We start from the raw sequence: 57,671 nt of genomic DNA on the forward strand, positions 1-57,671 counted from the left end.
GCCGATCGAGAAGCCCGCCCAGCGGCCGAGCGCCCGGTCGGCGTGCGCGGAGAACGAGCCCGAGGTCGGATTCGCGGCGGACATCTCGCCGAGCATCCGCATCACGAGGACGACCATCGTCCCGACGAGGGCGTACGACAGCAGGATGCCGGGGCCCGCGGTGGCGATGCCGGAGCTGGAGCCGACGAAGAGGCCGGCGCCGATGACTCCGCCGATCGCGATCATCGACAGGTGACGGTTCTTGAGTCCGGCGTGAAGCCCGCCGTCGGGCTCGCCGGGGCCTCCGGACCCTCCGGGATCTTCGGGGCCGTGACCGGCCTTCGTCATGGTCGGCTGCGAGGTCATGTGGGGATTCCTTACGCCGGGGATACGCCGGGGACTGTGGGGTGGGCTCGGCGAGCCGGTTCAGTGAATCCCAGGTGAATGGATTCTTGAACCTTTGAATCCAGATCGTTACTTGAGGTTTCTCTGAGGTTCCATGGGGTTACTCGCTCATTTCCGGCGTACGCCTCGGAGCGTTTCCTGCGCCTGCCCCGACGGGGCCGATCCGAAACAGCCGTGTCACACTCGGACCATGCGCGTGTACCTCGGCTCCGACCATGCCGGTTTCGAACTCAAGAACCACCTCGTCGAGTGGCTCAAGTCCGCCGGGCACGAGCCCGTCGACTGCGGGCCGCTCATTTATGACGCCCAGGACGACTACCCGCCGTTCTGCCTGCGTGCCGCGGAGCGGGCGGCTGCCGACCCCGAGGGTCTGGGCATCGTGATCGGCGGGTCCGGGAACGGCGAGCAGATCGCCGCGAACAAGGTCGAGGGGGTGCGGGCGGCTCTCGCGTGGAGCGTCGAGACCGCGGCGCTCGGGCGTCAGCACAATGACGCGAACGTCGTTGCCGTCGGGGCGCGGATGCACTCCGAGGAGGAGGCGACGAAGTTCGTCGAGACCTTCCTCAACACGCCGTTCTCCGGTGACGAGCGGCACATCCGGCGGATCGACATGCTGTCGGCGTACGAGACGACGGGCGAGCTGCCGGCGATCCCGGCGCATCACCCGCAGGCCTAGGACCTTTCCCGCCCCCGCCGCCGCCCCTACCCCTTCCCGTCACGTCCTCGGGGGCTCCGCCCCCGAACTCCCGCTCCTCAAACGCCGGAGAGGCTGACTGCTTCGCCGGCCGGGGCTTGATCCTTCAGCCCGTCCGGCGTTTGAGGACGAGCGCGTTCAGCGCGATTGCGGGGGCGCAGCCCCCAGCTTCGGGAAGGGGCGGGGTTGGGGAAAAGACCTGCTAGGAGGTCCCCGTGCCCGAGGGGCACACCATCCACCGCCTCGCCGAGGACTACCTGGCCGCGTTCGCCGGCCGCAGGGCACACGTCACCAGCCCCCAGGGCAAGTTCGCGGACGCCGCCGCACTCCTGGACGGCACGGCCCTCACCACCGCCGAGGCCCACGGAAAGCACCTCTTCCTCCGCTTCGAGACGGACGACTGGATCCACATCCACCTCGGCCTCTTCGGCAAGGTGAACTTCGGCGGAGCCCCCGCGCTCCCGCCCACCGACACGGTCCGCCTCAGGCTCAGGAACGACACCGCGTACGTGGACCTGCGCGGCCCCACCACCTGCACCCTGATCGCGGACACGGAGAAGCAGGCGATACACGACCGCCTGGGCCCGGACCCGCTGCGCGAGGACGCCGAGCCGGCCCGCGCGTACGAGCGCGTCTCCCGCAGCCGTACGACGATCGCCGCCCTCCTGATGGACCAGAAGGTCATCGCGGGCGTGGGGAACGTCTACCGTGCCGAGGTCCTCTTCCGGCACGGCATCGACCCGTACCGGCCGGGCCGGGACATCACGCGGTCCGAGTGGGACGCGATGTGGACGGACCTGGTGGCGCTCATGCGCGAGGGCGTCCGCAACAACCGGATCGACACGGTCCGCCCGGAGCACGAACCGGAGGCGATGGGCCGCCCGCCGCGCAAGGACGACCACGGCGGCGAGGTCTACGTGTACCGCAGGGCCACCATGCCCTGCCACATCTGTGGCGGCGAGATCCGCACCGCCGGTCTCGCCGCCCGCAACCTCTTCTGGTGCCCGACCTGTCAGAAGCCGTGAGGCAGCCAGGGCGCCACGACGGAGGCGAAGCCCAGTGAGGCCTCCGCGAGGGCGCCCTGACGCAGCTCCCGCACCCGTCCCGCCGCCGCCAGCGAGGCGAGGGACACGCCACCGAGATAGGCCGCCCCCAAGTCCCGTACGGACAGGCTGATGTCGGCCGTGTCGGTGGTCCGTGCGCAGGACGCGCCCTTCGCGTCGCCGGAGAGCCGCCAACGCCCCTCGTTCCAGGGGCAGAAGGCGTCCTCGACCTCGAACACCACGTCCACCGGCGCCTGGTACGTCCGTGCCTCCAGCGCCGCGCCGACCTCGACGAGCCGCACATGGAGCGAGTCCCGCGGCGTCAGAGCGCACCGCCGGTTGTCGGAGACGAGGTACTGCCAGGCGTCGTCGAGAGGCCTGTTGTGCATCTTCACCGTCGACGTCAGGTCGATGCCGAAGAGGTGCTGCCACAGCGCCGCGTACGCCGCCGGGTCGAGCGCCTCCAGATCGCGCAGCTCGATCGTGCCCTTCGGTCCGGCCTGGTCCCAGTCCGGCTTGTTGAAGTAGCGGGCGTAGCCCACGACTTCGTCGCCGCGCTGCGCGAGCACGCACTGCAGCGGTGAGGAGCCCTTGCGGTCGCTCTCCGGGTCGAGCAGCGGCAGCCGCTCCCAGCCGGGCCGCCGCTCCAGCATTCCGGGCCGGACCGCCGCATGGCGCGCGTACACCGCCTCACAGGCCTCGGGCACACCCGGCGCGTCCGGTTTCACGAGCCGCAGCCGTACGTCGTCCGTGCCGTCCGGCACCGACAGCCGCACCCGGTCCGTGTCGATCTCGGCGCGCAGTTGCTGGGTCGCGATGCCGTAGCCGAAGCGGCCGTAGATGGCCGGTTCCGACGCCGTGAGCGCGGCCAGGGGCTCGCCCCAGGACCGTACGTCGTCCAGTTGGCGCCGCATCATCGAGGTCAGTACCCCGCGCCTGCGGTGCGTCGAGGCGACGCTCACCATCGTGACTCCGGCGGTCGGCACGGAGGCGCCGCCCGGCACCGTGAGTCGGAAGCTGAACGCCCCGGCCGTGCCCACACACTCGTCACCGTCCCACACCCCGATGGAACGGTCGTACTCCGTGAGGTCGCTCCACAGGGCGCGTTCCTCAGCCGATTCCGCGACCCCGCCGAACGCGAGCTCCAGTTTCCCGTACCACGCGTCCCAGTCGGCCGGGCGCAGCGCGCGCAAGTCTGTCGTCATGTCCCCATGCCTACCAGGGCAATCCGGGATGAGCGACCGGATTTCTCCCGGCCGGGCAGTGCCGGGTCCCCATCCGGCCGTACGCTCTGCGATGACCGGGCTTCCCTGTGACTTCCGTCCCCGGACGGGGGACAAGTGGGACCTCCCGTGCCAAGCACCTGGTCCGATGGATAGGGTCCCGAACTAATGGCAGCAGGACGAGAGCGGCGCGCAGAAGCCGATACGTTCACGGCCCGGTTGAAGAAGCAGGTACACCGGGTCCGCACCGGGCTGCGCAGATCCGCCGTCGACTACTTCCGGGGCGACGGATCCGACTGGGTCGCGCTCGCCCTTCTCCTGATGACCATTCCCGTGATCGCCTGCGTCACACTCATGAACTCCGTCTGGTGCTCACCGGCGATGCTCGTCCTGCCGATCGTCGCCGGCGGCCTGCTGCTGCGGCCCTCCAGCCTGCTCAGCCTGTACGCGGCGGCCGCCACCGCGCTGATCGTCGAGTCCGTGCGACTCGGCCCCTACACCGAGGGCCCGTCCCGTGTGACGCCCGGGATCGTGCTCGTCGTCGCCGCGTGCGGGTTCTTCGGGCTGCTGATCGCCCAGTTCCGCAGCCGGGTCGGAGTGCCGTGGCGGCGCGGCGGAACGATGCTGTTCGACCTGCGCGAGCGGATCCGGGTGCAGAGCAAGCTGCCGAAGCTGCCGATGGGCTGGCACCGGGAGATGGCGCTGCGTCCGGCCGGCGGTCAGTCGTTCTCCGGTGACTTCGTCGTCGCGGCCCGCACGAACGGCGGGCGCACCCTGGAAGTGGTCCTCACCGACGTCTCCGGCAAGGGCATGGACGCGGGGTCGCGCGCGCTGCTCCTGTCCGGCGCGTTCGGCGGCCTGCTGGGCTCCCTGCCGCCGCACGCCTTCCTGCCGGCCGCGAACGGATACCTGCTGCGCCAGGACTGGGACGAGGGCTTCGCCACCTCCATCCACCTGGTCCTCGACCTGGACTCGGGGGACTACGAACTGTTCTCCGCCGGGCACCCGCCGGGCCTCCAACTCAGCGCGGGCAACGGGCGCTGGGAGGAGAAGGTCGCGGAAGGACCGCTGCTGGGCGTGTACGGCGGGGCGCAGTTCGACTCGGTCAAGGGCTCGCTGCGCCCCGGCGACGTACTGATGCTGTTCACGGACGGGCTGGTCGAGACGTCCGACCGGGACATCGTCGAGGGCATCGACCGGCTGACCGGGGAGGCCGACCGGTATGTGGCCGGCGGCTTCCACGGGGCGGCCTGGCATCTGATCGAAGCGGTCGCGAAGGACGTGAACGACGACCGGGCACTGCTGCTGATCTGCCGCGAGGGGGCGGCGACGGGGCCCGCCACACTCTGAGCTCCGCTCAGGGGCCGACCGCGCAGTTCCCGCGCCCTTCAGGGGCGCGGGGAACTGCGCGAACGGGGGCGAGGGGGCGCAGCCCCCATGCAGTGACGGGACGGGTAGGGGCGGCGGGGGCGAGAAAAGGCCCCTAACCGACCGCCGCGGACTCCCGCACCTCAGCATTCTCCCGCTCACCCTTGCCCCCAGGCAGAACCCGGGCCAACCACCCCGCCCGCCCCGCGGCCAACGGTCCGAGCACGGCCAGCACCAGCACATACCCCGCGATGAAGGGCGAGAGCCGGGCGTCGAGCCCCGCCACCGCGGCCATCGTGGCGAGGATCAGCGCGAACTCCCCGCGAGCCAGAAGCGTCGTGGAGATGTTGGCGGCGGGCCCGGGCCCGAACCCGTAGATCCGAGCCGCCCCCAGCCCGGCCAGCACGTTCATGACCAGCGTCACCGCCACCGCCGCCAGCACCGGCCACAGCACGGTCGGCAGATCACCCGGGTCGATGGACAGACCGAAGGCGAAGAAGAACATCGCGCCGAAGGCGTCCCGGAGCGGATGCACCAGCTTGAGGATCCGCGGACCCGACGTCGTGCTGCCGAGCATCAGCCCGACCATGAACGCCCCGATCGCGTCCGCGACCCCGAACCACTCCGAGACCCCCGCCATGAAGACGGCCGCGCCGAGGAAGGAGATGACGAGCAACTCGTCGTCCCTGGTGTCGAAGAGGCGTCCCACGATCCGCGTACCGAAGCGGGCGGCGAGCGCCAGCAGCACCAGGAAGGCGAAGGCCTTGCCACCGTCCAGGACGGCCGCGCCGAGCGATTCGGCGCCGGACAGGATCGGCTGGAGGGCCGCCAGGTAGAGGGCGAGGAAGATGTCCTCGACGACGATGATGCCGAGGATCGGCTTGGTCTCGGGGTTGCCCAGCCGTCCCGTGTCGACCAGTACCTTCGTGACGATCGCCGACGAGGAGATACCGAGCACTCCGGCGAGCACCAGCGCCTCGGACGTACCCCAGCCGAGGGCGAAGCCGAAGCCCAGGCCCGCGCCGACGTTCAGCGCGAGGTAGGTCCCTCCGGCGAGTGCCATCCGGCGCCCGCCCGCCTTGAGGTCGTCCATGTGGAATTCGAGGCCGAGGTAGAAGAGCAGCAGCACCAGGCCCAGCGCGGAGAGCATCTCCATGTCGTGCGGGTCCGAGACGAGCACGATGCCGGGGGTGTGCGGGCCGAGCAGTATCCCGGCCAGGATGAAGAGGGGAATGGTGGGGAGCCCGATCCGGGCACCCGCGCGGGCGAGGACGGCGGCGGCCAGAAAGGCGCCGCCCATGGCGATCAGGAGCTCTGCGTGTCCGATGGGCCCGTTCCTCCATGGGTGAGTGGGTGGTCGTGGTGGTCTTACGAGTACCGACATAGGTCAAGGGAACGTCAAGAAAGCGTCAGTAGTTAGTTTACCAAACGATTAAGGAGGGGCAATCGGGCGTACGCGGAACCCGTACCGGCGCCGGGTCGGCGGGCCGCCACGGGGCACACTCGACGCATGACCGACAACGAGCGCCGCCCGCTGCTGACCCTCACCGAGGTCGAGGCCCTGGCGCGCAACGCGCACGCCGCTCAGACGGACAAGGCGGGCCGCCCGTACGCCGAGCATCTGCGGGCGGTGGCCGACGGGGTGCGGGCACGCGGCGGCGACGAGGAGCAGATCGCCGCGGCCTGGCTGCACGACTCCGTCGAGGACGAGGCGCTCTCCGAGGACTGGCTGCGCGACGCCGCGCTGTCCGCGCGTACGAAGGACATCGTGCTGGCCGTCACCAAGCGGGCGGGGGAGCCCCCGGAGGCGTACGCGGGGCGCATCCTGGCGACCCCGGGCGCCCTCCTGGTGAAGGAGTCCGACCTGGCGCACAACGCGAACCCGACGAGGCTCGCGGCCCTGGACGAGCCGACCCGCACCCGCCTGACGCGGAAGTACACAAGGATGCGCGAACTCCTGGACCTACCGCGGGACTAGAGCCGCGGGACTAGAGCCGCGGGACTGGAGCCGCGGGACTGGCGGCACAAAAAAGGGCGCCCCTGGAGGCAAGCCCCGCAGGGGCGCTTCCAGGGGCGCGGGGAACTGCGCGCCCAGCCACGACAGACCCGCGGCCGAGGCCGACACCCCAGGCCCCCGGGGCGGTCGGCGGTCAGGCCGTCAATCGGGCCGGCCCGTCAGGACTTGGCCCGCTCGCGGGCGATCTCCGTGGCGTCCCGCTTGAACGCCCACTCCATCTTCGGCTCCATCGCGAAGCGGAAGACGCGCTGCACGAGAGGCGTGCACAGGGCGGTGATGACGGCCGCGGCGAAGACGGAGGCGAACACCTCGCCGAGCGGATGGTTCAGCCAGGCGTAGTTGTCGTACCAGCCCCAGAAGCGGGAACCCTTGGCCAGGAAGCCGTGCAGCAGGTAGCCGTACAGCGTGCCCGCGCCGAGCACCGTGAACCACATCTTGCGGCGCGGCACCCAGGCGAAGAAGCACGACGTGAGCACCATCGAGCAGCCGAACATCGCGAGCGTCATCACGACACCGGCCCACCAGGGCGCACCCAGCTCCTGGGCGCTGTCACGGTGGTAGAACCAGGCCGAGTTCATGCGCGGCCCCGCCCAGTAGGCGAAGCCCAGCGTGATCGCGAGGACCGGCACCGACAGGATCCGGACCTCGCGGCGCCGCATCAGCTGGAAGTGCTCGGGCTTCATGAACAGGCCCACCACGAAGAACGGCAGGAACTGCAGGACCCGTTGGAGGTCCAGGTCGTCGCCGATGTCGGGGGAGACGGAGGCGAGGACGGCGATGGCGAGCGCGAGCGGTACGGGCCAGCGCACGACCTTCCACAGCGGAACGGTCATCCGCCACACGAACAGCGCGACCAGGAACCAGGTGAGATACCAGGGGTCGAGCAGACTGATCGGGTGGGTCGGATCGTTGTCGGCCCACCTCTTGAAGAAGGAGTACGCCACCTCGAAGAGGACGTACGGCACGACGACGCCCGTGATCAGCCTCCGCAGCCGGTCGGGGCGCATGTCGAAACTGCGGGAGAAGTAGCCGGAGATGATGATGAAGGCCGGCATGTGGAAGGTGTAGACGACCATGTAGAGCGCCTCGGCGGCGCGGCTGTGGTCGGTCAGCGGCTCCCAGGCGTGCCCCATGGCGACGAACACGATCGCCAGGTACTTGGCGTTGTCGAAGAACGCGTCGCGCTGCTTGACGGGCTTGACGTCCGGCCCGGCGGCGGTGCCCGCCTGCGGAGTCTGTGACGCCGTGGATGGTCGGGGGCTGGGCACTCCCGGCGCCGGGGACCGGGCCGGCGGGAGTGGAGCCCTCTGTTGGCCGTGCGGACGGAGCGAGTTCGTCACAGACCCTCCCACCAGGAGCCGGGGGAGACGATCCGCGACCTCGCTGCACCTGCGGGGGACGAGGCAGCGTAGGACATCTGAGGCACCCTAGCGTTGTCCGTGGGATTCCGTAAAACCCCTGAGTCGATTCTTCTTATCGTCCCTCGGGTACCCAGGATTTGGTGAAGTTGACATGGCAACGACTATGGCGATCGCCACACTCCGCGCGGGCGTTACATCCTGATTCGTCGTGACTAAGCATCGCATACCACCCGGGGGCGACTCTGGTGGAATGTCCGATTGAGTCGGCTTTAGTGGCCTGTTAGTGCCCCGCGCGGCAGGCCTGCGGTGTGCCTGTGCCAACAATTCGAATTACCTGCGAACAGGTTGTGGGGACAGGTGTGTGGGTATGGAAACGATCACTCTTGAATTCTCGTGGGAGGGATCCATCGAATTGCCGTGCGGGACCGGGCCGTTCACGTCGGTGACCGACGGATGCCTCACCCGCCGCATACGGCGGCCCTGTTGGTGGCACGATGGTTCTGGCGGGGGTGTGCGGGGTTGCACCTCCGGGCCGGGAGAGCGGACCGACCGTAGGGTGTGATCAGTTGTGGCCATTTCGCTGTCAGTGGTGCTGCTGTTGGCGATCGTCCTGGTGGTGTTGATACGGGGTGGATCGATCAAGGCGGGGCCGGCGGTAGTCGCCGTGCTCTTCGGCTTCTTCCTTGCCTCCACAGGCATGGCGGACGACATCCAGCGCTTCCTCAACTCGATAGCGGAGACCATCAACTCGATCCAGTTCTGAGCGGGTCCACGGGCCCCGGTGAACCATGGGCGCGCGGTGGAGGAGCGGACGGGACGGGGCTGCCCGGACCCGTCGCCCGACAGAACCCGCGCAGGGCCGGCCCGCCGACGACCCCGGAACCGGCATCCCGTCTTCGCTACTGCACCGCCACGGTCGCGCCCCGCACAGGGCGCCCGGCACCCGAACATCCGCTCCCCGTACGCCCCTTGCTCCCCCCTGACGGGCCGGGAGCGCGCCGCGGGGGTCCGCGGTGACTCCGCCGCCCGTCCGGCGGAGGCGGACCGAGATCCATCGAGATCCATCGAGATCCATCGAGATCCATCGAGATCCATCGAGATCCATCGAAATCGGTCGAAGGGGCTCGCAGACGTGGACCGGGAGACCGCCTGGCGGTTGCGCGAAAGCTGGGAAAGCCCGATCGGCACCCTCCGATGGGACCGCCTCGGACCGGCGGAGGGTCCACCGGTGGTGCTGCTGCACGGCACCCCGTTCTCCTCCTACGTGTGGCACGAGATCGCCCCCGCGCTGGCCGCCGAGGGGCACCGGGTCCACGTCTACGACATGCCCGGCTACGGCGCCTCCGCGAAGAGCGACGGCCAGGACGTCTCGCTGAGGGCGCAGGGCGAGGTGTTCGCCGAACTGCTCGGCGTCTGGGGGCTTTCGAGGCCTTCGGTGATCGCGCACGACTTCGGAGGCTGCGTCTCCCTTCGCGCGCACCTCCTGCACAAGGCCGAGTACCGGCGCCTCGCGCTCGTCGACCCCGTCGCGCTGGCGCCCTGGGGCTCGCCCTTCTTCCGTCTGGTCGCCGGGCACGCCGACGTCTTCGAGCGGCTCCCGGCCCCGCTGCACGAGGCCCTGGTCCGTGAGTACGTGGGCTCCGCGAGCCATCGCGGACTGCGGCCCGACGTCCTGGCCGGGCTGGTCGCCCCCTGGACGGGGGAAGCCGGGCAGGCGGCCTTCTACCGGCAGATCGCCCAGGCCGACCAGGCCCACACCGACGAGATCCAGGGCCTGTACCCCTCGATGGAACTGCCCGTCACCGTCTGCTGGGGCGCGGAGGACACCTGGATCCCGCCCGCCAGGGGCACGGAACTGGCCGCCCTGATCCCCGGCGCCCGCCTGCGCACGATCCCGGACGCCGGCCACCTCGTACCCCTGGACGCCCCGGCCCGGCTCCTCGCCGCCCTGCTCACGTTCCTCGGCGACTGACCGGCCGAGACCGTCGCGGCCGGTCCCGGGTCCCGAGGACCCGGGACCGGCCCGGCGGAACAAGGACCGGAAACAGGTCAGGGCCAGGCGGAGGAGTGAACCTCGGGCCTGGCCCTGAACCATGAAGAGCGGGCGACGGGAATCGAACCCGCGTAGCTAGTTTGGAAGACTAGTGCTCTACCATTGAGCTACGCCCGCACAGAGTGCACCGCAGGTCAGTGACGCGCGGCACTGGAGCATCGTAGCGGGTCGTACGCCTTCGTCGCACACCCCGTTCCGATGGGCGGGGACGCCCCGCGAAATGCGGGCGTGGCACGGTCCGCGGGCATGTACCCTACGTGTCGCACCAGACGGGGTGTGGCGCAGCTTGGTAGCGCGTCCGCTTTGGGAGCGGAAGGCCGTGGGTTCAAATCCCGCCACCCCGACCACCGTGCCGGACCACCGGCGAGATCACCTTTTTGGGGCGTGTACCGCCTGCGGCTAGTATGCAAACTGCGCGCCCGTGTGTCTGTATTTTTACGTCCCTCAAGGGCCGCCAGTCCGCTGAGGCTCCGCCGAATCCGGCGAAGACCGTCAGTAGAACCCAAAGAAGTCAGCCCCCAAGGAGACCGAACCGTGAAGAGCGCCGTGGAGACCCTGAACCCGACCCGGGTTCGGCTCAGCATCGAGGTGCCCTTCGAGGAGCTCAAGGACAGCCTCGACGCGGCGTACAAGAAGATCAACCAGCAGGTCACGGTGAAGGGGTTCCGGAAGGGCAAGATTCCGGCTCGTGTCATCGACCAGCGGTTCGGCCGCGGTGCGGTGCTTGAGGAAGCGGTCAACGACGCGCTTCCGAAGTTCTACACCGACGCGGTCAACGAAGCCGAGCTGAACGTCCTCGGCCAGCCCGAGGTCGACATCACGGAGCTGAAGGACGGCGAGACGCTGAACTTCACCGCCGAGGTCGACGTCCGCCCGACCATCGAGATCCCGGACTACTCCGGCATCGAGGTCGAGGTCGACGCCGTCGAGGTCGGCGACGAGGACATCGACAAGGCCGTCGAGGAGCTGCGTGAGCGCTTCGCCTCGACCGCTCCCGTCGAGCGTGCCGCCGAGGAGGGTGACGTCGTCACCCTCGACCTTGAGGCCAAGGTCGACGGCGAGGTCCTGGAGGACGGCGTCGCGAGCGGCGTCTCCTACACCATCGGCTCCGGTGAGCTGCTGGAGGGCATCGACGACGCCGTGAAGGGCCTGGAGGCCGGTGGCGAGGCCACCTTCTCCTCCGAGCTCAAGGGCGGCTCGGCGGCCGGCAAGGAGTCCGAGGTCACCGTCAAGGTCACCCAGGTCGCCAAGCGTGAGCTGCCCGAGCTGGACGACGACTTCGCGCAGCTCGCGTCGGAGTTCGACACCCTCGAAGAGCTTCGCGCGGACAGCCGCAAGCGCCTTGAGAACATGAAGCAGTACGACCAGGCCACGCAGGCCCAGGAGCGAGTCCTGGAGAAGCTGCTTGAGCTCGTCGAGGTGCCCGTCCCCGAGAAGCTCCTCGAGGACGAGATCAACACCCGCAAGCACAACCTGGAGCACCACCAGCTCGGCCAGATGGGCCTCGACCTGGAGAAGTACCTCGAGATCCAGGGCAAGACGGCCGAGGAGTTCGACACCGAGACCAAGGAAGCCGCGGTCAAGGGCATCAAGACGCAGTTCGTCCTGGACGAGCTCGTCAACAAGGAGAAGCTGAACGTCAACCAGGAGGAGCTCACCGAGCACCTCATGCGGCGTGCCGCTTCCTCCAACATGTCGCCCGACCAGTTCGCCCAGCAGGTCGTCGAAGGCGGCCAGGTTCCGCTGCTGGTCGGCGAGGTCGCCCGCGGCAAGGCTCTTGCCGTGGTCGTCGAGGCCGCCACCGTCAAGGACACCAACGGCGAGGTCGTAGACCTCGACGACGAGGACGAGGACGAGACGGCCGAGACCGTCGAGGCCGCCTCCGACTCCACCGACGACGCCGAGGAGGCCCCCAAGGCCGAGGCGTCCGAGGAGAAGACCGAGGCCTGATCGCCTCGTAGCCACGCGCAGTACGTACTACGGGCCCCCAGGACGCTTCCTGGGGGCCCGTAGGCCTGTCACCGGCTCCCCGGGCCCTCCCCGGATCCCGCAGGCCTCCCTGGGGCCGTCAGGGCATCCCAGGGGCGCGGGGAACTGCGCGGCCCGCCCCCACGAGCCCGCAGCCGCGTCCGCGGGCCCGCCCTCACGGGGTCGCAGCCGTGTCTGCCTCCGACGGCACATCGGCGGCTGCGGCCCGTGGAGGGGCCGCACCCGCAGCTGCCCGGCCCCTCCCCGTGAGGGAGGGGGCCGAGCCCGGCGTATTCCCTGCTGAACCCGGCGGAGCGCATGCGCTCACAGCGAACAGTTCCTTCTGCGGGATTCCCCGGAGGGACCCGCGCGTTAGGGTCCATGAGTACGAGGGCAGGGGAGTCCCCGGAGCCGTCCGACACGGCGCGCACACGGGGTCCCACGCCCCCAGCAGAAGACGTGTAGACGGCCCGGCGCCGTCGTAAGACGAGCAGGTGGATACGTGACGAATCTGATGCCCACAGCCGCCGGCGACCCCATCGGTGGTGGCCTCGGCGACCAGGTCTACAACCGGCTGCTCGGCGAGCGGATCATCTTCCTCGGCCAGGCGGTCGACGACGACATCGCCAACAAGATCACAGCGCAGTTGCTGCTCCTTGCCTCCGACCCGGAGAAGGACATCTTCCTCTACATCAACAGCCCCGGCGGCTCGATCACCGCCGGCATGGCGATCTACGACACCATGCAGTACATCAAGAACGACGTGGTGACGATCGCGATGGGCATGGCGGCCTCCATGGGCCAGTTCCTGCTGAGCGCGGGTACTCCGGGCAAGCGCTTCGCGCTGCCGAACGCGGAGATCCTGATCCACCAGCCCTCGGCCGGTCTCGCCGGTTCCGCGTCGGACATCAAGATCCACGCCGAGCGGCTGCTGCACACCAAGAAGCGGATGGCGGAGCTGACCTCGTTCCACACCGGCCAGACGGTGGAGCAGATCACCCGCGACTCGGACCGGGACCGCTGGTTCGACCCGATCGAGGCCAAGGCGTACGGCCTCATCGACGACATCATGCCCACCGCTGCCGGAATGCCGGGCGGCGGCGGTACCGGGGCGGCCTAGGTCCTGCGCCGACCGGGCGTCGGCGCAGGCCGACACCAGCCGCTCCGAGCCCCCAGCCGACCGCCTCAGCCCTTATCAGGCTCTTCAGGAGACACAGTGAACGACTTCCCCGGCAGCGGACTCCACCGCGCGCAGGCCGAGTACACGGGTCCTCGCGCGGAGTCCCGCTACGTCATCCCGCGCTTCGTCGAGCGCACCTCGCAGGGCGTCCGTGAGTACGACCCGTACGCGAAGCTGTTCGAGGAGCGCGTGATCTTCCTCGGCGTGCAGATCGACGACGCCTCCGCCAACGACGTCATGGCGCAGCTGCTGTGCCTGGAGTCGATGGACCCCGACCGTGACATCTCGGTCTACATCAACAGCCCCGGCGGCTCCTTCACGGCGCTCACGGCGATCTACGACACGATGCAGTTCGTGAAGCCGGACGTCCAGACTGTTTGCATGGGTCAGGCCGCCTCCGCCGCCGCGATCCTCCTGGCGGCCGGTACGCCGGGCAAGCGCATGGCACTTCCGAACGCCCGCGTACTGATCCACCAGCCCTACAGCGAGACCGGCCGCGGCCAGGTATCGGACCTTGAGATCGCGGCCAACGAGATCCTCCGGATGCGCGCGCAGCTGGAAGACATGCTGGCCAAGCACTCGACGACGCCGATCGAGAAGATCCGCGAGGACATCGAGCGCGACAAGATCCTCACGGCCGAGGACGCCCTCGCGTACGGCCTGATCGACCAGATCATCTCGACCCGGAAGATGAACAACGCCGCGGTCGCGTGACGTATCGCTGTATCGTCTGCCGCTCCTTGACGCGGTTCACGACAAAGTGAACCGCGCCAAGGGGGGCCCGAACGAGGGGCTCGGCAAGGTACCGTCGGACATAAGGCAGCACCAGGAGCCGCTGGACCTACGGCGTCTCCCAGGCGAAGGGGAAGCACACCGTGGCACGCATCGGTGACGGCGGCGATCTGCTCAAGTGCTCGTTCTGTGGCAAGAGCCAGAAGCAGGTCAAGAAGCTCATCGCAGGCCCTGGTGTGTACATCTGCGACGAGTGCATCGATCTCTGCAACGAGATCATCGAGGAAGAGCTCGCGGAAACGAGCGAGGTGCGATGGGAAGAACTTCCCAAGCCTCGCGAGATCTACGAATTCCTCGAGGGGTACGTCGTAGGCCAGGAGTCCGCCAAGAAGGCCCTCTCGGTCGCGGTGTACAACCACTACAAGCGGGTCCAGGCCGGCGAGAACAGCGCGGGTCAGAACCGCGAGGACGCCATCGAGTTGGCGAAGTCCAACATCCTGCTGCTCGGCCCCACGGGCTCGGGCAAGACGCTGCTGGCGCAGACACTGGCCCGCATGCTGAACGTCCCGTTCGCCATCGCGGACGCGACGGCGCTGACGGAGGCGGGCTACGTCGGCGAGGACGTCGAGAACATTCTGCTGAAGCTGATCCAGGCAGCGGACTACGACGTCAAGAAGGCCGAGACCGGCATCATCTACATCGACGAGATCGACAAGGTGGCTCGTAAGAGCGAGAACCCGTCGATCACGCGCGACGTGTCGGGCGAGGGCGTCCAGCAGGCTCTGCTCAAGATCCTGGAGGGCACCACGGCCTCCGTGCCTCCGCAGGGCGGGCGCAAGCACCCCCACCAGGAGTTCATCCAGATCGACACGACGAACGTCCTGTTCATCGTGGGCGGCGCCTTCGCGGGCCTGGAGAAGCTCGTCGAGTCCCGTGCGGGTGCCAAGGGCATCGGCTTCGGCGCGACGATCCGCTCCAAGAAGGAACTTGAGGCGAAGGACCGCTTCGAGGACGTCATGCCCGAGGACCTGGTGAAGTTCGGCATGATCCCCGAGTTCATCGGCCGCCTCCCGGTCATCACGTCGGTCCACAACCTCGACCGCGAGGCACTCCTCCAGATCCTGGTGGAGCCGCGCAACGCGCTGGTGAAGCAGTACCAGCGCCTCTTCGAACTGGACGGCGTGGAGCTGGACTTCGAGCGTGAGGCCCTTGAGGCCATCGCCGACCAGGCCATCCTCCGCCAGACCGGCGCGCGCGGCCTGCGCGCCATCATGGAAGAGGTCCTGCAGGCGGTGATGTACGAGGTCCCGTCCCGCAAGGACGTGGCCCGCGTCGTCATCACCTCGGAGGTCGTCCGCTCGAACGTGAACCCGACCCTCATCCCGCGCGACGCGCGGGGCCGGGGCCCGGGGGAGCAGAAGACCGCGTAAGCGGGCGCGCACAGCGGCAAGTTATGGCGAAGGGCCCCGGTCACCGACCGGGGCCCTTCGCCGTGACTACGCGTCGCTCACAGCTTGACGCGGACTTCCTTGCGGAACTTGGCCGTCAGTTCCGCGGCCGCCTGCAGGTCGGCGCCCTTGCCCGCCATGGCGTTGGCCATGTCGATGTTGATGATGACGCCGAGCGTGCTGTGGTCGCCCCAGATGCACACCGGCATGCTGATCGAGGACGGACCGGTAGCCGCGTCACCCGTGGCGTCCTCGTTCGTGATCTTGGTTTCCTGGCACTTCAGGACCGCGCCGTCGAGGCCGCTGGGCGAGTAGCTCTTGGGGCTGCCGACGACCTGGCCCTCGTCCTTCTCCTTCTCGGCGCCTTCCTTCATGTCGACGAACATGGCGTCGACGACCTTCTCCGGGTCGTCGATCTCGCCGTACACGCCCATGAACTGGATCATCTGCAGAGCCAGCGGGTTGTTCTCGTCCCCGGCCTGGTATCCCGCGTTGACGTCCTTGGCGCCCTTGACGCCGTGCTTCTCGGCCTTCTTGATGTCGCTCTCGTCGAAGCCGCCGCTGTCGGCCTCTTTGCTCTTCTTGTACTCGGTGAGCACCGTCGCCGGAGTCGTCAGCTTGTGGGGGCCGTCGTCCGCGACGTCCGCGGAGCCGCCGTTGCTGCCGCCGATGATGAAGTACGCGCCCACCGCGATCGCGGCCACGACCGCCACCGCGCCGACGATGAGGCCCGTCTTCTTCTTGCCCCCGCCGGGAGCCGGCGGCATCGGGGCGCCGTAGGGGGCGCCGGGCGGCTGCTGGCTGTAGCCGGGCTGCTGCGGCGGGACTCCGGGAGGGGCCTGCTGGGGGTACCCGTAGCCGGGCTGCGGCGGGGGAGCCTGCTGCGGGTAGCCGTAGCCGGGCTGGGGGGCCTGCGGCTGCTGGCCGTAAGGACCCGGCTGACCGTACGGTCCGGGCTGCTGAGGCTGCCCGCCGTACGGGCCCGGCTGGTTGTAGCTCATCCTGGGTTCCCCTCCAGATACTTATGTGTTCCGAACATCCTCACCCAGGGCGGGGACGGCCGAGGCGCCGGGGGCCGCACCGTTACCAATTAATCGAGTTTCGGAGCAAGCCTGTGACACCTCTAAACTGGGTGGGTGACCGACAACGCTCAGCAGCAGCCGCCAGCCAACGCCCCCGAACTGCCGACCCAGTACGCGCCGGCCGAGGTAGAGGGGAAGCTGTACGAGCGCTGGGTCGAACGGGGTTACTTCGCCGCCGACGCGAACAGCGACAAGCCGCCGTACACCATCGTCATTCCGCCGCCGAACGTCACCGGGTCCCTGCACCTGGGGCACGCCTTCCAGCACACGCTGATGGACGCGCTGACCCGCCGTAAGCGCATGCAGGGATACGAGGCGCTGTGGCTGCCCGGCATGGACCACGCCGGTATCGCCACGCAGAACAAGGTCGAGCAGCAGCTCGCCGAGGAGGGCAAGTCCCGGCACGACCTCGGGCGCGAGGAGTTCGTCGAGCGCGTCTGGCACTGGAAGGAGGAGTACGGCGGCAAGATCCTGGGCCAGATGCGACGGCTCGGCGACGGCGTCGACTGGGACCGTGAGCGGTTCACCATGGACGAGGGGCTGTCCAAGGCCGTCCAGACCATCTTCAAGAAGCTGTACGACGACGAGCTGATCTACCGCGCCGAGCGCATCATCAACTGGTGTCCCCGCTGTCTGACGGCCATCTCCGACATCGAGGTGGAGTACCAGGAGGACGACGGCGAGCTCGTCTCCATCAAGTACGGCGAGGGCGACGAGACCCTCGTCGTCGCCACCACGCGCGCCGAGACCATGCTCGGTGACACCGCCGTCGCCGTTCACCCCGACGACGAGCGCTACCGGCACCTCATCGGCAAGCGCATCAAGCTCCCGCTGACCGACCGCACCATCCCGGTCGTCGCGGACACGCACGTCGACCCCGAGTTCGGCACGGGTGCCGTCAAGGTCACCCCCGCCCACGACCCGAACGACTTCGCCATCGGCCGGCGCCACGGCCTGGAGTCGATCACGGTCATGGACGAGCGGGCCATCATCACCGTCCACGGCCCCTTCGAGGGACTCGACCGCTACGAGGCACGTTCCGCCATCGTCGGCGCGCTGCGCTCGCAGGGCCGGATCGTCGCCGAGAAGCGTCCGTACGTCCACAGCGTCGGGCACTGCTCGCGCTGCCGGACCACCATCGAGCCGCGGCAGTCCCTGCAGTGGTGGGTCAAGGTCGGCCCGCTCGCGAAGGCCGCCGGTGACGCGGTCCGCGACGGCCGGGTGAAGATCCACCCCGAGGACATGTCGAAGCGGTACTTCGACTGGGTCGACAACCTCAACGACTGGAACATCTCGCGCCAGCTGTGGTGGGGCCACCGCATCCCGATCTGGTACGGCCCGAACGGCGAGACGGTCTGCGTCGGCCCCGACGAGCAGCCGCCGGGCACCGAGGCCGAGGGGTGGCGGCAGGACACCGACGTCCTCGACACCTGGTTCTCGTCCGGCCTGTGGCCGTTCTCCACGCTCGGCTGGCCCGAACAGACCCCGGACCTCAAGAAGTTCTACCCGACCGACGTCCTGCTCACCGGCCACGACATCATCTTCTTCTGGGTCGCCCGGATGATGATGTTCGGCCTGTACGCGATGGACGGCGAGGTCCCCTTCAAGATCATCGCCCTGACCGGTCTGGTCCGTGACGAGCGCGGCAAGAAGATGTCGAAGTCGTTCGGCAACGTCGTCGACCCGCTCGACTGGATGGACGCGTACGGCTCCGACGCCGTCCGTTTCACCCTGGCCCGCGGCGCCAACCCCGGTACCGACGTGCCGATCGGCGAGGACTGGGTCCAGGCGTCCCGCAATTTCGCCAACAAGATCTGGAACGCGACGCGGTTCGCGCTGATGAACGGCGCGACGGTCGAAGGCCCGCTGCCGGACGCGTCGCGGATGTCCGCGACGGACCGGTGGATCCTGTCGCGGCTCAACGAGACCGTCGCCCAGGTCGACGCGCTCTACGAGGACTTCCAGTTCGCGAAGCTCTCCGACGCGCTGTTCCACTACGCCTGGGACGAGGTCTTCGACTGGTACGTCGAGCTGTCGAAGACGACGTTCATGGCGGGCGGGGCCGCCGCCGACGTCAGCAAGCGGGTCCTGGGCGAGGTCCTGGACGTCACGCTGCGGCTGCTGCACCCGGTCGTCCCGTTCGTCACGGAGACGCTGTGGACGACCCTCACGGGCGGCGAGTCCGTCGTGATCGCCGACTGGCCCGCCGACAGCGGGTTCCGCGACACCGGTGCCGAGCGTGAGATCGAGGCGCTGCAGCAGGTCATCACCGAGGTCCGCCGCTTCCGTGCCGACCAGGGGCTGCAGCCCGGTCAGCGGGTGCCGGCGCGGCTGTCCCTGGAGGGGACCGCGTTCGCTCCGCACGAGGCGGCCATCCGGCAGTTGCTGCGGCTGCAGCCCGAGGGGGACGACTTCTCGGCGACGGCGACCCTGCCGGTCGGGGGGGCGCAGGTCGCGCTCGACCTCTCCGGCACGATCGATGTGGGCGCGGAGCGGAAGCGGCTTGCCAAGGACTTGGCCGCCGCCGAGAAGGAGAAGGTCGCGGCCAACGCCAAGCTCGGGAACGAGGCGTTCCTCGCGAAGGCGCCGGATCAGGTCGTGGACAAGATCCGGGGGCGGCTCGCCAAGGCCGACGAGGACATCGTCCGGTTGCAGGCGCAGCTGGAGGCTCTGCCGCAGGCGTAGGTGTTGTTCTTGAGGGCCCCGGGACCGTGGTGGTCCCGGGGCCCTCGGGCGTTCGTCGTCGGCTGCGGGCCGGTGGGGGCCGTTCGCGCAGTTCCCCGCGCCCCTGAAAACCGGCCGGGTTGTGTCTGCGGGCCGGTGATGGCTTGTCGCGCCGTTCCCTGCGCCCCTGAAGGCGAAAGACTGCGCCGTTCCCCGCGCCCCTGAAGGGAAAAGACTGCGCCCTTTCTCGTGTGCCTGGATGGGTCGTGCCCTGGCACGGGGGGTGGGGTGGGGCTCCGTAGACTGGGTGTGTGAGTGAGCTTCCGCAGGACAGCAGTGGGTCCGATCCGTTCGATGCGATCGTCGAGGCCGAGACGGAGCGCGACCCCGACCTCGCCGTGATCGAGGCCGGCAGCCGCACCTTGCGCACGCAGGGCCCGGCGCCGCAGTCCGACATTCCCGGGCGCCCGGACGACCCGGAGGCCGACAAGGCGCTGCGCGAGGTCGAGACCGAGCTGGCCTCGCGGTGGGGCGAGACCAAGCTGGAGCCCTCCGTGGACCGGATCTCCGCGCTCATGGACGTGCTCGGGGAGCCGCAGCGCGCGTACCCCTCGATCCACATCACGGGGACCAACGGCAAGACGTCGACGGCCCGCATGATCGAGGCCCTGCTCGGTGCCTTCGAACTGCGCACCGGGCGGTACACCTCGCCGCACGTCCAGTCGATCACCGAGCGGATCAGCCTGGACGGGGAGGCGATCCCGGCCGAGCGGTTCGTGGAGACGTACCGGGACATCCAGCCGTACGTCGAGATGGTCGACGCCGGTCAGGAGTTCCGCCTCTCGTTCTTCGAGGTGCTCACGGGCATGGCGTACGCGGCCTTCGCGGACGCGCCCGTCGACGTGGCCGTCGTGGAGGTCGGGATGGGCGGCAGCTGGGACGCCACCAACGTGATCGACGGGGACGTCGCCGTGGTGACCCCCATCGACCTGGACCACACGGACCGGCTCGGTAACACCCCGGGGGAGATCGCCAAGGAGAAGGCCGGGATCGTCAAGCAGGGCGCCACGGTCATCCTGGCCCAGCAGCCCGTCGACGCCGCGCAGGTGCTGCTCAAGAAGGCCGTCGAGGTCGATGCGACCGTGGCCCGCGAAGGGCTTGAGTTCGGTGTGATCAGCCGGCAGGTCGCGGTCGGCGGGCAGCTGCTGACGCTCCGCGGTCTCGGCGGGGAGTACGAGGCGGTGTACATCCCGCTGCACGGCGCCTACCAGGCGCACAACGCGGCGGTGGCGCTCGCCGCCGTGGAGGCGTTCTTCGGCGTCGGGTCCCAGCGGCCCGAGGCGCTCGACATCGACACGGTCCGCAAGGCCTTCGCGTCGGTCGCCTCGCCGGGCCGGCTGGAGATCGTGCGCAAGTCGCCGACCGTCGTGCTGGACGCCGCGCACAACCCGGCGGGCGCCCGCGCGACCGCCGAGGCGGTTCAGGAGGTCTTCGACTTCAGCCGGCTCATCGGCGTCGTCGGGTCGAGCGGCGACAAGAACGTACGAGGGCTGCTTGAAGCCTTCGAGCCGATCTTCACGGAGGTCGTCGTGACGCAGAACTCCAGCCACCGCGCGATGGACGTGGACGAGCTGGCCGGGATCGCCGTCGAGGTGTTCGGGGACGACCGCGTGCAGGTCGAGCCCCGGCTGGACGACGCTCTGGAGGCCGCGATCACGCTGGCCGAGGAAGAGGCCGAGTACGCGGGCGGCGGCGTCCTCGTCACCGGCTCCGTCATCACGGTCGGCGAGGCCCGGCTGCTGCTGGGAAGGGGCTGAGCCGTGCGGACGCTCTGTGCTTCGACGCTGATCGGTGAGTTCTTCGTGATCGGGTTCGCCGGACTCGTGGCGATGAAGGACCCCGATCTGTCCATGGCCACGGTCTGGACGGTGTGCGGGATCGCGATGGTGCTGTGTCTGCTCCTGTGCGGGATGATCACGCGCCCGGGAGGTGTCCAGCTGGGCTGGGGGCTGCAGGTCCTGCTGATCGCGAGCGGGTTCGTGGTGCCGGTGATGTTCTTCCTCGGGGCGGTTTTCGCCGCGCTGTGGTGGGCGTCGGTGCACTACGGGCGGAAGGTGGAGGAGGCGAAGGCGCGGTTCGCCGCGCAGGCGGGGGCGGGTGGGTAGTTCGGGGTTCCGTCCTTTCCTCGGGGTGGCCCCGGGCCCCTTTGTCCTCAGGCGCCGGACAGGCTTTGTTGCTGCGGGTGCGGGTCCGGTGGGGGCGGGTCGCGCAGTTCCCCGCGCCCCTGAAAGGCCCCTCCGGGGCCGCGGCTGCGTCTGCCGAGTGCGGTGCGTCGGCGGGTGCGGACCGTCTTGGGTCGCCCGCGCAGTTCCCCGCGCCCCTGAAGGCGGGGCTGCGCCCCTGCCTTTCACCCCGGGTGGCGTGACGTGCGGCTCGGCGGCGCGCTTGCTCTCAAGCCCGTCCGGCGTTTGAGGACGAGCGGCAAGCCGGGGCTGCGCCGCTGTCTTCCAGCCTGTCCGGTGTTTGAGGACGAGCGCGTCAGCGCGTAAGGGGACGAGCGCGTAAGGGGGCCAGGGGGCGCAGCCCCCTGGGAACACGCCCTGTAGCCTCGTCATCCGCACATTCGTGACCCTGAAGGAGCCACCACCGTGAGCCAGCGCACCCTCGTCCTTCTCAAGCCCGACGCGGTCCGTCGTGGCCTGACCGGCGAGATCATCAGCCGAATCGAGCGCAAGGCCGGCTGGCAGATCACCGCGCTGGAGCTGCGCACACTGGACCAGGAGACGCTGGAGCAGCACTACGGCGAGCACAAGGGCAAGCCCTTCTACGAGCCGCTGGTCGACTTCATGGCCTCGGGCCCGATCGTGGCGCTGGTCGTCGAGGGCGAGCGTGTCATCGAGGGCGTACGGGCGCTCGCGGGTCCGACCGACCCGATCGCCGCCGCCCCCGGCTCCATCCGTGGTGACTTCGGTGTGATCGTCCGGGAGAACCTGATCCACGCCTCGGACTCCGAGGAGTCCTCCGAGCGCGAGCTGAAGATCTTCTTCCCCGGTCTGGCGTAACCACCGGGCCGCAGCGCCCGCGGGCCGTGGTGTCTGCGGGCCGTGGTGAAAATCTTGTGAAACGAAAATCTCCTGAAGACGTGTCAGGCAGGTAGCGTCTGACCTGCGGCCCGCACACAATGGGGCGCACAATGAGGGCCGTCTGCGGGCATATGCGTGCCGATCGGGGGAACGCGTTCCCCCGATGGCCCGTCTCCACAAGCGAGGCGGCGCGTCATCTGCTGACAATGGCGAAGACCCTCGCGCAGTGTTCGTGCAGGCGAGACTACGATGGAAGCCTTCACGTCACAGCGCTCACCCTCGCCATCCTGAAAAGCCATCAAAAGCTCCACTTGGGAAGGCCAGACGAATCCTGATGGGGAACTCAATGTCGTTCATCGGCCGTGACATGGCTGTCGACCTCGGGACCGCCAACACGCTGGTGTACGTCAGGGGTCGCGGGATCGTACTCAACGAGCCGTCCGTCGTCGCGATCAACACCAACACCGGTGGCATCCTCGCGGTCGGCGCGGAAGCGAAGAAGATGATCGGGCGGACGCCGGGCAACATCGTTGCCGTGCGCCCGCTGAAGGACGGTGTCATCGCCGACTTCGAGATCACCGAGCGCATGCTCCGCTACTTCATTCTGAAGATCCACAAGCGGCGCTACCTTGCCCGTCCTCGCGTCGTCGTCTGCGTGCCCTCGGGCATCACGGGCGTCGAGCGCCGTGCCGTCATCGAGGCGTCGTCCCAGGCCGGCGCCCGCCAGGTGCACATCATCGAGGAGCCCATGGCCGCGGCCATCGGCTCCGGCCTGCCGGTCCACGAGGCCACGGGCAACATGGTGGTGGACATCGGCGGCGGTACGACCGAGGTCGCGGTCATCTCGCTCGGCGGAATCGTCACGGCACAGTCCATCCGGGTGGCCGGCGACGAGCTGGACAACGCGATCATCCAGCACATCAAGAAGGAGTACTCGCTCCTCCTCGGTGAGCGGACGGCCGAACAGATCAAGATCACGATCGGTTCCGCGTACGACCTCGACAATGACGAACACACCGAAATCCGCGGCCGGGACCTGGTCTCCGGCCTTCCCAAGACCGTCGTGATCTCGGCGGCCGAAGTCCGCAAGGCGATCGAGGAACCGGTCAACTCGATCGTCGACGCCGTCAAGACCACCCTCGACAAGTGCCCGCCGGAGCTGTCCGGCGACGTCATGGACCGCGGGATCGTCCTCACCGGTGGCGGCGCCCTGCTGCGCGGCCTCGACGAGCGGCTGCGCCGCGAGACGGGCATGCCGATCCATATCGCCGAGGACCCGCTGGACAGCGTGGCGCTCGGTGCCGGCAAGTGCGTGGAGGAATTCGAGGCGCTCCAGCAGGTCCTGGACGCCCAGCCGCGCAGATGACGTAACTCTTCGATTCCGCCGTACGAGATGATCCCTTCTCGTACGGCGGATCGTTGATATTGAGGCATAAGCTCCCCCATAACACCCGCGGGTTCCGCCCGACGGGGCGCCGATCGGGTGCTCCGGGGTTTCTTCGGGGTTTCCAGGGTTCTTCCGGACCCTCGGGATCCTGTTGGGTGAGCCATACATGAATCCCGACGAGGAAGGCACGGCCGTCGCACGTGAGGGACACACGAGAGAGCCGGCTGCTCCTGGTGCTGCTGATCGCCATCGCGTTCGCCTTGATCACGGTGGACATCCGCGGGGGTGAGGACTCGCCGGTCGACGGTGCCCGCCGCGGCGCCGCCACGGTGTTCGGCCCGATCGAGGACGGGGTGTCGACCGCCGTCGACCCCGTCGGCAACGCGATCCAGGCCGTGAAGGACTCCGGCAGCCGTCACGACCGCATCGCCCAACTGGAGCGCGACAACGCCGGGTTGAAGGCGAAACTGGGCAGCGACGACCGCAACCGCAGCCGCAGCGCGCAGCTCGACAAGATGCTCAAGACGGCAGGCGCCGGGCAGTACGGCATCAAGGGCGCCGAGGTCATCGCCATAGGAGCGGCCCAGGGCTTCTCCTGGACCGTCACCATCGACGTCGGCGCGAACGACGGCATCAAGCGCGACATGACCGTCCTCAACGGGGACGGACTGGTCGGGCGCGTCACCACCGTGGGCCCCGGTACCGCCACCGTGCTCCTCGCCAACGACCCCGACTTCACCGTGGGTACGCGCATGGAGTCCACCGACGAGCTGGGCTTCGCCTCGGGACAGGGCGACCGCCCGCTGCGCGTGGAGCTGCTCAACGGCAAGGCCAAGATCAAGAAGGGCGACCGGCTCGTCACCTTCGGCTCCCAGGCCGACAAGCCGTTCGTGCCCGGCGTCCCCGTGGGTCTGGTCTCCCGCGTCGACCCGTCCGGCGGCGACCTGACCCGCACGATCTACGTCACGCCGTTCGTGTCCTTCTCCAAGCTCGACATCGTCGGTGTCGTCGTCCAGGCCCCGCGCGAGGATCCGCGCGACGAGGTGCTGCCGCCCAAACCCAAGCCAACGCCCACGCCGACCGTGACCGTGACGGTCACGCCCTCCGCGGACGCGCCCGCCGACGGCCTGCAGCAAGAGCAGTAGGAGCTGACTTCCCCATGCGCTTCAACCGAATGCTGCTCTCCGTCACACTGGTGATCGTCGCCCTGGTGATCCAGGTCAGCGTCCTCGCCCGGCTGCACCTGCCGGGCGCCGTACCGGACCTCCTGCTGCTCACCGTCCTCGGCCTCGCCCTGGTCTACGGCCACGTCGGAGGCGCCCTCGTGGGCTTCGGCGCGGGCCTGCTCGCCGACCTGGCACCGCCCGCCGACCACGCCGCCGGACGCTACGCCCTCGTGCTCTGCGTCATCGGCTACCTCGCCGGACTCGCCAAGCCCGACAACGGCCAGCTCAAGTCCGCCACCGGGCCCATGGCCGTGGTGGTGGCCGCCTCGATCGGCTCCACCCTCCTGTACGCGGGAGTGGGCGCCCTCGTCGGCGACACCGCCGCCCGCCACGTCGGCCTCGGCGGCCTGCTGTTCACCGCCGCCCTGTACGACCTGCTGCTCGCCCCGTTCGTGGTCCCCGGCATCATGGCCCTGGCACGGCGCGCCGAGAACGATCCGCTCGCCGACGCCGGCGGCTCCGGCAAGTCGACCGACGTCGCCGCGGGCTGGATCAGCTCCGGCACGGGCCTGCGCATCGGCAGCCAGCGCGGCGGGCTGAGAGTGAAGGCCGCCAAGGCCCGGATGGCCAGGGCGGGACGCATCAAGGGGGTCAAGCGACTGTGACCAACATTCCTGAGACCGGCCGGACCCCGCGGGTCCAGATCCGGCTCATCGTCATCCAGATCCTCGTACTGTCCCTCCTCGGCACCCTCGGCGGGCGCCTGTGGTACCTCCAGATCCGCAACGGCGACGAGTACGCCAAGGAGGCGTCCGGCAACCACGTCCAGCAGGTCGTCAGCCCCGCCGTGCGCGGCTCGATCCTGGACGCCCGCGGAGTGCCGATCGCCGACAACGAGACCCGGCTCGTGGTCTCCGCGTCCCGGACCGAGCTGTTGAAGATGAAGGACGACGGCGACGCCGTCCTCGCCAAGCTCGCGGACGTCCTCGGCATGAAGGCCGCGGACGTGCGGGACAAGGTCCGGCTGTGCGACGCGAAGACGCCCCAGCCGTGCTGGAACGGCTCGCCCTACCAGCCGATCCCCATCACCGACGAGGCCACGCCCAAGCAGGCCCTGCAGATCCGCGAGCGCGCCGAGGACTTCCCCGGCATCACCGCGGAGCCGCAGGCGGTGCGCCGCTACGCCGCCCCCGGCAAGGCCAACACCGCCCAGGTCCTCGGCTATCTCTCGCCCGTCACCGACGAGGAGATCACCAAGGCCGAGGACACCGACTCGCCGTACCTGCGCTCCGACCAGGTCGGCCGCTCGGGCCTGGAGCGCCAGTACGACAAGCAACTGCGCGGCAAGGCCGGCGTCACCCGCTACGAGGTCGACAACCTCGGCCGGGTCATCGGCCAGGCCAAGAGCGACGAGGCCCAGCCCGGTGAGAACGTCGTCACCAGCATCGACTCCCGCGTCCAGCGCGTCGCCGAGTACGAGCTGAACGAGGCGATGAAGGTCGCCCGTACCGAGTTCGACAAGAACACCGGCGAGAACTACAAGGCCGACTCCGGCGCGGTGGTCGTCATGGAGGCCAAGACCGGCCGTGTCGTGTCGATGGCGTCCAACCCCTCCTACGACCCGAACGCCTGGGTCGGCGGGATCTCCGGCAAGGACTACACGAGGCTCACCGGCAAGGACTCCAACTACCCGCTCCTGAACCGCGCGATCCAGGGCCAGTCGGCGCCCGGCTCGATCTTCAAGGTCGTCCCGACGGCCGCCGCCATAAACGCGGGCTACTCCTTCAACGGCCCCTACCAGTGCGCCGCCTCGTACTCCATCGGCGGTCAGGTCTTCAAGAACTTCGAGTCCAAGGGATACGGCCCGATCAGCCTCGGCCGCGCCCTGGAGGTCTCCTGCGACACCGTCTTCTACAGCCTCTCCCACCAGGAGTGGAAGAAGGACGGCGGCATCAAGCCGCACAAGGACGCCAAGGACTGGTTCTACAAGACGGCCCACCAGTTCGGCCTCGGCAAGGAGACCGGCATCGACCTGCCGAACGAGGTCACCGGCCGCGTCCCCGACCGCAAGTGGAAGGCGGACTACTGGAAGGCCAACAAGGACGCCTGGTGCAAGTACGGCAAGAAGGGCGGCTCGTACGCCCAGCAGATCGCGTACGAGAACTGCCTCGAAGGCAACCGGATGCGCGCCGGTGACTCCGTCAACTACTCGATCGGCCAGGGCGACACCCTCGTCACGCCGATACAGATGGCGACGATCTACGGGGCCATCTCCAACGGCGGCACGCTCTACGACCCGACCGTCGGCAAGGCGATCGTCAGCCCGGACGGCAAGACCGTCCAGGAGATCAAGCCGAAGTCGCACGGCAAGCTGCCGATGACGAAGAAGACCCGCGACGAGATAGACGGTGCCCTCGCGGGAGTCGCGACCCGCGGTACGGCCGCCTGGAGGTTCGGCGGCTGGCCGCAGGACAAGATCCCGATGCACGCCAAGACGGGTACGGCCGAGGTCTACGGCAAGCAGACGACCTCGTGGTTCGCCACGTACACCAAGGACTACACGGTCATCATGACCATCTCCCAGGGCGGTACGGGTTCCGGCGCCTCGGGCCCCGCCGTGCGCAAGATCTACAACGCGCTGTACGGAGTCTCCGAGGACGGCGCCATCGACAAGAAGAAGGCGCTGCTCTACACGCCGCAGAAGAACCTGCCGAAGGTCGAGAAGGACGGGTCGATCGACTCCCCGAAGGCCGAGGTCTACCCGCCGAAGGCGGAGGAGCAGGCCACCGAGGAGGGACAGCAGCAGGTGGCGGGCGACAACCCGGCCGCCACCGTCCCGAACCCCAATACCGGCACCAACCGTGACACGCGCAGGCGCTCGGCCCGCCCGAGGAAGAGGCGGAGGTCCCTCGCATGACCGGCGCGAACGGCTTCTCCGTCTCCGGGTACGGGCCCGAACGCGGCAGCTGGACGCGGGTGTTCGCCCGCGACTCGCTGGCCCGCAGGCTCGACTGGCCGATACTGTTCGCGGCCCTCGCGCTCTCCTTCATCGGCGCGGCCCTCGTCTACTCGGCGACCCGCAACCGCACCGAGCTGAACCAGGGCGACCCGTACTACTTCCTGTTCCGGCATCTGCTCAACACGGGCATCGGGTTCGCCCTGATGATCGGGACGGTCTGGCTCGGCCACCGCACCCTGCGCACGGCCGTACCGGTCCTCTACGGGCTCTCCCTGCTCCTGGTCCTGCTGGTGCTGACCCCGCTCGGCGCGACCATCAACGGCGCCCACGCGTGGATCGTCATCGGCGGCGGCTTCTCGCTCCAGCCCTCCGAGTTCGTGAAGATCACGATCATCCTGGGCATGGCGATGCTGCTCGCGGCCCGGGTCGACGCGGGCGACAAACCGCACCCCGACCACCGCACGGTCCTGCAGGCGCTCGGCCTGGCCGTCGTACCGATACTGATCGTCCTGCTCATGCCCGACCTCGGTTCGGTCATGGTCATGGTGATCATCGTGCTCGGCGTGCTGCTCGCCTCCGGCGCCTCCAACCGCTGGATCTTCGGCCTGATCGGGGCCGGCGCGCTCGGCGCGATCGCGGTCTGGCAGCTCAAGATCCTCGATGACTACCAGATCGCCCGCTTCGCCGCGTTCGCCAACCCCGCGCTGGATCCGGCGGGCGTCGGCTACAACACCAACCAGGCCCGGATCGCGATCGGCTCCGGCGGGCTGTTCGGCACCGGCCTCGGCAAGGGCTCGCAGACGACCGGGCAGTTCGTGCCCGAGCAGCAGACCGACTTCGTCTTCACGGTCGCGGGCGAGGAACTGGGCTTCGTCGGCGCCGGGCTCATCCTGGTCCTGCTGGGTGTCGTGCTGTGGCGGGCCTGCCGCATCGCCCGCGAGACGACCGAGCTGTACGGCACGATCGTCGCCGCCGGGATCATCGCGTGGTTCGCGTTCCAGGCGTTCGAGAACGTCGGGATGACCCTCGGGATCATGCCGGTCGCGGGGCTGCCGTTGCCCTTCGTCTCGTACGGGGGGTCATCCATGTTCGCGGTGTGGGTGGCGGTGGGGCTGTTGCAGTCGATCCGGGTGCAGCGGCCCATGTCGGCGTAGCCGTTCCACTGGGTTTGGCGTTGCCCCGAGGGGTGCGGTGGGTTTTCGGGTACAGGTCCGTCGTGGCTGAGCGCGCAGTTCCCCGCGCCCCTCACGGGGCCCTTCAAGGGGGCCGGTGCGGGGGCGCGGGGACTGCCCAAGGACTTGGATCGCGTCTAGATTCGGTGCATGGCGGACACCAAGCGCGAGATCGAGCGTAAGTACGAAGCCGATGAGAATGCCGGACTGTCGGATCTGCCGGACCTGACGCGTGTGCCGGGCGTCTCGGCCGTCATCGACAAGGGCGTCGCCGAACTCGACGCGATCTACTACGACACGGCCGACCAACGCCTCGCCGCCGCGTCCCTCACCCTGCGCCGCCGCACCGGTGGCGACGACGCGGGTTGGCACCTGAAACTCCCCGTCTCCGACGGCGTACGGGACGAGATCCACGCCCCGCTGTCCGACACCGTGCCCCGCGCCCTCACCGGACTGGTCCGCTCCCGGGTGCGCGACGCCGAACTGGTCCCCGTCGTACGCCTGGTGTCCGCCCGGGACGTCCGCCACCTCGTCGACGAGGCCGGGGGCCTGCTCGCCGAGGTCAGCGTCGACCGCGTACGGGCCGAACGGCTCAGCGGCGGCGACGGCACCGCCCGATGGACCGAGATCGAGGTCGAGCTGGCGGACGAGGGCGACCCCGCCTTCCTCGACAAGGTAGAGAAGAGACTGCGCAAGGCCGGCGTCTCCCGTTCCACATCGTCGTCGAAGCTGGCCCGGGCGCTGGGGGAGACGGGCCGCAGGCAGCGCAAGGAAGCCGTCGTGGAGGCGGCACCGGTCACCGCGGGCGACCACGTCCTCGCCTACGTACGTGCCCAGCGCGACGCGCTCGTCGAGCTGGACCCGGCCGTCCGGCGGGACGTCTTCGACGCCGTGCACAGCATGCGCGTGGCCACCCGCCGACTGCGCAGCGCGTTCCGCTCGTACGGCAACGTCCTGGACCGGGGCGTCACCGACCCGCTCCGCGACGAACTGAAGTGGCTGGCGGGGGAGCTGGGGGGCGACCGCGACCAGGAGGTACTGACCGAGCGGCTGACGGCGGCCCTCGGTGAACTGCCGCGCCCCCTGCTCGCCGGGCCCGTCCGCGGCCGACTGCGCACCTGGGCGCACGCCCGCCGTTCCGGCTCCCGGCGCAGGCTGATCGCGGTCCTCGACGGCGGCCGGTATCTGAACCTCCTCGTCTCCCTCGACGCGCTGCTCGCCACCCCACCCCTGCGGGGGGCCGCCGCGGACACCAGCGGGAAGGCGATCGTGAAGGCGGTGCGCAAGGACTTCGACAAGCTGTCCGGCCTGGTCGGGGAGGCCGTCGGCCTGCCGCCCGGGCAGGACCGCGACCTCGCGATCCACGAGGCCCGCAAGAAGACCAAGCGCACCCGTTACGCGGCCGAACTCGCCGCCCCTCTGCTCGGAAAACCCGCGAAGAGCCTGGTGAGCGACATGAAGTCCCTCCAGGGCCTGCTCGGCGAGCACCAGGACAGCGTGATGGCCAGGCTCGCCCTGCGCGATCTCGCGACCCAGGCACACGCGGCGGGCGAGAACGGCTTCACGTACGGCCTCCTGTACGGCCGCGAGGAGCATGCGGCCGCATCGGTGGAGGCCGGTCTCCCGGAGGCCTGGGAGACGATCAGAAGCGCGACGACCGTCTAGGGGCCCGTCCGGCCTCCACAGCAGGGCGCTCGGACGGCCAGGGCTGTGAAGGCCGGACGAGGCGTGCCCACGGGCACGTTAGGCTGGAAAGTCATCCCCTGTCGGCTCGCAAAGGTTCGTGAGATGTCTGCCGAAACCGCTGTGTCGGTCTTTCCACAGCTCGAAGCTCTGCTCCCGCATGTGCAGAAGCCGATCCAGTACGTCGGCGGAGAGCTCAACTCCACGGTCAAGCCCTGGGAGGACTGCGACGTCCGCTGGGCGCTCATGTACCCGGACGCGTACGAGGTCGGGCTGCCCAACCAGGGCGTCATGATCCTCTACGAGGTACTGAACGAGCGCGAGGGCGTGCTCGCCGAGCGCACCTACAGCGTCTGGCCGGACATGGAGGAGCTGATGCGCAAGCACGGCGTCCCCCAGTTCACGGTGGACGGCCACCGCCCGGTGAAGGCCTTCGACGTCTTCGGTCTGAGCTTCTCCACGGAGCTGGGCTACACCAACATGCTGACGGCGCTCGACCTCGCGGGCATCCCGCTGGAGTCGAAGGACCGCGGTCTCGACGACCCGATCGTGCTGGCCGGCGGCCACGCGGCCTTCAACCCCGAGCCGATCGCCGACTTCATCGACGCGGCGATCATCGGCGACGGCGAGCAGGCCGTGCTCGACATGACCGAGATCATCCGTGCCTGGAAGGCGGAGGGCCGGCCCGGTGGCCGCGAGGAGGTCCTGTTCCGCCTCGCGAGGACCGGCGGGGTGTACATCCCGGCGTTCTACGACGTCGAGTACCTCCCCGACGGCCGTATCGGCCGCATGGTCCCCAACAAGTCGGGCGTCCCGTGGCGCGTGTCAAAGCACACGGTCATGGACCTGGACGAGTGGCCGTACCCGAAGAAGCCCCTCGTGCCGCTCGCGGAGACCGTCCACGAGCGCATGTCGGTGGAGATCTTCCGCGGCTGCACCCGCGGCTGCCGCTTCTGCCAGGCGGGCATGATCACTCGCCCGGTCCGTGAGCGCTCCATCACGGGCATCGGCGAGATGGTCGACAAGGGCCTCAAGGCGACCGGCTTCGAGGAGGTGGGCCTGCTCTCCCTGTCCTCGGCGGACCACTCGGAGATCGGCGACATCGCCAAGGGCCTCGCGGACCGGTACGAGGAGGACAAGGTCGGCCTGTCCCTGCCCTCCACCCGGGTCGACGCGTTCAACGTCGACCTGGCCAACGAGCTGACCCGCAACGGCCGCCGCTCCGGTCTGACCTTCGCCCCCGAGGGCGGCTCCGAGCGCCTGCGCAAGGTCATCAACAAGATGGTCTCGGAAGAGGACCTGATCCGTACGGTGTCGACCGCGTACGGCAACGGCTGGCGCCAGGTCAAGCTGTACTTCATGTGCGGCCTGCCCACCGAGACGGACGAGGACGTCCTCCAGATCGCCGACATGGCGACCAGGGTGATCGCCGAGGGCCGCAAGGTCTCCGGCCAGAACGACATCCGCTGCACGGTGTCCATCGGCGGCTTCGTCCCCAAGCCCCACACACCGTTCCAGTGGGCTCCGCAGCTGTCGGCGGAGGAGACGGACGCCCGGCTCGGCAAGCTCCGCGACAAGCTCCGCGGCGACAAGAAGTACGGCCGCTCCATCGGTTTCCGCTACCACGACGGCAAGCCCGGCATCGTCGAGGGCCTGCTCTCCCGCGGCGACCGCCGCATCGGCTCCGTCATCCGCGCGGTCTACGAGGACGGCGGCCGCTTCGACGGCTGGCGCGAGTACTTCTCGTACGACCGCTGGATGCGCTGTGCCGACAAGACGCTCCCCGCCTTCGGCCTGGACGTCGACTGGTACACGACCCGCGAGCGCACCTACGAGGAGGTCCTGCCCTGGGACCACCTCGACTCCGGACTCGACAAGGAATGGCTCTGGCAGGACTGGCAGGAGGCGCTCGACGAGACCGAGGTCGACGACTGCCGCTGGACGCCCTGCTTCGACTGCGGCGTGTGCCCGCAGCTGGACCTCGACATCCAGGTCGGCCCGACCGGCAAGAAGCTGCTGCCGCTGACGGTCAAGAACGCCGCGACCGCCTCGGCCGGCGGCCACAGCCACTGAGACGGGTTCCAGACGAACGTGATCCGGGACGAGCGCGGAGGAAAGCTGCGTTCCCGGACCGTTCGTGCATCCATATGCACACTTGACGCGTCCGTGTGGGTATGGACCTGGAGAAGTCGCCGCAGCCCGCGCCACCCGTGATGCCCGCGCGGCAGCGGGACGCCGCTCCTGAGGGATGTCTCGCCGTCGCGATCCGCGTCCCGGTGCGGATCGTGGTGTTCGTGCTCATCGTGCCCGTGCGGATGGCGTGGGACGCGCTGGTCGTCTGCGGCCGGCTCCTCAACGACACGCTGTTCCGGCCGCTCGGCCGGGCACTCATGTGGGTGCTCGCGCCGGTCGGGCGGGCCTTCGTGTGGCTGCTGGACGGCATCGCGACCGTCATCGCCTGGCTGTTCACCGGCCTCGGGTACGCGCTCAAGTGGCTGTGCATGCTGCTGTTCGTCTGGCCGTGGGTGGGCCTGTGGCGTTACGTGGCCGTGCCGCTGGGGCGGGCACTGGCCTGGCTCGGGCACGTGCTGCTCGTCGTCCCCGCCCGATGGCTGTACGAGCGGCTGCTGACGCCCCTCGGACACGGCATCGTGTGGGCCCTGAGGGGGTTCGGAGCCGGCTGCGCCTGGCTGTGGCGGGTGTCGGTGCTCATTCCGGCGGGCTGGCTGTACCGGGCCCTGCTCGCGCCGACCGGACGGGGCATCGCCCTGATCGCCGGCGGACTGTGGGCCGCAGTCGTGTGGGTTTCCCGGGGACTGTGGGCCGGAGCCGTGTGGATCTGCCGCGGGTCGTGGGCGGGCATCACATGGGTCGCCCGTGGGGTGTGGGCCGGCATCACATGGGTGGGCGGCGGACTGTGGGCGGGCATCACATGGGTGGGCCGGGGACTCTGGGCCGCGGTGGCCTGGCTCGGCATGGTCGTCGGGACCCTCCTGCGGTGGATCTTCGTCGTACCCGCCGTCGCGCTGTGGCGCTGGGTGCTCGCGCCGGTCGGACGGGGTATCGCCGTCATCGCCCGGGAGATCGGCGAGGCACTGGGACACGCGTGGCGGGTCGCCGGATACGTGTCGCTCGCCGTCGGACGCTTCCTCGGGCGACTCTTCCGGTGGATCTTCGTCGAGCCGGTGCGATGGGCGTACCGGAGCGTGTTCACTCCGATGGGGCATCTCGTGCGGGACGTCTTCTGGCGGCCCGCGGCGGAGGCCGCCCGGAGCGTGGGCCGCGCCACCCGGCAGGCCCTGGCGAGCGCCCGGGAGACGGCACGGCAGACCAGGGCCGACATCCGGCGCGCGCTGTTCGGCGCCCCGCGCGAACCCGAGCCGGTACCCCTGGCCGGACCCCGCGGCGAGCCGGATCCGGGACGCCTGGTCAAGCCCGTCGAGCCCCTGCCGACCGCGCCCGGCCCCTCCCGGAGGGAACGCACGGGCGCCGACACACGTACTCTAGGTAGTAGTACGACCGCACTCACGAAGGACTGAACGACACTGGGCAAGCGACAGCCCGAAGGCCCGCCGCCCGCACCCGCGGTGCAGCGCATCCGACTGCGCTACACCAAGCGCGGCCGCCTCCGGTTCACCAGCCACCGTGACTTCCAGCGTGCCTTCGAGCGCGCGTTGCGCCGAGCCGAGGTGCCCATGGCGTACTCGGCGGGGTTCACGCCGCACCCGAAGGTGTCGTACGCCAATGCCGCACCCACCGGCACGGGCAGTGAGGCGGAATACCTGGAGATCGCGCTCACCGACGCGCGTGACCCCGGCAAGCTGCGCGAACTTCTCGACGAGTCGATGCCCGCCGGGCTCGACATCATCGACGCCGTGGAGGCCCGTACCTCGGGTCTCGCCGACCGGCTCACCGCGTCCGTGTGGGAGATGCGCCTCGACGGCGTGTCACCCGAGGACGCGGAGCGCGCCGTCGACGCCTTCACGGCGGCCGAGACCGTCGAGGTGCAGCGCAAGGCGAAAAACGGTATTCGCACCTTCGACGCCCGCGGCGCGGTCGCGAGTCTGGAGGCGCTCAGCGCACAGTCGCAGGCCCACAGTCCACAGGCTGATAGGCCGACCGACCAGGCCTGTGCGATACTGCGGCTGGTTGTTCGGCACGTGACGCCTGCCGTTCGACCTGACGACGTCCTGTCCGGTCTTCGAGCCGTGGCCGACCTGGCGCCGCCGGTCCCCGCAGCGGTGACCAGGCTGGCGCAGGGGCTGTTCGATGAAGAGACCGGCACGGTGACCGACCCGCTCGCACCCGACCGCGAGGCAGCAGCACCTACTCCGGGAGTCTCCGGGGACAGCGCCACTGCCGCCGCGAAGGTGTCGGCGTAAGGAAGGTCCCGCGTAGGGACGTACGTCGAAGCGCCGCCCTCGTATCCGGGAGCCACCTGGTTCGGGCAGCGCACCGACCAGAAGACTTTCGCCAGGCCGTACGCACACATGGCATACGGAACCGGCGAGACAGGACACAGAGAGCTCCCGTGCGGCGCCCGCGCCCCGGACGGCGGCACCGCGCAACGCGCGAGCCGCGGACGTCACCGGATCCGCGGCGCCCGGGAGCCTGACGGGAGATCCACCCGCATGCTCGAACCGACCGATCCCACCGAGCCGTCAAAGGGCTCCGACAACAACACCCCCAGCGACACGCTGCCGCCGCGCAGGCGCCGTCGTGCCGCTTCGCGCCCCGCCGGCCCGCCTTCGGCGAACGCCGAGGGCGGCGCCGTGGCAGAGGCCGCGGCGCCGGAAGAGGCACGGGAGACCGAACAGGCGGCTGTGACCGCCGGGACGGCCGCCCCCAGGAAGCGGGCAGCCGCCAGGAAGGCCGCCGCCCCGGTCGCCGCGGAGGCACCCGCCGAGACACCTGCGGAGGCACCTGCGGAGCCACCGGCCGACGAGGCCGCTCCCCGCCGCCGTCGTGCCACCCGCCGGGCATCCGCCCCCGCGGGCGCGCCGCAGGCCGCCGGCACGGCGGACGCCACCGGGTCCACCACCCCCGCGTCCGGCGACGAGGCCGCCGAGGCCACGACCGCCGAACCGGCCGTGGCAGCCGAGCCCGAGACTCCCGTAGAGGCCGACGCGGCCCCCGCCCCGCGTGCGCGCCGTCGTGCCACGCGCCGGGCGACCGCGCCCACGGGTACGCCGCAGCAGGCCGACGCCGCTCCGGTGACCGCCGAGACGCCCGCGGCCGACGAGGCCGCCGAGATCCCGGCCGCCGCCCCGGTCGCCGAAGAGACACCCGCGGCGGCTCCGGCCGTCGAGGCCGACGCCGCTCCCGCCCCGCGTGCGCGCCGTCGTGCCACGCGCCGGGCCACCGCGCCCGCCGGTGCGCCGCAGGCGGAGACGGAGGCCCCCGAGGCGGCTCCCGCCGAGGCCCCCGCCGAGCCCACGGGCCGCGCCGCCCGGCAGAAGTCGGAGCGCGCCGAGACCCCCACCGCGACCGAGCCCACCGAGGCCGTTGCTCGCGACGAGCGCAGGGAGGCCCCCGTGGCCGCTGCCGAGAACGACCGGTCCGCCGAGACAGAGACCCCCGAGGCCGAGGACGGCACCCCGCGTCGTGCCCGCCGCCGGGCCACCCGCAAGGCGGCCGGAGGCTTCTCCGCGCCCGCACCCCGCAAGACCGCCGAGGAGGGGTCGGGCCGACGCCCCGCGCGCCCCGCTGTCGCCGTCTTCCAGGCGCCGGTCTTCGCCGAGCCGATGTTCCAGACGCCGGAGCGTGCCGCCGCCGAAGCCGCGGCCGAGGCAGCCGACGAGGTGGAGGAGGTCGTGGAGCCGGTCCAGGAGACCGCCCCCGTGGCCGTCGAGGAGGAGACCGGCGGATCGCGCCGTCGCCGCCGCAGGAAGGCCGAGGAGCCCGCCGCTCCCGCCGAGCGCGCCCCGGTGGAGCGCGCCCCCGAGGCCGAGGAGCCGGCCGCCGAGGAGCCCGCCGAGGAGGAGTCCGCCGAGGACACCGCCGACGGTGACGACAACGAGGACACCGGTTCGCGCCGCCGTCGCCGCCGTGGTGGCCGTCGCCGCCGCCGCGGCGAGTCCGCCGACACGGACGACGACTTCGCCGGCGAGCAGAACGACCGCGGCGAGCAGACCGCCCGGACCGCCGAGGACACCGAGGACTCCGCCGAGCGGACCGAAGAGGACCCCGCGGACGCGGACGACGACCACGACGAGGCCGGCGGCTCCAGCAGCAGCCGTCGCCGTCGGCGCCGTCGCCGCCGGGCCGGTGACTCCTCCGGCGAGGCCGAGGCCGAGTCGGGCGCCAGCGACCCCGAGCGCACGGTCGTCAAGGTCCGCGAGCCCCGCAAGAAGGACGAGCGGCTCGCTCACGACGGCTCGGACGAGGTGCAGTCCATCAAGGGCTCGACCCGCCTCGAAGCCAAGAAGCAGCGCCGCCGGGAGGGGCGCGAGCAGGGCCGCCGCCGCGTCCCGATCATCACCGAGGCCGAGTTCCTGGCCCGCCGTGAGGCCGTCGAGCGCGTGATGGTCGTCCGCCAGAGCGGCGAGCGCACGCAGATCGGTGTCCTTGAGGACGACGTGCTCGTGGAGCACTACGTCAACAAGGAGGAGGCGACCTCGTACGTCGGCAACGTCTATCTGGGCAAGGTCCAGAACGTGCTGCCGTCGATGGAGGCCGCCTTCATCGACATCGGCAAGGGCCGCAACGCGGTCCTGTACGCCGGTGAGGTCAACTTCGAGGCACTGGGCATGGCCAACGGCCCCCGCCGCATCGAGAGCGCCCTGAAGTCCGGCCAGTCGGTCCTCGTGCAGGTCACCAAGGACCCGATGGGTCACAAGGGTGCCCGTCTGACGAGCCAGGTCTCGCTGCCCGGCCGCTACCTGGTCTACGTGCCCGAGGGCTCGATGACCGGCATCAGCCGCAAGCTGCCCGACACCGAGCGCGCCCGGCTGAAGACCATCCTCAAGAAGATCGTCCCCGAGGACGCGGGCGTCATCGTGCGCACCGCGGCCGAGGGCGCGAGCGAGGACGAGCTGCGCCGTGACGTCGAGCGGCTGCAGGCGCAGTGGGAGGACATCGAGAAGAAGGCGAAGAGCGGCAACGCCCCGACCCTGCTGTACGGCGAGCCGGACATGACCGTCCGCGTCGTCCGCGACATCTTCAACGAGGACTTCTCCAAGGTCATCGTCAGCGGCGACGAGGCGTGGAGCACCATCCACGGATACGTCGCGCACGTCGCCCCCGACCTGGCGAACCGCCTGTCGAGGTGGACCTCCGAGGTCGACGTCTTCGCGACGTACCGGATCGACGAGCAGCTCGCCAAGGCCCTGGACCGCAAGGTCTGGCTGCCGAGCGGCGGTTCGCTGGTCATCGACAAGACCGAAGCGATGATCGTGATCGACGTCAACACCGGCAAGTTCACCGGTCAGGGCGGCAACCTCGAAGAGACGGTCACCAGGAACAACCTGGAGGCGGCCGAGGAGATCGTGCGTCAGCTGCGGCTGCGCGACCTCGGCGGCATCGTCGTCATCGACTTCATCGACATGGTCCTTGAGTCCAACCGGGACCTGGTGCTCAGGCGCCTCCTGGAGTGCCTGGGCCGCGACCGTACGAAGCACCAGGTGGCCGAGGTCACCTCGCTGGGCCTCGTCCAGATGACCCGCAAGCGGGTCGGCCAGGGCCTGCTGGAGTCGTTCTCGGAGACCTGCGTCCACTGCAACGGCCGTGGCGTGATCGTCCACATGGAGCAGCCGACCTCCGCCGGAGGCGGCGGCAAGCGCAAGAAGCGCGGTCGCGGCGGTGCCGAGCAGACCCACGAGCACGAGCACACGCACGACCACGACCACGAGTCGGAGACGCCCGAGCCGGTCGAGACGGCCGCCGAGGTCGCCGCGGAGACCGCCGCGCCGGTCGCGCTTCCCGAGCCCGAGTTCGTACCGGACGAGGATCTTTACAGCAGTGCCGCCGAGGCGGAGGCCGCGGCCACCCGTGGTGGCCGTTCGCGTCGCCGGTCGAGCCGGCGGGCGTCGGCCCCGGCGGGCGCGCCGAGGTCCGAGTCCCGCAGGTCCGAGCGGGCCGACAGGGCCGAGCGGGCCGAGTCGGCCGAGCGCCGGAGCGAGGTTCCGACCGCGCAGTCCGTGACGGCGGAGGACGAGGTCGCGCGTCCGGTCCAGCAGGATCCGGCGGAGTTCGCGCCCGTCGCCGCCGAGGACCCGGTGGTCGAGGCTCCGGCCGCGGCCGAGGCCCCGGCCGTCGATGACGCCGCTCCCAAGGGGCGTACGCGCCGTCGGGCGACCCGCAAGGTGTCCGCGCCGGCCGGTTCGCCCAAGGCGGCCGAGGAGGCCGTGGTGACGGTCACCGAGCCGGTGGCCGCACCGGTCGCCGCGCCTGTGGCCGCCGCCGAGCCCGAGGTGGAGCAGGCCGCCGAGGCCGCCTCCGCCGAGCAGCCGGTCGCCGACAGCGCCGCTCCGGCCCGTCCGAGGCGTCGGGCGGTCCGCAAGGCCACCGCGCCGACCTCGTCCGCGGAGGCCGCTGTCATGGTCGTCCCGTCGGCGCAGCCGGAAGCCCCGGCGCAGGCCGCCGAGGCGCCGGTCGAGGCCCCCGCCGAGCCGTCCGGTGAGGACGACGCGGCACCGGCCAAGAAGACGGCCCGCAAGGCGGCCAAGAAGGCGCCCGCGAAGAAGGCCGCCGCGAAGAAGACGACTACGGCGGCCAAGAAGACGGTCGCCAAGAAGACCACGGCCAAGAAGGCGACGAAGACCGCCAAGACGGCCGCGAAGTCGACGTCGAAGAAGACCGCGGCGGCGGAGCAGCAGACGCCGTCCACCGTCACGGCCTCCACCGACGAGGACTGACGGGTCTGACGGGTCTGACGAGAGCTGTTACCGGCGGAGGCGCGAGCCTCGGCCACGAAGCCCCCCGACCGGCGGTCACCGAGCCGGTCGGGGGGCTTCGTCGTGTCCGGCGGAGGGCCGTTTCAGGAGGGCGCCGGAGCACCCGGCGCAGGTGCGGCGGTAACGCGTACGACCCGTGTGGTTACCCGAACTGCCTTGCGGGGCGCCCGGGTTGACGTACCGTGATGTGCTTTGGGGTGCATCGCGGACATCACATTCACCCCCCGCCCCTTGGATCGCGATCACTTACCTGTAAAACTCAAGCGGTCATTGGTTACACATACACGGGTGTGCGTCGGGGAGGGCGTTCACACGTGTCAGGGGAGGGGATCTCATGGCGCGCGTGCGCCTGCAGGGCACTGGGCGACACCGTGCTGTGAAGCCGGTCAAGGGAAGCCGTCAGGCCGTCGCGCTGGCGACGGTGCTGTCCGCGGCGGGCATCCAGGCCGGCACGTCGGCGGGCCCGGCGCAGGCCGTCGACAACCCGACGTGGACCGAGGGGCCGATCTTCAACGATCCGCTCGGCACCACCGACCAGCAGTACGCGATCCGTACCCGGCTGATCGAGCTGACGAACTCCGCGCTGCCGGGCTCCACGATCAAGGTCGCGGTCTACCACGTCTGGGAGGCCGGCGTCGTCAACGCGCTCGTCGCCGCCAGGAACCGCGGCGTGAACGTGCAGGTCCTGCTCGACGAGTCCAGCATCAGCGACCGCCCGACCAACACCGCCTACGGGACGCTCGCCTCGGGCCTGGGCACGGACCGCACGCAGGGCTCGTACGTCTCGACGTGTCCGGAGAACAAGTCGTGCCTCGGCGACCCGAAGTTCGGGCAGTCGATCATGCACAACAAGTTCTGGCTGTTCTCGGCGGTCCAGGGCGCCACGAACGTGGTCGTCGAGACCACCTCGAACTCCACGCCGTCCGCGCACACGCGCTTCTTCAACGACGCGCTGCTGCTGCCGAACAACCCGACGATGTACGACGCGTACGCGGACTACTTCGACACGATGGTCGCGCAGGACTGGGAGTCCTGGAACTACCGCACGGTGAGCAACGGCCTCTACAAGGCGTACTTCTTCCCGCGGGCGGGCAACACGCGGGCCACCGACTCGGTCTACTCGATCCTCAACAACGTCACCTGCAAGTACAAGGACACCGCGGGCGTCACGCAGTCGACCAAGGTCCGGGTGGCGATCTTCAAGATCACGCGGCTGGCCATCGCGGAGAAGCTGGTCTCGCTGAAGAAGGCCGGCTGTTCCGTGAGCATCGTCTACGCGGAGTCCGACAGCGCCAAGAGCAGCGGCGGCACCAAGGGCACCTGGGAGAAGATGCACACCACGGGGGGCCCGACCGTGCGCTGCTACAACGACGACCGGGACCCGCTGAACCCCGGCCAGAAGCTCGTGACGCCGTACATCATCCACTCCAAGTACATCCTCATCGACGGCATGTACGACGGCGTGAAGAACAAGGTCAGCTTCACCGGTTCCGGCAACTACACGGGTCCCGCGCTGCGCGAGAACGACGAGTCGATCGTGAAGGTCGACGACGACGCCGTGCACGACATGTACAAGGTCCACTTCGACCGGGTGACCAAGGTCGCCCACCCGGGCACCGCGGACACCACGGACCTGTGCAAGGGCGTGAAGCCGCTGCCGGCGGACGGCGAGCCCACGTAGGAGGGCTGGTCGGAGCCCGGTTTGACCCTCAGGTCGGGGCCCCGTAACCTTGTCCCTCGGTGTGTATTGACGCACCGCATTCCCGTAAACCTCTTCCTCCCGGTGGCTAGCGCCCCGGGAGAGGCTGCCTGCTTCGCTTTCTTCGGTGGCTGGACTGCGGGGATTCCGATTTCGAGTGAGAGTGAGATCCGCGTGTACGCCATCGTGCGCAGCGGTGGTCGCCAGCACAAGGTTGCTGTCGGCGACATCGTTGAGGTTGACAAGATTTCCACTGCCAAGGTTGGCGACACGGTCGAGCTCTCGACCCTGCTCGTTGTCGACGGCGACGCCGTCACCAGCGACCCGTGGGTCCTGGCCGGCATCAAGGTCCAGGCCGAGATCGTGGATCACCACAAGGGCGTCAAGATCGACATCCTTCGCTACAAGAACAAGACCGGCTACCGCCGTCGTCAGGGCCACCGCCAGCAGTACACGGCGATCAAGGTCACTGAGATCCCCGCGGCTGCGAAGTAAGGGACTGAGGAGAGATGGCACACAAGAAGGGCGCATCGTCCACCCGGAACGGTCGCGACTCAAATGCTCAGCGGCTCGGCGTGAAGCGCTTCGGCGGTCAGGTCGTCAACGCCGGTGAGATCCTGGTCCGCCAGCGTGGCACCCACTTCCACCCCGGCGTGAAGGTCGGCCGTGGCAAGGACGACACGCTGTTCGCGCTGGCCGCCGGTGAGGTCGAGTTCGGCACCCACCGTGGTCGCAAGGTCGTGAACATCGTTCCGGTCGCCTGACCGGATCTTTCGCGAGGCGGACCTCACTTCCCGTACGGGAAGCGGGTCCGCCTTTCGCGTGTTTTAACTGAGTAGTGATCACTGAGCGGCGACGATCGTCGCCGACCGCACGGTGATCATCGATGAGAGATTTCCGTACGTAACTGGAGGCACATCCCATGACCACCTTCGTGGACCGCGTCGAGCTGCATGTCGCCGCGGGTAGCGGGGGCCACGGCTGTGCCTCCGTACACCGGGAGAAGTTCAAGCCCCTCGGTGGTCCGGACGGCGGCAACGGCGGCCGTGGCGGTGACGTGACCCTGGTCGTGGACCAGTCCGTCACCACGCTCCTCGACTACCACCACTCCCCGCACCGCAAGGCCACCAGCGGCCGGCCCGGCGAGGGCGGCAACCGCTCCGGCAAGGACGGCCAGGACCTGGTCCTGCCGGTGCCGGACGGCACGGTCGTCCAGGACCTGGACGGCAACGTGATCGCCGACCTGGTCGGCCACGGCACCACGTACGTGGCCGCGGAGGGCGGCAGGGGCGGCCTGGGCAACGCCGCGCTGTCCTCGGCCCGCCGCAAGGCGCCCGGCTTCGCGCTGCTGGGTGTTCCCGGCGGTACGCAGGACATCGTCCTGGAGCTGAAGACGGTCGCGGACGTGGCACTGGTCGGCTACCCGAGCGCGGGAAAGTCCTCGCTGATCTCGGTCCTGTCGGCCGCGAAGCCCAAGATCGCCGACTACCCCTTCACCACCCTCGTCCCCAACCTCGGCGTCGTGACGGCCGGCTCGACCGTCTACACGATCGCCGACGTGCCGGGACTGATCCCGGGAGCCAGCCAGGGCAAGGGCCTCGGTCTTGAGTTCCTGCGGCACGTGGAGCGCTGCGAGGTGCTGGTCCACGTCCTGGACACGGCGACCCTGGAGTCCGACCGCGACCCCGTCTCCGACCTCGACATGATCGAGGAGGAGCTGAAGCAGTACGGGGGCGGTCTCGACCGCCGGCCGCGCATGGTCGTCCTGAACAAGATCGACGTGCCGGACGGCAAGGACCTGGCCGAGATGGTCCGCCCGGACCTGGAGGCGCGCGGCTACCAGGTCTTCGCGATCTCGGCCGTGGCCCACACGGGTCTCAAGGAGCTCTCCTTCGCCCTCGCCGAGCTGGTCGCCGCTTCCCGTGCGGCCAAGCCGCAGGAAGAGGCGACCCGGATCGTCATCCGCCCGAAGGCGGTCGACGACGCCGGCTTCACGGTGGTCCGCGAGGACGACGGCCTCTACCGCGTGCGCGGCGAGAAGCCGGAGCGGTGGATCCGCCAGACCGACTTCAGCAACGACGAGGCCGTCGGCTATCTCGCCGACCGGCTCAGCCGTCTGGGTGTCGAGGCCGCGCTGATGAAGGCGGGGGCCAGCTCGGGTGACGGTGTCGCCATCGGGCCCGAGGAGAACGCGGTCGTCTTCGACTGGGAGCCGACGGTTCTGGCCGGGGCGGAGATGCTCGGGCGTCGTGGTGAGGACCACCGCTTCGAGCCGCCGCGGCCCGCTGCGCAGCGGCGTCGTGACAAGCAGGCGGAGCGGGACGAGTCGGACAAGGAGTTCGACGACTTCAACCCGTTCTAACCGGTTGCCCTCCGGGCGGGGCGGGGCGGGGCAGGTGGCTGGTGGGGGCTCGTTGCGCCGTTCCCCGCGCCCCTTAGGGGGTGAAGCTGGGGTGGGTTCGTTCAGTGCGGGTTGGTGGGGGTCGGCCGCGCCGTTCCCCGCGCCCCTGGGTGGCAGGCGGCTGAGGCAGATTCGTACGCGCCCTCTCAGGGGCGCGAGGAACCCTCACCGTCCCGCAGCAAACGCACCCTCCCCAGCCCCGTCTGGGGCGCGGGCAAGCCCCGCCGGGCTGCACGGGCGTGCCCATCTCAGCCCTCTCAGGGGTGCAGGGAGCGGGGTGGGCAAGCCCCGCCGGGCTGCAGCAAACGCACCTTCCTCAGTCCTCTGAGGGGCGCGGGGAACGGCGCGACAAGCCCCCGGCGGGTCCGCAGGTGAAGGTGTGTGATGGGTGAAGCCAAAGACGTGGGGCCCGGAGTTGTCTCCGGGCCCCACGTCTTTGTTGTTGGTTACGCGTTGACGGAGTCCTCCGCCTCGCTGGACTCCTCGGCCGCGTCCTCCGTGGTCGACCGCGGCGAAGGAATCTCGGCCGCGAGGCGAGATTCCATCCGCACCCGCCGCTCGTCGGCCTTCGTGCACAGATCGTCGATCGCCCCGTTGAAGCGGACCATCGACGGCGGGTCGGAAGGACCGAGCAGGTGCTCCTTCAGAGCGGCACGGGCCGCCGTGAACTGGTCCTTCTCGGGCCGCCGGACCGACTCCAGAAGCGCCGGCACACCCTCCGCACCGGGAGACAGGACAACCCCGGCGGACACCGTCGGGAACCCCGTACGGAACGCCGCCTCGGTCATCCCCGAGGTGTTCGCCACCGCGTACGGCTTCTCGCTCGACAGCCAGTCGGACACGACCGACGACACATCGCTGACCAGCAGGTCCGCCTGGTTGAAGCAGGCGAAGATGCCCGGCCGCGCGTCCGTGATGATCTGGTGCTCCCACTCCGGGAAGGACGCCCAGTACGCCTTCTCCCAGGCCAGCGTGGCCTCGGTGATGGCGGCCTCGCGGTCGCCCCGGGGCGCGCCCTGGAGCAGCATCCGCTCCATCTCGTCGGCGCTGTTACGGAAGTCGGTGGAGGTCAGCTTGTCCAACTCGGCCGTACGGCGCACGAGTTCGGCGGCGGCGCCGGCCTCGGGACGGGCGCCCGAGCGCAGCGCGGCTGCCTCGCGGATCATCGCCTTGATGCGCTCGTTCGCGGCGCCCGCGCGCAGGTCGACGGAACCGGTCATCGGGTGCGGCTTGTAGAGCAGCCGTACACCGTCGTCGGCCAGCAGCTGCCGGACGATGTTCTCGCCGGCCAGGACCACCGAGGTGTTGCCGGGGTTGCCGTCCCAGCCCTCCCAGGTGGGGGCGTACAGCACGGTCGTGAACGTGCCGGTAGGCGCTCCCGAGTACGGGCGGATCGGCGCGAGCTGCGGGCGCCCGACCTCCACGATGTCCTTGTCCTCGACGCCGACCTCGGCCAGCGCGTACCGCTCGCGGGCCGCGGGACCGGCCACCCACACCTCGTCGTACGCCTTCGCGTACGGGTTGCAGGAGGAGAGCTTGTCGCTCTCACCGTGGTTGATGAAGGCGTGCTTGACCGTGGGGATGCGCAGGACCTGCGAGGTCTTCGCGGCGTTCGCCGGGTGCAGCATCATCTTCAGCGTCGAGTTCTCCAGCGAGAACATCGTCGAGACCTTCGGGAAGCAGATGACCGGCACGTCGGTGGCCTCGATCTTCTGCACCATGAACCGCTCGCGCAGCACGATCAGCGGCTTCGCGTCGATGGCGGAGACCGTGGAGAGCCACATGTTCGCCTGGTACGCGGAGGTGGTGCCGCCGGAGAAGTACATGGCGACCGTCGGCCGGTAGTCGGCCAGCCAGTTGTCCAGCCACTCCATGACCTTCTGCTCGCTCAGGGCGCGCTTCTTCGGCAGCAGCCAGGTGGCGAGGTACGCCGTGCCGCCGCCGATCAGGACGAGGGCGACGCCGAGGCCGATGGCGCCCCACAGGGCGTCCTCGGTGGCCGCGGTGACCATCAGGCCGACCGTGGTCGGGACGGAGAAGGTCAGCAGACGGTGGCCGGGGCGGCGGGCCAGGATGCGCGGCGGCGCGGCGGTGAGGCGCAGTGCGGACGCGTCGATGTTCCGGGTGACGATCGGCAGCGTACGGGTGCGGCGGACCATGACCGCGGCGGCCTGGCAGGCGAAGTGCAGGGCGTAGAAGACGCACAGCCCGACCATCAGCGGCGCCTGCTCGCGGGTCGGGCTGATGCCGTCGATCCGCAGGAGCCCCACCAGGATGATCATGTCGCGCAGCAGCTGCCGGACCGTCGCGTCGAAGCGGACCTTGCCGAGCAGCGAGAGCAGTCCGGGATCCCGGTACTGCAGGAACACGTCGAGGGCGAGGCCCGCAGCGCTCGCGGCGATGAACACCGGGATGTTCGGCAGCAGAGCGGAGACGATCTGAGCCGTGAAGAGCGCGAACATCGAGAACAGCGTGAACAGCTGCACGATGCGGCGGGTGGCGAGTCCGGCGGAGGGCACGGAATGGGCTCCTGCGAGGGGTGCGGCGGATGGGGGGAGGCGTGGAGGTCGGGCCTCGCCGTACCTCCCTGAAGCTCGTACGGGAGAGGCCGATCCCTGACCGTATGACCTCTGCGGGTCGCCTAGCAATCTTGCGTGAGAACTATCACCGGATTTGGGTTTAAAACGACGAGAAGCCGTGGGGTGCTCTCCCCTTTCCGCGTCGGCCCGCCCTTCCGCGTCCGCCCCTCGAAACGCGGGGGCGTCCGCCACCCACCGTCACGTAGATTGCACGGACCGGGCAGGTCGCAGGTCGGAACATTGGGGTACAGCGTGTCAGCGGCAAGCAGGCAGGGTGTCGTCGACGCCCGCAGAATCGTCGTCAAGGTGGGTTCCTCCTCCCTGACCACCGCGTCCGGGGGCCTCGACGCCGACCGCGTGGACGCCCTCGTCGACGTGCTCGCCAAATGCCGCAGCGGAGGCGAGCGGGAGGTCGTCCTCGTCTCGTCCGGCGCCATCGCCGCGGGCCTCGCCCCGCTGGGCCTGCGCCGCCGCCCCAAGGACCTCGCCCGCCAGCAGGCCGCCGCCAGCGTCGGCCAGGGCCTCCTCGTCGCCCGCTACACCGCCTCCTGCGCCCGGTACGGCGTCCGGGTCGGCCAGGTGCTGCTCACCTCCGACGACATGAGCCGCCGGGCCCACCACCGCAACGCCTCCCGCACCCTCGACAAGCTGCTCGCGATGGGCGCCCTGCCGGTCGTCAACGAGAACGACACCGTGGCCACGGACGAGATCCGCTTCGGCGACAACGACCGCCTCGCGGCCCTCGTCGCCCATCTGGTCCGCGCGGACCTGCTGGTCCTGCTCTCCGACGTGGACGGCGTGTACGACGGCGACCCCAGCAGACCCGGTACGTCGCGGATAGCGGAAGTACGCACTCCGGCCGACCTCGCCCACGTCGACATCGGCAGTACGGGCAAGGCGGGCGTCGGCACCGGAGGCATGGTCACCAAGGTCGAGGCGGCCAGGATCGCGGCCGCGGCCGGCATCCCGGTGGTGCTGACCAGCGCGGTGCACGCCGCGGACGCCCTCACGGGACGGGACACCGGCACCTACTTCCACGCCACCGGCCGCCGCTCCGCCGACCGGCTGCTGTGGCTCCAGCACGCGTCGACCCCGCAGGGTGCCCTCGTCCTCGACGACGGGGCCGTGCGCGCGGTCGTCGAGCGGCGTACGTCACTGCTGCCCGCGGGTATCGCGGGCGTCGAGGGCGACTTCACCGCGGGCGACCCCGTCGAACTGCGCGACGGCGCGGGGCGGGCGGTCGCCCGGGGACTGGTCAACTTCGACGCCAAGGAGATCCCGCAGCTGATCGGGCGCTCCACGCACGAGCTGGCCCGCGAGCTGGGCCCCGCGTACGAACGCGAGGTCGTGCACCGGGACGATCTGGTGCTGCTGAACCCGTGACGGCCCGGCGCCTCCGCCCGGGCCGCCGCGACCCGTCGTGGCCGCGACCGTCAACAGGGCCCCGGCCGAAAAGAGTGGGGAACGCCGGACAAAGCCCCTGCGCGGAGGTGGACCTTCGGTAAAAGTGCCACGCGGCGCCTTCCCACCTGCTCAACTTTGTCTCAGGGAGACCCCCTCAGTCCGACAGTCCGAGCGGACCCATTGCGTAAAGGAGGCCGTCGTGAGACGAGTGCGCCCTGGGGCGGCGGCGTCCCGCGGTCTAGGCGGCTCCCGCGCGGCCGGCGAGGAACGGGCGCTCACCAGCGTCGCGGCCGGTGAGATGTACGAGGCCGAGGAGCCGCAGGACCTGCCGAGGCTGTGGCACGTCACGTTGAGCGTCTCGGGCGGCGAGGCCCCGCTGAAAGAGGTCAGGCGCGGTCTGGAGCAGCTCGCCCACGACCACCCCTTTCTGCTGACCAGCCGGTACGCCAACGACCACGCGGAGATCCGCTACTGGGAGGAGGCCCGCGACCTGCACGACGCGGCCGCGGTCGCGCTGCGGCTGTGGGGCGAGCACCGCCAGACCGCGAAGCTGCCGCCCTGGGAGATCGTCGGCCTGGAGGTCATCGACCGCGAGACCTACCACCAGCGGATCGCGGAGGGGTACGGGCCGCTGCCCGCCACCCCCGTCGGCGTACACCCGTTCTGACCCCCGACCGGAATTCGACCGCCCCGCGGCCTCCGGGGTCCCTCGGGGCACACGCTTTCTCCGGCCATTTCAGGACCTGTCTCGCGGTGTGGGACAACGGCTGAACAGCTCTCGCGGGCGCACTACCCTGCGGGATATGACCACGCTCTCGCCGTACGACTCGATGTCCCCGGTCACCCAGGCCGCCTACCGGGCCAAGAACGCCGCCGCCGACCTCGCTCCGCTGCCCCGGGCCGAGAAGGACGACGCGCTGCTCGCGATCGCGGACGCCCTTGAGGTCCGTACGAACGAGATCGTCGAGGCCAACGCCAAGGACGTCGAGCGCGCCCGCGAGGCCGGCACCAGTGAGACCGTCATCGACCGGCTGACGCTCACCCCGGAGCGGATCCGCGCGATCGCCTCCGACGTGCGCGACGTGGTGGCGCTGCCCGACCCCGTCGGCGAGGTCGTCCGCGGCTCGACCCTGCCCAACGGCATCGACCTGCGGCAGGTCCGGGTCCCGCTCGGGGTCGTCGGCATCATCTACGAGGCCCGCCCGAACGTGACGGTCGACGCGGCGGCACTGTGCCTGAAGTCCGGGAACGCGGTGCTGCTGCGCGGCTCGTCCTCGGCGTACGAGTCCAACTCCGCCCTCGTGCGCGTCCTGCGCGACGCCGTCGGCGGTTCGGGCCTGCCCGCCGACGCCGTCCAGCTGGTGCCGGGCGACAACCGCGAGTCCGTACGGGAGCTGATGCGCGCCCGGGGCCTCGTCGACGTGCTCATCCCGCGCGGCGGCGCCTCCCTGATCCGCACCGTCGTCCAGGAGTCCACCGTCCCGGTCATCGAGACGGGCACCGGCAACTGCCATGTGTACGTCGACGCGCACGCCGACCTCGACATGGCGATCGACATCCTGATCAACTCCAAGGCGCAGCGGCCCAGCGTCTGCAACGCCGCCGAGACGCTCCTCGTCCACCAGGACATCGCGCCCACGTTCCTGCCGCGCGCCCTCGACGCCCTCGCGGAGGCCGGGGTCACCGTGCACGCCGACGAGCGCGTCCTCGCGTACGCCGGCGACTCCAAGGCCACCGTCGTCGAGGCGACGATCGAGGACTGGGAGACCGAGTACCTGTCGTACGACATCGCGGCGGCCGTCGTGGACTCGCTGGAGCGGGCCGTCGACCACATCCGGCTGTGGACCTCCGGGCACACCGAGGCGATCGTCACCACCTCGCAGCAGGCGGCCCGCCGTTTCACCCAGTTGGTGGATTCGACGACGGTGGCCGTGAACGCGTCCACGCGCTTCACGGACGGCGGCCAGTTCGGCTTCGGCGCCGAGATCGGGATCTCCACCCAGAAGCTGCACGCGCGGGGGCCGATGGGGCTGCCGGAGCTGACGAGCACCAAGTACATCGTCACGGGCGACGGGCACATCCGGCGCTGACCACGTCCGTCGCCGGCCGTCTCGCCAGGCGGGAGAATTTCCTTACCGTCTGCCCAAATTGACCACCCCGGTCTACTCTGGATCCGTGCCGGAGGACGTGGGGGGCACGCCGTTCCCTGACGGCTGGGAGCCCGACGACGACCGCGACCGCGGGGGTGCGGACGAAGAGTTCGCCTCCGTGGTCTTCGACGAGGCCTTCGTCAGGGCGGCCACGGTCCACGAACCGACCGCCGTCGAGCGTCTCCTGGCCGCCGCACAGGCGAGAGCGGAAGCCTCCGAGGCCGAGGCCCGCCGGGCGCACACCCGGGGCCTGCGAGGGGACGACGAGCTCTACGAGGACGGGTTCGGCCCCGACGGACGCGGCGACTTCGGCCACGACCCGGATCTGGACGACCTGGACGACCGGGACGTCCTCTACGGCAGCCCGGGCACCTACGGGAAGCAGGCCCGCTGGCACCGTCCGGTGGCCTGGATGCTCGCCCTCGTGATGGGTATCGGCATGGTCGCGCTGGCTTTCGCGGCGGTCTACCGGGGCGCCTCGTCGAGCAGCGGGGACCAGGTCCCGCCGCCCGCCTCCACCGGTCTCGAACAGGGCGGCGGGGTGGGTCCCTCAGCCTCCGCCGACTACTCCCAGCCGGCCGTCTCGGCGGTGCCCCGCACTCCGTGAGAGTTCGGCGTGAACAGGTTTGAAGAGCCTCTCCCGCAGCCCGCGGGGCCGCTCCGGGACCTCGTGGTGAACCTGGTGAGAACCTGTCAGAACTTGTCGTGCAGCGGGGCGTTTACCTGAGGTCCAGGAGACCTACTCTGAAAGTATGGGCAGTCCTGGAGACCCACCTGAGGGGACGTCCGAGGGTGTACCCGGTGGTGGCGAGGAGGAGTACCGATCCGTCGTCTTCGACGAATCGTTCGTCCGCGCTGCCCGCCTCCAGGAGTTCTCCGCGCAGGAGCGGATCGGCGACCACACCCCGGCCGTCCGCCGCCGCCCCCCGATGCGCCGCGGTCTGTCCCGGCAGGCCCTGATCCTCGTCGTCCTGATCGCCGTGGCGTTCGGCACGGCGATCTACATGGGCGTACGCCATCCGTACCAGACCCCCGCCGCGAAGCATCCCGAACCACTGCGGATGACGGTGATACCGCTCGCGCCGCAGAGCCGCGTACCCGGTTCGGCCGATGTGGACTCGCTGTACGCGCACAGCCCCGCCGACCAGTTCCGCATCGGCGCCGACGGCATCACGCTGCCCGCCTCCCGGCGCACCGCGCACTTCTCCGACAGCCAGGTCGTCACCGCGCTGACCACGGCGAAGGACTACCTCGTGGAGTCCGCGCTCGACCCGGACGTCCTCACCGGCGGCGCCAGCAGGTCCGTGCGGATACTGCTCGACCCGCAGCAGCTCGACCAGTTCGACCTGAGCTTCCGGAACCCGACCGCGGACGGACGGCACGCGCCGACCGGCTGGCTGGTGCGCTTCGACCCGGCGCGGACCGAGCTGGCCGACACCAAGGTCCGGGTGCAGGGCACGCTGACCGCCGCCGAGACGGACTCCGACACCCTTGAGGTCAGCGCCGACCACACCTTCGTCTACGCGCTGCGGCCGCCCGGCTCGGACGAGAAGGCCGAGGCCTCGCTGTTCACCGTCCGGCGCGAGCTGCACTTCCGGTTCGACCGCGACGACCTGCGCATGCACCAGGCCGAGCTGCTCGTCTCCTACGTCCAGGCCGGGCCGCTGGCCTGCGCCGAGGACGCGACGAACCATCTGCGTCCGCTGCTCGCGGGGGAGACGGCCAGGGCGGGCGGGCCGGCCGGGACCGATCCGTTCGCCACCGGCAGTGCGACGGCGCTGTGCGGGTCGCTGGCGGCCAGCGCTCAGCCCAAGCTCTAGGCCGAGCCGGGCACTGAGCGGGGGGCGGGGGCATCGTGGTGATCCGTGGGCCCGGTGGGGGGTGTGGGGGCTGGGTGCGCCGTTCCCCGCGCCCCTGACGGGGCGCTGTGCGTGGGCCGGAGGCTGAGAGCTCCGTGCTGATCCGTGGGCCCGGTGGGGGCCGGCCGCGCCGTTCCCCGCGCCCCTGACGGGGGCGCGGGTGCGGCCTCGCTCCTGACAGGGCCCGGCCCTCGACGGGACCCTCGCTCCCGACGGGACCCTCGTCCCGACGGGGCGGACTCTCGTCCCCGTCGGGGACGAGGGGTCAGGGAGTGCCGGGTGGGGGTGTGTCGTTCGGGTTGTCCTTGGAGGGGGGCTCGGTGTTGGCGCCGGGTCCCGTGCTGCTGCCGGTCGCGAAGCCGCCGAAGCCGCGTCGCACCCGGCCCCCGAGGTCCCCCGCACCACCCGCGATGTCGCTGACCAGCTTCATCAGCGGGTCCTTGGAGTTCTTCACGTCGGTGGCGTAGCTGGCAGCCGACTGGCGGAAGGAGTCCGTGACCGAGGTGTCCCCGTCCTCGTCCCGCCGCGGGTAGTGACCGTCCATGATCCGCTGGTGGTCGCGGGACTCCGCCCACTTCTTCAGCTCGGCCGCGCGGACCGTGGTGAACGGGTGGGAGCGGGGCATCACGTTCAGGATCTTGAGCACGGAGTCGCGGAGGTCGCCGCCGGCCTCGTACTCCTCGGCCTGGGCGAGGAACGCGTCCACGTTCATCTCGTGCAGGTGGTTGCCGCCCGCGATCTTCATCAGGCCGCGCATCGAGGCCCGCAGGTCCTGGCCGACCAGCAGGCCCGCACGGTCCGCGGACAGCTCGGACTTGCGGAACCACTCGCGCAGGGCGGTCACGATCGCCATGATCGCGAGGTTGCCGAGGGGGATCCACGCCACGCGCAGGGCGAGGCTGGTGAGGAAGAGCAGGATCGTGCGGTAGACGGAGTGGCCGGACAGCGCGTGGCCCACCTCGTGACCGACGACCGCCCGCATCTCCTCCTCGTCGAGCAGCTCGACGAGGCCGGTGGTGACGACGATGATCGGCTCGTCCAGGCCGATGCACATCGCGTTCGGCTGGGGGTCCTGGTTGACGTACATCGGCGGGACCTTCTCCAGGTCCAGGATGTAACAGGCGTCGCGCAGCATCACGTTCAGGTGGGCGAACTGCGCGTCCGAGACGCGCACCGAGTCCGACAGGAACAACAGCCGCAGACTGCGCTCCGGAAGCAGGCCGCTGAGCGCCTTGAAGACCGTGTCGAAGCCGGTGAGCTTGCGCAGGGCGACCAGGGCCGAGCGGTCCGCGGGGTGCTCGTACGCCCGGGAGGAGATCCCTTCGAAGCGCCTGCGCTGCCTGCTCGGTACGTTCTCGTGGCTGTCTTCTGGCATGAGTCCCCCATGCGTTTGGTTGCCTTCTGCGCCCCCGAGGCGGGGACCAGCCTAGGCGGAGATACCTTGGACGGGCAGTACGGCGAAGGAGTAGTAAGTCAAGGAGTAGTACGTCATGGAGCATTCCCCCGGACCGTGGCTCGACGAGGCCGCGAGCGCCGCCCAGCAGCAAGGGGCGGGCAATCTCCTCCGCATCGTGCTGATCGTGATGGTCGTCGGCTGTGCGCTGGGCGCCTGGTTCCTTCTGCGCGGCTACAAACGGGACGACTGAGACCCCGTGGAAGGTTCCCGGCCCGGCGGTCCGGGAGGCGGACGCCGACGTTCCTCCCGGCGGAGCCGAACTCCCCAACGGCGGAGTCGGAGTGATGGGGGAGAGGGCACCCGCTTACGATGTGCGGAAGTCTTTATCCCGCCCACATCGGATAGGTCCTGCTGAAGATGAGCTTCCACAGCGCCGCTGCCCAGTTGGTCACACTTGCCGCCGAGGGCGAGGAGCACGGTGGCAACCACGAGAGCCTGAACCCCCTGTTCGTCGGCGGCGGAGCCTTTCTCGCCCTCCTGCTGCTGCTGTGGATCACCACCCGTTTCAACCGGGACCGCTGACGGCCGCGCGACAGAGCCCGCCGTCCGGGCCGGTAGGGTCTGCACGCATGGGAGAGCAGGACATGCCTACCGGTCCGGCGGGCGTCGTGGCACACGGCGCACGGCGTGGCACGGGCAACGGACCGTCGAACCCGGGCAAGCGCCGCCTCGGCGTCATGGGCGGAACGTTTGACCCGATCCATCACGGACACCTCGTGGCCGCCAGTGAGGTCGCCGCGCGGTTCCACCTCGACGAGGTGGTGTTCGTGCCGACCGGACAGCCGTGGCAGAAGACCGACCGCAAGGTCTCCCCGGCCGAGGACCGCTATCTGATGACGGTCATCTCGACCGCCGAGAACCCGCAGTTCTCCGTGAGCCGCATCGACATCGACCGCGGCGGTCCGACCTACACCACGGACACGCTGCGCGACCTGCGCATGCTCAACCCCGACACGGACCTCTTCTTCATCACCGGCGCCGACGCGCTCGGCCAGATCCTCACCTGGCGCGACGCCGACGAGCTGTTCTCCCTCGCGCACTTCATCGGGGTCACCCGGCCCGGCCACATACTGACCGACACCGGGCTGCCGGAGGGCGGTGTCTCGCTCGTCGAGGTCCCCGCGCTCGCCATCTCGTCCACGGACTGCCGGGTCCGGGTCGCGAAAGGTGACCCGGTCTGGTACCTGGTGCCGGACGGTGTGGTGCGCTACATCGACAAGCGTGAGCTGTACCGCGGCGAGTGAGCCGAGAGGGGCACCGGTGAACGACCGATACGACGCTGGGTACGGGGGCGACCAGTACGAACTCGTCGGCTACGACGAGTTCGGGCAGCCTGTGTACCGTCAGGTGCCGCAGCCGGGGCAGTCTCCGCAACACCCTCAGCACTCTGTGCAACAGGACGAGTACGGCTCGTACGACCCCTACGGCGCGCAGGCACAGGGGCACGCGCAGGGACATGGCCAGGGCCAGGGACACGGGCAGGCCGAGGCCCAGGGACAGGTCCCCGCGCAGGGCTACGGCCAGGACTACGGGCAGCAGCAGGGGTACGGGCAGGGCTACGGCTACGACCCGTACGCGACGGGGCAGCAGGCGGGACAGCAGCAGGCGGGGCATCAGCCCGGACAGCAGCAGCCCGGACAGCAGCAGCCCGGACAGCAACGGGCCGGTCAGCAGCAGGCGTCGCCCATGGGGTCGTACGACACCGGTCAGCAGCAGCCTGTGTCGTCCTATGACACCGGCCGGCAGCAGCCCCGGGTCGCCGAGCAGACCGCCTACATCCCGCAGCAGGCGGGTCCCACGGATGCCCCGGCACCGTCGGAGGCGGACGAGCGGCAGGGCGAACCCGACTACCGCACCGAGCAGTTCGCGTTCGTCGAGGAGCAGCCCGAGCAGTCCGAGGATGTCATCGACTGGCTCAAGTTCACCGAGAACCGCACCGAGCGGCGCGAGGAGGCCAAGCGCCGCGCGCGTGGCCGGGTCGTCGCCCTCGTCGTCGTCCTCGCGATGGTCGTGGTCGGCGGGGCCGGCTACCTCTGGTTCGCCGGGAAGCTGCCCGGGTCGTCGTCGGACTCGAAGACCGGCGCGACCACCGCGTCCGGCGCCCAGAAGCGCGACGTGATCGTCGTGCACCTGCACAACACCAAGGGCAGCGGCACCTCGACGGCCCTGCTCGTCGACAACACCACCACCAAGCAGGGCGCCACGGTCCTGCTGCCCAACTCCCTCGCCCTGACGGACGACGACGGCAGCGCGACCACCCTCTCCAAGTCGGTCGACGACGACGGTTCCTCGGGGACCCGCGACGAACTCGACACCGTGCTCGGTACGGACATCGAGGGCACCTGGCGCCTCGACACCCCGTACCTCAACAACCTGGTCGAGCTCGTCGGGAACATCGACATCGACACCGACGCGGACGTGCCGGACCCCGAGGCGAAGAAGAAGGGCGAGGCGCCCCTCGTCAAGAAGGGCGAGGAGCAGACGCTCAGCGGCAAGATGGCCGTCGCGTACGCCACGTACCGCGCCTCCGGGGAGTCGCAGAACGCGCAGCTGCAGCGGTTCGGGCAGGTCATGCAGGGTGTGCTGCGCAAGCTGTCGTCCGACTCGCAGGCCGCGACGACCACCGTGCAGACGCTCGCGCAGATCCTCGACCCCTCCCTGACCGACAAGGACCTGGGCGTGTTCCTCGCCAAGCTCGCGGACCGTGCCAAGGAGGGCGACTTCAAGACGGCGATGCTGCCGGTCCAGACGGACGGCCGGCTCACCGCGCAGGCCAGTGACAGCGTGGTCAAGGAGGTGCTCGGCGGCGCCGCCAAGAGCCCCGAGAAGGGCGCCGCCGTCCAGGTCGGCATCCGCAACGCCACCGCCGACGAGGACGCCACCGAGAAGGCCAGGGTCGTGCTGCTCAACGGCGGCTACACCTTCGTCGACGGCGGTACGGCCGATGTCGCGCAGGCGGTGTCCGAGATCACATACGCCGACGCCGCGAAGAAGGAGGACGCGGTGGAGGTCGCCAAGACGCTGGGCCTGCCCACGGCCGCCGTCAAGAAGGGCAAGGTCACCTCGAACGCGGACGTGTCGGTGGTGCTGGGCCAGGACTACAAGGTGAGCGAGTAGGCGGGCCCGCCGGGCTCACCGGGCCCACGGGGTGATCGTTTTATCGCGTGGGGTGCTGTCGGCGGTCCGTGAGACCCTTGGGGTATAACCCCCCGGGGTTCCTGACCGCCTACGGAAAGCCTTGTAGTGACCGCCACTGACCGTTCTGTCGAGCTCATCACCACCGCCGCGCAGGCGGCCGCCGACAAGCTCGCGCACGACATCATCGCGTACGACGTCAGCGACGTGCTGTCGATCACGGACGCCTTCCTGCTGGCCTCCGCGCCCAACGACCGCCAGGTCAAGTCGATCGTCGACGAGATCGAGGAGCGGCTGAACAAGGAGCTCGGCACGAAGCCGGTGCGCCGCGAGGGCGACCGCGACGCCCGCTGGATCCTGCTGGACTACGTCGACATCGTGGTGCACGTCCAGCACAGCGAGGAGCGCGTGTTCTACGCGCTGGAGCGGCTCTGGAAGGACTGCCCCGAGCTCGACCTGCCCGCCGACGCCAAGGCCACCCGGGGCAAGGCCGCCGAGCACGCCAAGGTCCAGGACGCGGAGGAAGACGCGGAGCTGCGCGGAGAACTTCGATGACCGCCGGCGCGGAGCGTCCCGCGTCGGACGGCAAGCCGCTGTCCGACGCGGGGAAGAAGGCGGGCCGGGGGCGCCGCGTCATCCTGTGGCGCCACGGCCAGACCCTGTGGAACGTGGAGCGTCGCTTCCAGGGCACCACGGACGTCGAGTTGACCGAGACCGGCGTGGGCCAGGCCCGCCGCGCCGCCCGGCTGCTCGCGTCCCTGAAGCCCGACGCGATAGTCGCCTCGGACCTGCAGCGGGCCGCTCACACCGCGGGTGAGCTGTCCGCGCTCACCGGCCTCGACGTGACGCACGACGAGAACCTGCGCGAGACGTACGCGGGCGCCTGGCAGGGCCTGACGCACGAGGAGATCATCGCGCGCTACGGCGATCAGTACACGGCGTGGAAGCGCGGTGAGGCCGTTCGCCGGGGCGGTGGCGAACTGGAGACCGAGGTCGCCGACCGTGCGGCCCCGGTGGTGCTCCGGCATGCCGAGAAGCTGCCCGACGACGGCACTCTCGTGGTCGTCAGCCACGGCGGCACCATCCGCACCACCATCGGCCGCCTCCTCGGCCTGGACTCCCAGCACTGGGAAAGCCTCGGCGGCCTCTCCAACTGCTGCTGGTCCGTCCTCGGCGAGGGCGCCCGCGGGTGGCGGCTGCTGGAGCACAACGCCGGGACCCTGCCCGAGCCGGTGCTGGGCGACGACGACTGAGCGCTCCGCCGGGTGCACGGTGACGGCCCGCGGGTCGATGGGGGCTTGTCGCGCCCACGCGGCGGAGCCGCACGTCGACACAGCCCCGCGCCCCTCAAGGGGCGCGGTACCGCCGGGTGCTCCGTGCGGGCACCGGTGCCCCCCAGCACCGGATTTCACTTTCCGGCTGGTCGC

Annotated in this window: 46 protein-coding genes and 2 tRNA genes (1 of these 48 cut by a window edge); 40 read left to right on the forward strand and 8 right to left on the reverse strand. The window is 70.0% G+C overall.

Features of this window, described 5'->3' with window-relative positions:
* Positions 1 to 345, reverse strand: the beginning of a protein-coding gene (locus OHS59_RS29410; protein WP_328496364.1) for an amino acid permease. The gene continues 1,134 nt to the left of window position 1, outside the view; only the first 345 of its 1,479 coding nucleotides appear in the window; its start codon is at positions 343 to 345; its stop codon lies off the left edge, out of view.
* A 229-nt stretch (positions 346 to 574) separates the two neighbouring features.
* Here OHS59_RS29410 and OHS59_RS29415 point away from each other — a divergent pair, with 229 nt between their 5' ends.
* Positions 575 to 1,060: a ribose-5-phosphate isomerase gene (locus tag OHS59_RS29415; protein ID WP_328496365.1), complete on the forward strand. Its 486-nt coding sequence runs from the start codon at positions 575 to 577 to the stop codon at positions 1,058 to 1,060.
* Positions 1,061 to 1,293: 233 nt separating this feature from the next.
* Complete coding sequence (locus tag OHS59_RS29420; protein WP_328496366.1) at positions 1,294 to 2,103, forward strand: Fpg/Nei family DNA glycosylase; 810 nt, start codon at positions 1,294 to 1,296, stop codon at positions 2,101 to 2,103.
* On the opposite strand, the gene OHS59_RS29425 is transcribed toward OHS59_RS29420, so the two are convergent.
* Positions 2,091 to 3,326 (reverse strand): GNAT family N-acetyltransferase, encoded by a 1,236-nt coding sequence (locus tag OHS59_RS29425; protein WP_328496367.1) that lies wholly within the window; start codon positions 3,324 to 3,326, stop codon positions 2,091 to 2,093. The genes OHS59_RS29420 and OHS59_RS29425 overlap by 13 nt on opposite strands.
* 186 nt (positions 3,327 to 3,512) lie before the next feature.
* Between OHS59_RS29425 and OHS59_RS29430 the strand changes: the two genes are divergently transcribed.
* Positions 3,513 to 4,694, forward strand: coding sequence for a PP2C family protein-serine/threonine phosphatase (locus OHS59_RS29430; protein WP_328496368.1), 1,182 nt, complete (start codon positions 3,513 to 3,515; stop codon positions 4,692 to 4,694).
* Between the two features lie 133 nt (positions 4,695 to 4,827).
* Here the strand turns inward: OHS59_RS29430 and OHS59_RS29435 are convergent, their stop codons facing one another.
* Positions 4,828 to 6,012, reverse strand: coding sequence for a cation:proton antiporter (locus tag OHS59_RS29435; RefSeq protein ID WP_328496369.1), 1,185 nt, complete (start codon positions 6,010 to 6,012; stop codon positions 4,828 to 4,830).
* A gap of 210 nt (positions 6,013 to 6,222) precedes the next feature.
* Between OHS59_RS29435 and OHS59_RS29440 the strand changes: the two genes are divergently transcribed.
* Complete coding sequence (locus tag OHS59_RS29440; protein WP_328496370.1) at positions 6,223 to 6,690, forward strand: HD domain-containing protein; 468 nt, start codon at positions 6,223 to 6,225, stop codon at positions 6,688 to 6,690.
* A gap of 197 nt (positions 6,691 to 6,887) precedes the next feature.
* On the opposite strand, the gene OHS59_RS29445 is transcribed toward OHS59_RS29440, so the two are convergent.
* Positions 6,888 to 8,069, reverse strand: coding sequence for an acyltransferase family protein (locus OHS59_RS29445; RefSeq protein WP_328496371.1), 1,182 nt, complete (start codon positions 8,067 to 8,069; stop codon positions 6,888 to 6,890).
* A gap of 589 nt (positions 8,070 to 8,658) precedes the next feature.
* Here OHS59_RS29445 and OHS59_RS29450 point away from each other — a divergent pair.
* Together OHS59_RS29450 and OHS59_RS29455 are read left to right on the forward strand one after the other, a co-directional pair.
* Positions 8,659 to 8,853 carry a hypothetical protein gene (locus OHS59_RS29450; RefSeq protein WP_107016269.1) on the forward strand — a complete coding sequence of 65 codons (195 nt, stop codon included), beginning with the start codon at positions 8,659 to 8,661 and terminating at the stop codon, positions 8,851 to 8,853.
* A 369-nt stretch (positions 8,854 to 9,222) separates the two neighbouring features.
* Positions 9,223 to 10,062: an alpha/beta fold hydrolase gene (locus tag OHS59_RS29455; protein WP_328496372.1), complete on the forward strand. Its 840-nt coding sequence runs from the start codon at positions 9,223 to 9,225 to the stop codon at positions 10,060 to 10,062.
* A 127-nt stretch (positions 10,063 to 10,189) separates the two neighbouring features.
* Here the strand turns inward: OHS59_RS29455 and OHS59_RS29460 are convergent.
* A tRNA-Gly gene (locus OHS59_RS29460) sits at positions 10,190 to 10,260 on the reverse strand.
* Between the two features lie 153 nt (positions 10,261 to 10,413).
* On the opposite strand from OHS59_RS29460, the gene OHS59_RS29465 reads away from it, so the two are divergent.
* The 5 genes from OHS59_RS29465 (at position 10,414) to clpX (ending at position 15,453) form a co-directional block, all read left to right on the forward strand.
* Positions 10,414 to 10,490: transfer RNA gene (locus tag OHS59_RS29465), tRNA-Pro, on the forward strand.
* 187 nt (positions 10,491 to 10,677) lie between these two features.
* The gene (gene tig, locus OHS59_RS29470) at positions 10,678 to 12,093 is read left to right on the forward strand and encodes a trigger factor (protein ID WP_328496373.1); all 1,416 of its coding nucleotides are present in this window, start codon (positions 10,678 to 10,680) and stop codon (positions 12,091 to 12,093) included.
* 532 nt (positions 12,094 to 12,625) lie between these two features.
* Positions 12,626 to 13,231 (forward strand): ATP-dependent Clp protease proteolytic subunit, encoded by a 606-nt coding sequence (locus tag OHS59_RS29475; protein ID WP_328499411.1) that lies wholly within the window; start codon positions 12,626 to 12,628, stop codon positions 13,229 to 13,231.
* A 96-nt stretch (positions 13,232 to 13,327) separates the two neighbouring features.
* Positions 13,328 to 14,005 carry an ATP-dependent Clp protease proteolytic subunit gene (locus OHS59_RS29480; RefSeq protein ID WP_328496374.1) on the forward strand — a complete coding sequence of 226 codons (678 nt, stop codon included), beginning with the start codon at positions 13,328 to 13,330 and terminating at the stop codon, positions 14,003 to 14,005.
* 161 nt (positions 14,006 to 14,166) lie between these two features.
* Positions 14,167 to 15,453, forward strand: a complete 1,287-nt coding sequence (gene clpX / locus OHS59_RS29485; RefSeq protein WP_189777442.1) for an ATP-dependent Clp protease ATP-binding subunit ClpX — start codon at positions 14,167 to 14,169, stop codon at positions 15,451 to 15,453.
* A gap of 77 nt (positions 15,454 to 15,530) precedes the next feature.
* Here clpX and OHS59_RS29490 read toward each other — a convergent pair whose 3' ends face one another.
* Positions 15,531 to 16,472, reverse strand: coding sequence for a hypothetical protein (locus tag OHS59_RS29490; protein WP_328496375.1), 942 nt, complete (start codon positions 16,470 to 16,472; stop codon positions 15,531 to 15,533).
* Positions 16,473 to 16,607: 135 nt separating this feature from the next.
* Here OHS59_RS29490 and OHS59_RS29495 point away from each other — a divergent pair, with 135 nt between their 5' ends.
* The 18 genes from OHS59_RS29495 to obgE all read left to right on the forward strand — a co-directional run bounded on the left by OHS59_RS29495 (position 16,608) and on the right by obgE (position 43,622).
* The gene (locus OHS59_RS29495) at positions 16,608 to 19,238 is read left to right on the forward strand and encodes a valine--tRNA ligase (protein WP_328496376.1); all 2,631 of its coding nucleotides are present in this window, start codon (positions 16,608 to 16,610) and stop codon (positions 19,236 to 19,238) included.
* A gap of 290 nt (positions 19,239 to 19,528) precedes the next feature.
* A complete protein-coding gene (gene folC / locus OHS59_RS29500) occupies positions 19,529 to 21,034 on the forward strand; it encodes a bifunctional tetrahydrofolate synthase/dihydrofolate synthase (protein WP_328496377.1) in 1,506 nt (501 codons plus the stop codon).
* 3 nt (positions 21,035 to 21,037) lie between these two features.
* The gene (locus tag OHS59_RS29505; protein WP_328496378.1) at positions 21,038 to 21,382 is read left to right on the forward strand and encodes a DUF4233 domain-containing protein; all 345 of its coding nucleotides are present in this window, start codon (positions 21,038 to 21,040) and stop codon (positions 21,380 to 21,382) included.
* Positions 21,383 to 21,865: 483 nt separating this feature from the next.
* Entirely contained in the window at positions 21,866 to 22,279 is a 414-nt protein-coding gene (gene ndk / locus OHS59_RS29510) for a nucleoside-diphosphate kinase (RefSeq protein WP_328496379.1), read from the forward strand.
* A gap of 367 nt (positions 22,280 to 22,646) precedes the next feature.
* On the forward strand, positions 22,647 to 23,666 hold the full coding sequence (locus OHS59_RS29515) for a rod shape-determining protein (protein WP_107016277.1): 1,020 nt from the start codon (positions 22,647 to 22,649) through the stop codon (positions 23,664 to 23,666).
* Between the two features lie 221 nt (positions 23,667 to 23,887).
* Complete coding sequence (gene mreC, locus OHS59_RS29520) at positions 23,888 to 24,832, forward strand: rod shape-determining protein MreC (RefSeq protein WP_328496380.1); 945 nt, start codon at positions 23,888 to 23,890, stop codon at positions 24,830 to 24,832.
* A gap of 14 nt (positions 24,833 to 24,846) precedes the next feature.
* On the forward strand, positions 24,847 to 25,518 hold the full coding sequence (gene mreD, locus OHS59_RS29525; protein WP_328496381.1) for a rod shape-determining protein MreD: 672 nt from the start codon (positions 24,847 to 24,849) through the stop codon (positions 25,516 to 25,518).
* A complete protein-coding gene (gene mrdA, locus OHS59_RS29530) occupies positions 25,515 to 27,770 on the forward strand; it encodes a penicillin-binding protein 2 (RefSeq protein WP_328496382.1) in 2,256 nt (751 codons plus the stop codon). The genes mreD and mrdA overlap by 4 nt, the downstream gene beginning before the upstream one ends.
* Complete coding sequence (gene rodA, locus OHS59_RS29535) at positions 27,767 to 28,966, forward strand: rod shape-determining protein RodA (protein WP_328496383.1); 1,200 nt, start codon at positions 27,767 to 27,769, stop codon at positions 28,964 to 28,966. Before mrdA ends, rodA begins: the two co-directional genes overlap by 4 nt.
* Positions 28,967 to 29,134: 168 nt before the next feature.
* Entirely contained in the window at positions 29,135 to 30,649 is a 1,515-nt protein-coding gene (locus OHS59_RS29540; RefSeq protein WP_328496384.1) for a CYTH and CHAD domain-containing protein, read from the forward strand.
* A 123-nt stretch (positions 30,650 to 30,772) separates the two neighbouring features.
* Positions 30,773 to 32,740, forward strand: a complete 1,968-nt coding sequence (locus OHS59_RS29545; RefSeq protein WP_328496385.1) for a TIGR03960 family B12-binding radical SAM protein — start codon at positions 30,773 to 30,775, stop codon at positions 32,738 to 32,740.
* 101 nt (positions 32,741 to 32,841) lie between these two features.
* Positions 32,842 to 34,206 carry a hypothetical protein gene (locus tag OHS59_RS29550; RefSeq protein ID WP_328496386.1) on the forward strand — a complete coding sequence of 455 codons (1,365 nt, stop codon included), beginning with the start codon at positions 32,842 to 32,844 and terminating at the stop codon, positions 34,204 to 34,206.
* 48 nt (positions 34,207 to 34,254) lie between these two features.
* Positions 34,255 to 35,049, forward strand: a complete 795-nt coding sequence (locus OHS59_RS29555) for a TIGR03936 family radical SAM-associated protein (protein ID WP_328496387.1) — start codon at positions 34,255 to 34,257, stop codon at positions 35,047 to 35,049.
* A gap of 249 nt (positions 35,050 to 35,298) precedes the next feature.
* Complete coding sequence (locus OHS59_RS29560; RefSeq protein ID WP_328496388.1) at positions 35,299 to 39,522, forward strand: Rne/Rng family ribonuclease; 4,224 nt, start codon at positions 35,299 to 35,301, stop codon at positions 39,520 to 39,522.
* A gap of 373 nt (positions 39,523 to 39,895) precedes the next feature.
* The gene (locus OHS59_RS29565; protein ID WP_328496389.1) at positions 39,896 to 41,242 is read left to right on the forward strand and encodes a phospholipase D-like domain-containing protein; all 1,347 of its coding nucleotides are present in this window, start codon (positions 39,896 to 39,898) and stop codon (positions 41,240 to 41,242) included.
* Between the two features lie 192 nt (positions 41,243 to 41,434).
* On the forward strand, positions 41,435 to 41,755 hold the full coding sequence (gene rplU / locus OHS59_RS29570) for a 50S ribosomal protein L21 (RefSeq protein ID WP_006374708.1): 321 nt from the start codon (positions 41,435 to 41,437) through the stop codon (positions 41,753 to 41,755).
* 14 nt (positions 41,756 to 41,769) lie between these two features.
* The gene (gene rpmA / locus OHS59_RS29575; protein ID WP_328496390.1) at positions 41,770 to 42,024 is read left to right on the forward strand and encodes a 50S ribosomal protein L27; all 255 of its coding nucleotides are present in this window, start codon (positions 41,770 to 41,772) and stop codon (positions 42,022 to 42,024) included.
* Positions 42,025 to 42,182: 158 nt separating this feature from the next.
* On the forward strand, positions 42,183 to 43,622 hold the full coding sequence (gene obgE / locus OHS59_RS29580; RefSeq protein ID WP_328496391.1) for a GTPase ObgE: 1,440 nt from the start codon (positions 42,183 to 42,185) through the stop codon (positions 43,620 to 43,622).
* A 485-nt stretch (positions 43,623 to 44,107) separates the two neighbouring features.
* On the opposite strand, the gene OHS59_RS29585 is transcribed toward obgE, so the two are convergent.
* Positions 44,108 to 46,180 carry a hypothetical protein gene (locus tag OHS59_RS29585; RefSeq protein WP_328496392.1) on the reverse strand — a complete coding sequence of 691 codons (2,073 nt, stop codon included), beginning with the start codon at positions 46,178 to 46,180 and terminating at the stop codon, positions 44,108 to 44,110.
* Positions 46,181 to 46,492: 312 nt separating this feature from the next.
* On the opposite strand from OHS59_RS29585, the gene proB reads away from it, so the two are divergent.
* The 5 genes from proB (at position 46,493) to OHS59_RS29610 (ending at position 51,614) form a co-directional block, all read left to right on the forward strand.
* Entirely contained in the window at positions 46,493 to 47,623 is a 1,131-nt protein-coding gene (gene proB, locus OHS59_RS29590) for a glutamate 5-kinase (protein ID WP_328496393.1), read from the forward strand.
* Positions 47,624 to 47,852: 229 nt separating this feature from the next.
* Positions 47,853 to 48,311: a hypothetical protein gene (locus OHS59_RS29595; RefSeq protein ID WP_328499412.1), complete on the forward strand. Its 459-nt coding sequence runs from the start codon at positions 47,853 to 47,855 to the stop codon at positions 48,309 to 48,311.
* Between the two features lie 136 nt (positions 48,312 to 48,447).
* Positions 48,448 to 49,734 carry a glutamate-5-semialdehyde dehydrogenase gene (locus tag OHS59_RS29600; protein WP_328496394.1) on the forward strand — a complete coding sequence of 429 codons (1,287 nt, stop codon included), beginning with the start codon at positions 48,448 to 48,450 and terminating at the stop codon, positions 49,732 to 49,734.
* An 85-nt stretch (positions 49,735 to 49,819) separates the two neighbouring features.
* A complete protein-coding gene (locus OHS59_RS29605) occupies positions 49,820 to 50,401 on the forward strand; it encodes an SCO2584 family spore wall biosynthesis protein (RefSeq protein WP_443061522.1) in 582 nt (193 codons plus the stop codon).
* Between the two features lie 145 nt (positions 50,402 to 50,546).
* Positions 50,547 to 51,614: an SCO2583 family membrane protein gene (locus tag OHS59_RS29610; protein ID WP_328496396.1), complete on the forward strand. Its 1,068-nt coding sequence runs from the start codon at positions 50,547 to 50,549 to the stop codon at positions 51,612 to 51,614.
* Positions 51,615 to 51,918: 304 nt separating this feature from the next.
* Here the strand turns inward: OHS59_RS29610 and OHS59_RS29615 are convergent, their stop codons facing one another.
* A complete protein-coding gene (locus OHS59_RS29615; protein ID WP_328496397.1) occupies positions 51,919 to 53,028 on the reverse strand; it encodes a M48 family metallopeptidase in 1,110 nt (369 codons plus the stop codon).
* A gap of 115 nt (positions 53,029 to 53,143) precedes the next feature.
* On the opposite strand from OHS59_RS29615, the gene OHS59_RS29620 reads away from it, so the two are divergent.
* The 6 genes from OHS59_RS29620 to OHS59_RS29645 all read left to right on the forward strand — a co-directional run bounded on the left by OHS59_RS29620 (position 53,144) and on the right by OHS59_RS29645 (position 57,497).
* Complete coding sequence (locus OHS59_RS29620; RefSeq protein ID WP_328496398.1) at positions 53,144 to 53,299, forward strand: hypothetical protein; 156 nt, start codon at positions 53,144 to 53,146, stop codon at positions 53,297 to 53,299.
* 167 nt (positions 53,300 to 53,466) lie between these two features.
* A complete protein-coding gene (locus OHS59_RS29625; protein WP_267029185.1) occupies positions 53,467 to 53,631 on the forward strand; it encodes a hypothetical protein in 165 nt (54 codons plus the stop codon).
* Between the two features lie 47 nt (positions 53,632 to 53,678).
* Positions 53,679 to 54,353, forward strand: coding sequence for a nicotinate-nucleotide adenylyltransferase (gene nadD / locus OHS59_RS29630; RefSeq protein ID WP_328496399.1), 675 nt, complete (start codon positions 53,679 to 53,681; stop codon positions 54,351 to 54,353).
* A 16-nt stretch (positions 54,354 to 54,369) separates the two neighbouring features.
* Positions 54,370 to 56,226, forward strand: a complete 1,857-nt coding sequence (locus OHS59_RS29635; RefSeq protein WP_328496400.1) for an LCP family protein — start codon at positions 54,370 to 54,372, stop codon at positions 56,224 to 56,226.
* 126 nt (positions 56,227 to 56,352) lie between these two features.
* Positions 56,353 to 56,799 (forward strand): ribosome silencing factor, encoded by a 447-nt coding sequence (rsfS, locus tag OHS59_RS29640; protein WP_328496401.1) that lies wholly within the window; start codon positions 56,353 to 56,355, stop codon positions 56,797 to 56,799.
* Positions 56,796 to 57,497: a histidine phosphatase family protein gene (locus tag OHS59_RS29645; protein ID WP_328496402.1), complete on the forward strand. Its 702-nt coding sequence runs from the start codon at positions 56,796 to 56,798 to the stop codon at positions 57,495 to 57,497. The genes rsfS and OHS59_RS29645 overlap by 4 nt, the downstream gene beginning before the upstream one ends.
* The last annotated feature ends 174 nt before the right edge of the window (positions 57,498 to 57,671 follow it).

It is taken from the genome of Streptomyces sp. NBC_00414, assembly GCF_036038375.1.
Taxonomy (GTDB): Bacteria; Actinomycetota; Actinomycetes; order Streptomycetales; family Streptomycetaceae; genus Streptomyces.

Excerpts from the sequence above, each read along its gene's own strand:
- OHS59_RS29620 (WP_328496398.1), top strand. The coding sequence starts at position 53,144 with ATGGAGCATTCCCCCGGACCGTGGCTCGACGAGGCCGCGAGCGCCGCC.
- mreD (WP_328496381.1), top strand. The coding sequence starts at position 24,847 with ATGCGCTTCAACCGAATGCTGCTCTCCGTCACACTGGTGATCGTCGCC.
- OHS59_RS29415 (WP_328496365.1), top strand. The coding sequence starts at position 575 with ATGCGCGTGTACCTCGGCTCCGACCATGCCGGTTTCGAACTCAAGAAC.
- OHS59_RS29515 (WP_107016277.1), top strand. The coding sequence starts at position 22,647 with ATGTCGTTCATCGGCCGTGACATGGCTGTCGACCTCGGGACCGCCAAC.
- OHS59_RS29440 (WP_328496370.1), top strand. The coding sequence starts at position 6,223 with ATGACCGACAACGAGCGCCGCCCGCTGCTGACCCTCACCGAGGTCGAG.
- OHS59_RS29550 (WP_328496386.1), top strand. The coding sequence starts at position 32,842 with ATGGACCTGGAGAAGTCGCCGCAGCCCGCGCCACCCGTGATGCCCGCG.
- OHS59_RS29610 (WP_328496396.1), top strand. The coding sequence starts at position 50,547 with ATGGGCAGTCCTGGAGACCCACCTGAGGGGACGTCCGAGGGTGTACCC.
- OHS59_RS29600 (WP_328496394.1), top strand. The coding sequence starts at position 48,448 with ATGACCACGCTCTCGCCGTACGACTCGATGTCCCCGGTCACCCAGGCC.
- rodA (WP_328496383.1), top strand. The coding sequence starts at position 27,767 with ATGACCGGCGCGAACGGCTTCTCCGTCTCCGGGTACGGGCCCGAACGC.
- nadD (WP_328496399.1), top strand. The coding sequence starts at position 53,679 with ATGGGAGAGCAGGACATGCCTACCGGTCCGGCGGGCGTCGTGGCACAC.
- OHS59_RS29625 (WP_267029185.1), top strand. The coding sequence starts at position 53,467 with ATGAGCTTCCACAGCGCCGCTGCCCAGTTGGTCACACTTGCCGCCGAG.
- OHS59_RS29540 (WP_328496384.1), top strand. The coding sequence starts at position 29,135 with ATGGCGGACACCAAGCGCGAGATCGAGCGTAAGTACGAAGCCGATGAG.
- OHS59_RS29425 (WP_328496367.1), bottom strand. The coding sequence starts at position 3,326 with ATGACGACAGACTTGCGCGCGCTGCGCCCGGCCGACTGGGACGCGTGG.
- OHS59_RS29645 (WP_328496402.1), top strand. The coding sequence starts at position 56,796 with ATGACCGCCGGCGCGGAGCGTCCCGCGTCGGACGGCAAGCCGCTGTCC.
- OHS59_RS29475 (WP_328499411.1), top strand. The coding sequence starts at position 12,626 with ATGCCCACAGCCGCCGGCGACCCCATCGGTGGTGGCCTCGGCGACCAG.
- obgE (WP_328496391.1), top strand. The coding sequence starts at position 42,183 with ATGACCACCTTCGTGGACCGCGTCGAGCTGCATGTCGCCGCGGGTAGC.
- OHS59_RS29545 (WP_328496385.1), top strand. The coding sequence starts at position 30,773 with ATGTCTGCCGAAACCGCTGTGTCGGTCTTTCCACAGCTCGAAGCTCTG.
- OHS59_RS29565 (WP_328496389.1), top strand. The coding sequence starts at position 39,896 with ATGGCGCGCGTGCGCCTGCAGGGCACTGGGCGACACCGTGCTGTGAAG.
- OHS59_RS29490 (WP_328496375.1), bottom strand. The coding sequence starts at position 16,472 with ATGAGCTACAACCAGCCGGGCCCGTACGGCGGGCAGCCTCAGCAGCCC.
- rpmA (WP_328496390.1), top strand. The coding sequence starts at position 41,770 with ATGGCACACAAGAAGGGCGCATCGTCCACCCGGAACGGTCGCGACTCA.
- OHS59_RS29430 (WP_328496368.1), top strand. The coding sequence starts at position 3,513 with ATGGCAGCAGGACGAGAGCGGCGCGCAGAAGCCGATACGTTCACGGCC.
- OHS59_RS29615 (WP_328496397.1), bottom strand. The coding sequence starts at position 53,028 with ATGCCAGAAGACAGCCACGAGAACGTACCGAGCAGGCAGCGCAGGCGC.
- OHS59_RS29435 (WP_328496369.1), bottom strand. The coding sequence starts at position 6,012 with ATGGGCGGCGCCTTTCTGGCCGCCGCCGTCCTCGCCCGCGCGGGTGCC.
- OHS59_RS29560 (WP_328496388.1), top strand. The coding sequence starts at position 35,299 with ATGCTCGAACCGACCGATCCCACCGAGCCGTCAAAGGGCTCCGACAAC.